Consider the following 57,671-nt stretch of genomic DNA (forward strand, 5'->3'; position numbering starts at 1 on the left):
ATTGCCGAGAATATGTGTGGCATTGGGCGAAAGCTGGATGCCCGCTCCAGCCGCTTCGATGCGTGAGGCCTTCTCAAAGACCTGGACGGAAAAACCATGTCTGGCAAACGCAATCGCAGCGGTAAGGCCTGCTATACCGCCGCCGGCGATCACGATTGGTCGAGATCGCGTCATGGTCATGGGAGGTTGCGCGTCGCCGTTCAGGCAGCGCGCTCGACATAAACGCAGTCGGGCGGCAGCGTTTCAGTCGCCGTCAACTTGGGTGAAAAGCGAAAAAGCGTCGAGCAATAGGGGCAGACTTTCTCACCATCGGAACCCATATCGAGAAAGACGTGCGGGTGATCGAAAGGGGCATTCGCACCAACGCACATGAATTCCCTGACACCGATTTCGATTGCCGGATGTCCCCGATCATTCTGAAAATGGGGAATTGAACCACCAGCCATCATCTTCTCCTTTAGCTCGAACCGCTTGCGTTTGAAGCATATCCGGTCTCTTTGCAAGATAGATGAAATGAAACTGTCGTAAAACCCTGTCAGAGATTAAATTGAGCCGGATAACCGGAACGACGACGCTGGAGAATGCAGGGCCATGACTGAGCTGAAACCGGTTCAAAAAGAATTCAAGACGTCGGACGTTGATACGATTGATAGCGGAAACCCGGACCGCTTCGTCAATCGTGAGTTTTCATGGCTTCAGTTCAACAGGCGTGTTCTCGAAGAATCGCAAAACGATCGCCATCCGTTGCTTGAGCGAGATCCGCTTTCTTTCGATTTCGGCGGCAAATCTGGATGAGTTTTTCATGGTTCGGGTTGCCGGTCTTGCAGGGCAGGTGCGCGAAGGCATCATTTTGAAAAGCCCGGATGGCCGTACACCGGAGCAACAGTTGGAACAGTTGTTGCGAGAGGTCGAGCGCCTTCAGGAAGATCAGCAAAACAGCCTCACGGCACTGATGGCGCTGCTCAACAAGGAAGGCATAGAAAGTATTTCCGGCAATGCTTTGAGCAAGGATGAAAGGACCTGGCTGGAGGATCATTTCCAGCAGCAGGTTTTCCCTGTGCTGACGCCATTATCCATTGATCCGGCGCACCCGTTTCCATTCATTCCCAACCTCGGCTTTTCGATTGCCTTGCAGCTTCGCCATCGCAAGAACGGCGAAGAGATGAGTGCGCTACTACGCCTGCCGACGGCGCTGAAACGTTTTGTCAGACTACCGGACCGCAAGGGGCGTGTTCGTTTCATTCCCCTGGAAGAAGTCGTCGGCCTCTATATCGGAAAGCTTTTCCCTGGTTATGAAGTCAAAGGCGTTGGCACTTTTCGGATCATTCGAGACAGCGACATAGAGGTCGAAGAAGAGTCAGAAGATCTTGTTCGGTTGTTTGAAACGGCATTGAAAAGGCGCCGCAGAGGCTCTGTGATCCGCATTGAATTCGATGCTTTGATGCCTGAAGAGTTGCGCGAATTCGTGTCCGGTGAACTGGGCGTATCTGCCAGTCGAATAAGTGTCCTGAATGGGCCGCTGGCACTCAGCCAGATATCCGAATTCGTCTCGGTCGCGCGCGATGACCTGAAATTCGTTCCCTACAATCCGCGTTTTCCCGAACGTATCCGCGAGCATGGTGGTGACTGTTTCGCGGCAATTCGCGAAAAGGATATCGTCGTTCATCACCCGTATGAATCGTTCGATGTCGTGGTGCAATTCTTGCGTCAGGCGACGGCCGATCCCGAAGTGGTTGCCATCAAACAGACGCTCTACAGAACCTCCAATGACAGCCCGATCGTGCGTGCACTTGTCGATGCGGCCGAGGCTGGCAAGTCGGTTACGGCGCTGGTCGAACTCAAGGCGCGCTTCGATGAAGAGGCAAATATCCGCTGGGCCAGAGATCTGGAGCGGGCAGGCGTTCAGGTGGTTTTCGGTTTTCTTGAATTGAAAACCCACGCCAAGATGTCACTGGTTGTGCGCCGCGAAGATAACCGGTTGCGCAATTACGTTCATCTGGGAACGGGAAATTATCATCCGATCACCGCGCGCATCTATACCGACCTGTCATTCTTCACCACCGATGAGAAAATTGCACGCGATGTGGCGCAGATATTCAACTTCATAACCGGCTATGCAGAACCCGCACAGGAAATGTCCATTGCCTTGTCGCCTTATACATTGCGCAGCCGCATCCTCAGTCACATCACGACCGAGATTGGCCACGCCCGTGAAGGGCGACCAGCGCGCATCTGGATGAAGATGAATTCGCTCGTCGATCCCATTATTATCGACGCGCTTTATGAGGCCAGCATAGCTGGCGTGGAAATAGAACTTGTGGTGCGTGGAATTTGCTGTCTCAGGCCGCAGGTGCCGGGATTGTCGGAGAATATCCGCGTCAAATCCATTGTCGGGCGTTTTCTGGAACATAGCCGGATCTATTGCTTTGGGAATGGCCACGGTCTGCCGTCTGACGAAGCGATCGTCTACATCAGTTCGGCAGACCTCATGCCTCGCAATCTCGATCGCCGCGTCGAGTGTATGGTTGCAATCACCAACCCCACAGTGCACGAGCAGATTTTAGGGCAGATTATGCTCGGTAACATTGTGGACAACCAGCAAAGTTTCGAAGTATTGGCAGATGGAACCTCGCGGCGAGTGGTGCTCGACGAGGGGGAGGAGCCGTTCAATGCGCAGGAATATTTCATGACCAATCCGAGTTTGTCCGGACGGGGAGACGCGCTGAAGTCTCATGCACCAAAGCGCATCGCGCAATTCAAGCGCCGCAAGAAAAACGGACAAGCGACGGGTTGATGATTTCAGAGTCCCAAGGCCGGTTGCAAGACCGGCGTCCGGTGTCGATCGTTGATATCGGCTCCAACTCCATTCGTCTTGTCATCTATGAGGGCTTGGCACGCTCGCCAACGGTTCTGTTCAACGAGAAAATGCTTGCTGGTCTTGGGCGCGGCATTGTTTCGACCGGGAAACTCGATCCCGATGCCGTCACGCGTTCAATGGGGGAATTTCAGCGTTTCAAATGTCTGTCTGAACAGGTTGGTGCAGAGCAAATTCATGTTCTGGCGACCGCGGCGGCGCGTGAAGCCGTCAATGGCCCGGATTTCATTCATCGCGCCGAAGAGGTTTTGGGAACTGAAATCCGTGTGCTGAGTGGGCGTCAGGAAGCCTATTATTCGGCAATGGGCGTCATTTCGGGTTTCCACCCTGCCAATGGTATCGCTGGCGATCTGGGCGGCGGCAGTCTGGAACTGGTGGATGTCAGCAGTGAGACGATTGGCGACGGAATAACCTTGCCGCTCGGCGGCTTGCGTCTTCAGGACATGGCAGAAAATTCTCTGGCGCGCGCCGCAAAGATCGTACGCGAAGAAGTGGCTCGGGCGAAGCTTTTGAACAGCGGGCAGGGGCGAAATTTCTACGCTGTTGGCGGCACATGGCGAAATCTAGGCCGCCTGCACATGGAGGCGACAAATTACCCGCTCGGCGTCATGCACCACTATGAAATCGGGACCGAGAGTGCTGCTGCTTTCCTCAAGCAGGTCGCAAAGGGCGGTATCGAGAAGATGAAGGGGATAGACGGGGTTTCCAAGGCGCGGCGTGCTCTGTTGCCCTATGGCGCCATAGTGTTGCAGGAAATTCTGGCCGTGATGGAGCCCGAGAAGATCGTGGTATCAGGCGTTGGCGTGCGCGAGGGGTTTCTTTTTCCCTGTTGAAGGAAACCGAGCAAAAGGCCGACCCGTTGATTTCGGCCTGTGAGGAATTGGCGCGGCTGCGATCACGGTCGATCGCGCATGCACATGAACTTGCCACGTGGACTGGCAAGACCTTTGCCGCATTTGGGCTTGAAGAAACAGTAGATGAGGCGCGCTACCGTCACGCTGCATGTCTATTGGCAGATATTGGATGGCGTGCCCATCCAGAATATCGTGGACGCCAGTCGCTCAACATCATTGCACATGCGTCCTTCATTGGGGTCAATCACCCGGGCCGTGCATTTCTTGCGCTGACGAACCTGTTTCGTCACGAAGGCCTTTTCAACGAATCCGCCGCCGAACTGAAATCGTTGGCGAGTGGCCGTTACCTGGAAAGAGCACGGATATTGGCTGCAGCCATGCGTGTCGTTTACCTGTTGTCCGCAGCCATGCCGGGCGTGATGCCGCGATTGAAATGGGAAACCCGCGACGATGGAGCCCTGGCCTTGGTGATCCCTCGCTCGCTGGCCCATCTTTATGGCGAACGGCCAATTGGGCGCTTGGCGCATCTGGCGAAAATCACGAACCGCCGTTTGTCTCTGGCTGTTGAGGATGGGTCAAGTTCGCCAGTGAAGTAAAAGAAAAGGCGCTGACCGGGGCCGCGCCTTTTCCATGCCTTTATTGGACGACTTTATCCGCGCCGTCCATCGACAGACATAGAACCGGCGCCGAGAACGGCGAGCAGTAGAAAACCGCCGATAAGGCCGAGGTTTTTCTGCAACATCAAGAGTTGCATCTGGTCAGAAAAATCGAGATGCGCAATTGCGGTGGCGCCAAGCGTGAATATGGCGAGGATCACGGCCGCGATGCGGGTTTTGAAGCCGACCAGTATGGCGAGGCCGCCAACCAGTTCAACGATGCCGACCACCACTGCCGTCAGAGTTGGCAATGGCAATCCTATGCTGCCAAACCAGCCCGTCGTGGCGGAAATTGTGGTCAACTTGGCAAAGCCGGACAGAATGAACAGAATGGACAGGAGTACGCGGCCGATCAGAATAACGGCCGGTGCATTTGACGTGATGGACGTGTTGGCTGTGCCAATGGACATGACAATGTCTCCAGATGAACGATAGACGCCCATATAGACTTGAGCGTGCGTTCACTAAAGACGCCAGTTCGACGACACATTGTTCACCGGGGTTACCGCAATAATGAACTATCCGGGGTGTGTCATGTCTTCCGGTTTTACGAGCCTCTCGTAATCTTCTTCACTGACAAGGCCGGTAGCGAGTGCTTCTTCGCGCAAGGTTGTACCGTTCTTGTGCGCGGTTTTGGCAATCTTCGCGGCATTGTCGTAACCAATCGTCGGTGCCAGGGCTGTGACCAGCATCAATGAACGGTCCAGCGCCGCCTTAATATTGTCTTCCCGCGCTTCAATCCCGACAACGCAATTATCTGTAAAGGACAGGACGGCATCCGACAGCAGCCTTACTGATTGAAGGAAATTGTAGGCCATCAGCGGGTTGTAAACATTGAGTTCGAAATGCCCCTGACTACCTGCGAAGGTGAGAGCCGCGTTGTTGCCAAACACCTGAACGCAAACCTGCGTAAGGGCTTCACACTGGGTCGGGTTGACCTTTCCGGGCATAATCGACGATCCCGGTTCGTTTTCAGGCAAGGCAAGTTCACCAAGACCCGAACGCGGGCCGGACCCAAGGAAGCGAATATCATTGGCAATCTTGAACAAAGCTGCCGCCGTGGCATTGATGGCGCCATGCGAAAACACCATGGAATCATGCGCCGCCAGCGCCTCGAATTTGTTTGGTGCAGTCACAAACGAAATACTGGTGATGGCAGCGATACGGGCAGCTACTTTTTCGGCAAACCCCACGGGCGCATTGAGGCCCGTGCCAACTGCCGTGCCACCCTGTGCCAATTCACACAGACCTGGCAACGTCATTTCGATGCGTTTGATCGAGGAAGCGATCTGGGCTGCGTAGCCAGAGAACTCCTGACCCAGGGTGAGGGGCGTTGCATCCTGTGTGTGGGTGCGGCCGATCTTGACGATATGGTCGAAGGCTTTGACCTTGACCTCAAGGGCAGTATGCAGATGCTTCAATGCGGGAAGCAGATCATGGACAATCTGCTCTGCCGCGGCAACGTGCATGGCTGTCGGGTACGTGTCGTTTGAAGACTGACTCATATTGACGTGATCATTAGGATGCACGGGCTTCTTCGAACCCATGACGCCATCCAACAATTCAATGGCGCGGTTGGAAATCACCTCATTGGCGTTCATGTTCGACTGTGTGCCGGAACCGGTTTGCCAGACAACCAACGGGAAATGATCGTCGAGCTTGCCGTCGATAACTTCTTGCGCGGCCTCGATGATTGCAGCGCCAATTTTCGGATTGAGGCGCTTTAACTCCATATTGGCTTCCGCTGCAGAGCGCTTGATGATACCGAGCGCACGCACAATGGAAGTCGGTTGCTTTTCCCAGCCAATTTTGAAATTGCCGAGTGACCGCTGCGCTTGCGCACCCCAGTATCGATCGGCGGCAACTTCGATCGGGCCGAATGTGTCCGTTTCGGTTCTGGTCTTTTCCACGCTCACGATCTCACTCCGACTTACTCAGTTTGGCAACGGCCTATCGCTTTGGACAAATGCCTTCAAGTGAAGAATGAGAATGGGGCGATGCAAATCGTTTCAATTGGTGTGATGAGCATGATCTGATTTGCCATGTCACCTCGAAAGGGAGCATGCGCCGTAATTTCCTTTTCAGGATCAGGAATGAAATGTCTGGAACGCAAAAGGGCGGCAATGCTGCCGCCCTTCCACGTAGAAGATATTGTTGGCTGGATTAGAAATCCATACCGCCCATACCGCCCATGCCGCCGGGCATGCCACCAGGCATGCCGCCGCCGCCAGCGGACTCTTTCTTCGGCGTTTCCGCAATCATGGCTTCCGTCGTAACCAGCAGGCCGGCAACCGAGGCTGCGTCCTGAAGGGCTGTACGAACAACCTTGACCGGATCAACGATGCCGAGGGCGATCAGGTCGCCATACTCGTCTTTTGCAGCGTTGTAACCGAAGTTTGCGCCCTTGTTCTCAAGGATTTTGCCGACAACGATCGAGGCTTCCGCACCCGCATTGGAGGCAATCTGGCGACAAGGAGACTGAAGGGCACGACGCACGATGTTAATGCCGGCAGCCTGATCGGCATTGATGCCAGTTGCCTTGATGGCCTGTGTCGCGCGTAGAAGAGCAACACCACCGCCTGGTACGATACCTTCTTCAACGGCCGCACGGGTCGCATTGAGGGCATCGTCGACGCGGTCCTTCTTTTCCTTGACTTCGACTTCGGTCGAACCGCCGACGCGGATCACGGCAACACCGCCGGCCAACTTGGCCAGACGTTCTTGCAACTTTTCCTTGTCGTAGTCGGAGGTTGTTTCTTCGATCTGCTGCTTGATCTGGGCAACGCGGCCCTGGATCTCGGATTTCTTGCCAGCACCGTCAACGATGGTGGTGTTTTCCTTGGTGATTGACACCTTCTTGGCGCGGCCGAGCATGTTGAGGCCAACATTCTCCAGCTTGATGCCAAGATCTTCGGAAATCACCTGACCGCCGGTCAGGATTGCAATGTCTTCAAGCATGGCTTTACGACGATCGCCGAAGCCCGGTGCCTTGACGGCAGCGATTTTCAGGCCGCCACGCAGCTTGTTGACGACGAGGGTTGCAAGAGCTTCGCCTTCGACATCTTCAGAGATGATGACGAGCGGCTTGGAGGTCTGCACGACAGCTTCAAGAACAGGAAGCATTGCCTGCAGGTTCGACAGCTTTTTCTCATGGAGAAGAATATAAGCGTCTTCCAGTTCGGCAATCATCTTGTCTGGATTGGTTACGAAGTAAGGCGACAAATAACCGCGGTCGAACTGCATGCCTTCGACGACTTCAAGTTCGGTCTCTGCGGTCTTGGCTTCCTCAACGGTGATGACACCCTCGTTGCCAACCTTCTGCATGGCCTTGGCGATCATGTCGCCAACGTCTTCGTCGCCATTTGCTGAAATGGTGCCAACCTGTGCAACTTCTTCAGAAGTCTTGATCTTCTTGGCTTTCTTGACCAGATCGGCAACAACTTCAGCAACTGCGAGGTCGATGCCGCGCTTGAGGTCCATTGGGTTCATGCCAGCGGCAACGGACTTGTGGCCTTCCTGAACGATTGCCTGAGCAAGGACCGTGGCGGTCGTGGTGCCGTCGCCAGCCTTGTCATTGGTCTTGGACGCAACTTCGCGAACAAGCTGTGCGCCCATGTTTTCGAACTTGTCTTCAAGTTCGATTTCCTTGGCAACGGTAACGCCGTCCTTGGTGATGCGTGGTGCGCCAAACGACTTGTCGATGACGACATTGCGGCCCTTGGGGCCAAGTGTCACCTTCACCGCATCGGCGAGGGTGTTGACGCCGCGTAGCAAACGCTCGCGGGCATCACGGGAAAATCTTACTTCTTTAGCAGCCATTTGTTGTGCTCCTGGGCTCTACAGCCCGAAATTCAGATTGATGGTGCGATTGAGGCTGTTGGTCAGCCGACGATGCCCATGATGTCGGATTCCTTCATGATCAGAAGGTCTTCGCCATCGAGCTTGACTTCGGTACCGGACCATTTGCCAAACAGGACGCGGTCACCTGCTTTGACATCGAGCGGAACAAGCTTGCCGCTTTCGTCACGCGCACCGGAACCAATAGCGATGATCTCGCCTTCCTGTGGTTTTTCCTTGGCGGTATCAGGAATGATGATCCCGCCTTTGGTCTTTTCCTCGGATTCGACCCGACGAACGACCACTCGGTCATGAAGCGGGCGGAACTTCGATTTTGCCATTTGATTTCCTCGGTCAGAATGATGAGAAATGATTTCCTCGATCCGGCGGCGCCGGATTTGAAGTTAGCACTCTCCAACGGTGAGTGCCAAACTGCCGGTGAGATAGTCGCGCGCGCATGGCGTGTCAAGAAGCGGACCATCAGAGCTTGTCGAATTTTTAACGCTACGCGAATTTTGCATGGCTGCCATTCGCATTTATTCGATGAATAGGCCCCGCTGTGACTTGAATGATAAGCACGCTTATAATATATGCCGCTCATGGAAACTGATGGCATAGACAGGCTCGGCTTTCTTTTGCACGACGCGGCACGATTGATGCGCAAGCGCTTTGAGGCGCGTGCAAGTGGATTGGGACTTTCGGCGGCACAATGGCGGCTACTTGTGCGCGTCGCAAAGGAAGAAGGCGTGGCGCAGGCTCGCCTTGCCGAATTGCTCGAAATCGAGCCGATCAGCGTTTCGCGGCTTATTGACCGTATGGAAGAGGGCGGTTGGATCGAGCGGCGCTCTGATTCAGGCGATCGTCGTGTGCGTATGATTTTCCCGACAGACAAAGCGCGCGAAGCTTATGCCGGGGTAAAGCGGCTCGCGGGCAGCGTCTATGAAGAGGCGCTCACTGGCATGACGGATCAAGAGCGGCGTGTGCTGGTACGAGGGCTCAATTTAATGATTGCAAATTTGACCGACGGCGATGTGCCGGACTCTCAAGATATCAAGAATGCAGAAGGCTGAGCAGTATGAACGCGGTGGCGAAAGTTGACGAGAACGTAACGAAGCTTGAAATGGAAACACCAGTGATGCCGACCGCACCAGCAACAGCGGCAAGCGACGAGCGGCCAGAAGATATTCGGAAGACGACGGGCAAGCGAAAAGGCGGCCGCTTTGGCTTGATGTTGGCTTTGCCGCTGTTGCTGGTCGCTGGTGGCAGCTATGTCTGGGTTACGGGCGGGCGTTATCAGGAAACGGAAAACGCCAATCTGCGTCAGGCTCGGGTTGCAATTTCTGCCGAGACGGCAGGCCGCGTCGTCGATGTCGCCGTTGCGGACAATCAGTTCGTAAAAAAAGGCGCCGTTCTGTTTACGATCGATCCTGAACCTTATCGGATAGCTTTGGCTCAGGCCGATGCCGCGGTGGCAGGTGCCAGGTTAGGAGTTGCACAACTGCGTGCTGCATACAGTCAGGCGATGGCGGAAGAGCGGGTCGCTTCAAGCGAAGTCGACTATCTCCAGTCGCAGTTCACGCGGGCCACGGATTTGTCGAAGAAAGGCATTTCCGCAAAGTCCTCGCTGGATGAAGCACGCAACGATCTCGACAAGGCACGCCAACAGTTGACGGTGGCCGTTCAGGGCATTGCAAGCGCGAAAGCTGCACTTGGGGGTAATCCCGACATTGCAACCGACGCGCATCCAACTGTACGTGCCGCGTTGGCTGCGCGCGAAAAAGCTGTCTACGACCTTGCCCAGACTACGGTGCACGCTCCCGCAGACGGTGTCGTCTATCAGGCATCGTCATTCCGTGAAGGGCAGTTCGTAAATCGTGGCACACCGCTTTTTGCCCTCGTGGAAACGAGCGATACGTGGGTGGACGCCAACTTCAAGGAGACGCAGCTCACCAACATGAAGGCGGGTCAAAAGGCCGAAATTGTGCTCGACGCGTACCCGGACAAAACATTTGAAGCGACCGTCAAGGCGATTGGTGCGGGAACCGGTGCCGAATTTTCGCTTCTGCCGGCGCAAAACGCCACAGGCAACTGGGTGAAGGTGACCCAGCGCATACCTGTTCGCGTCGAACTGAACAACGACGACGCCAAGCTGGCGCTGCGCACTGGAATGAGCGCGACAGTAACCATCGACACAGGCGTGGAGCGTGGATTGCCGAGCATTTTCGGACATGCGACGGCTGGCGAATAATCCCGGTTTATGAAGTGAAATCCTATGATGCAGGTTGAGACCCACCGCGAGGTACCTCATCGCGGCCTGATCACGATTTCGATCATGCTGGCCACGGTCATGCAGGTGCTCGATACGACGATTGCCAATGTCGCTTTGCCGTCCATGACGGGCGACCTTGGTGCGTCGCGCGATACGATCAACTGGGTGCTGACATCCTATATCGTTTCCGCCGCCATCATGACGCCGGTGACCGGCTGGCTCTCGGACCGGTTTGGCCGCAAGGAATTATTCCTGATATCGGTCGTTGGTTTTGTAACCTTTTCGATGTTGTGCGGCGTCGCCTGGAGCCTTGAAAGCATGGTGCTGTTCCGCCTCATGCAAGGTGTATTCGGCGCCGCCATTGTGCCGCTATCGCAGACTTTTCTGCTCGACATCAATCCGAAGGAACGACACGGTCAGGCAATGGCGATATGGGGGGCCGGCATCATGGTTGGCCCGATCATCGGGCCGACACTGGGCGGCTGGCTGACCGAAAGTTTCAACTGGCGTTGGGTCTTCTTCATCAATCTTCCGGTTGGCATCATCGCTTTTCTTGGTATGGCAGTCTATCTGCCAAGCATTGCCAAACGCGCCCGCGGTTTCGACTTCTATGGGTTTGCCATGCTGTCGCTGGGCGTTGGTGCGCTGCAACTCATGCTTGACAGGGGCGGCGATGCGGACTGGTTTTCATCCGTCGAAATCTGGATTGAGTTCGGCTTGGCTATCACCGGTTTCTGGATGTTCGTTATTCACACACTGACTGCCAAAAATCCTTTCATCGACCCGAAAATCTTTCTCGATCGCAACTTCGCGACGGGTCTGGTGTTCATTTTTGTCATCGGCGTGATCTTGCTGGCCAGTCTGGCGCTGCTGCCACCGATGTTATCGACGATCTTTGGTTATCCGACGACGACAACCGGCATTGTGATGGCTCCGCGCGGTGTTGGCACGATGATTTCAATGCTGGTTGTCGGGCGCATCATGCACAGGGTGGATGCCAGACTGCTTGTCGTCATCGGCTTGTCGCTGACTGCGCAATCGCTTTACACCATGTCGGGTTTTTCACCTCAGATGGATGATTGGCTGATTGTGAGTTCCGGCATTGTGCAGGGCTTGGGATTGGGATTGGTGTTCGTACCGCTGTCCACCGTGGCCTTTGCAACACTTGATGCCCGCTATCGCACCGACGCAACGGCATTGTTCAGCCTGGTGCGAAATGTCGGCTCATCAATTGGCATCTCCATTGTGTCGGTAATGTTGACGCGTAATTTGCAGGTCAATCACGCTGAGCTTTCGACATCCATAAATCCGTTCAATCCGAATCTGTGGGCTGCTTCTCCGGCAGCAGCGGGGGTGACCCGGTTGCCTTGTCACAGATCGATGGGCTCGTGAACATTCAGGCCTTGATGATCTCATATGTCGATGATTTCAAATTGATGATGATTGTGACGCTGATGGCGCTTCCTCTTGTATTCCTGTTACGCAAGCCAAAAATCAAGGCAGGCGCGGGTGGACCGCCTGCCGCTCATATGGATTGAGGTGAGATGCAAAAAGCTCGCGAAACCATGATTTCGTGCGGTATTTGGGCGGAAAATCGCGGCGCACTTTTGGGCGACATGCACTAACTGCCCAGCACGAGGCTCCAGTAGCGCCAATCGGCTTTTTTGCGTCGCGTGTATAGGCAAGGCCAAAACGCGTAAAACGCGGGTCCAGAATGTTGCGGCGGTGAGGCGCGGAATGCATCCACATGTCAAACAGTTTTGATATGTCCATGCGTCCTTCGGCAATGTTTTCGGCGGCTGCGCCCGTTATGCCGTTGACTTTGACCCGTGACGAAAAATCCTTGCCCCATCCGGTCGTGTGAACCATGCGTCTGGCATTCGCCATATAGACACTCTGCTGGAGCGCAGCCTGCTCCAATTGTCTGTCGGCAACCATAGTTGCCAGCCCACTGGATCGGCGGATCGCGGCCAATTCGCTTGTGGCCGAGGATGAAACGCCTGCACCATTGCCACTCGGCACGATGGTTCCACAACCTGCCAGTGCGAAAAGAGCCGCCAGACTTCCGGTTGTCAGCACCACCCGGCGATCATGGCGAAATGCGACGGTAGAAATTGGCTTCATGAGTTTCGTCCTTTTCATCACCAAGCCGTCTGATAGGCGCAATCATGGTTTTTGGCGGGCAGGGGCCCAATCTATCCATATTTTCACATGCTGATCGCAAATGATTGATTACCTGGAGGCTCTGCGTGACGACAATTTTCGTGAAATCTGCTATGGTCGCCGTCCAGTCAGGAACTGTCAGCCAAGGGCGGCTACAAGGTGATGACCGCCCATTCACGGGAGTACGGTCATGGCCAATTTTCATGTTATGGCGGACGCGCATGGAACGCATGTGCGGCCAAAAATCCGAAAGATCAGCACCGCGGACATCAAGGAGGCCTTGCGCCTCGGTGCAGAGGATTTCTGGGCGAAGCCGTCGCATTATGTCTTTTTGTGCCTGATCTATCCGATTGTCGGGATCATCTTGACGCGATGGTCATCGGGCTCTGACGCCATCCAGTTGGTCTATCCGCTAATGTCCGGTTTTGCGCTGTTGGGCCCTTTCGCAGCAATTGGCCTATACGAAATCAGTCGCCGGCGCGAGCGCGGCATGAATACATCATGGCGCCACGCGCTTGCCATTCGCCGTTCGCCCGCTCTGCCGTCGATTGCGGTGATCGGCATCATGCTGTTCGCCTTCTTCCTGCTTTGGCTCTACACCGCACAATCCATCTATACCGGTCTTTTCGGCGATCAGCCGCCCGCATCCTTCAGCGGTTTCCTGAATGAAGTGCTGACGACACAAAAGGGCTGGATGCTGATCCTGCTCGGCAATGTAACCGGGTTGATTTTTGCGGTCGTGGTTCTGGCAACGACCGTGGTGGCGTTTCCATTGTTGATCGACCGAGACGTTGGCGCTGTAGCTGCCATTGAAACATCTGCACGCGCAACATTTGCCAACCCTGTGCCAATGGCACTTTGGGGGCTTACAGTCGCAGTCCTGTTGTTCATCGGTTCATTGCCGCTGTTTGCTGGCCTTGCCATCGTCATGCCCGTGCTTGGTCACGCAACATGGCATCTGTACCGCAAGCTGGTTGAGCCTGAGGAAGCCAAGCGGCTGCCACCTATGTAGATCTGCCAGCTTTCAACAATGAACATAAGCGCAAAGAAAAACACCCCGCGCGTGGGCGGGGCGTTTTCAAGGTCAGTGCGGTTTTCGCACGGTTTAGCTGACGATGCGCAAGTTCGACAACTCGTCTGCGATTTCCTTGAAGTCGTCAGACAATGTGGCGCCAGTCGCATTCCAGTAAAGCTTGGCCGGTTTGCTTGGATCGTCGGGATCTTTGCGGAACCGCGATTCTCCGGCACACTCTTTGAGTGCGGTTATCGCTTTCTTTTCATTCGATTTGGAAGCGGAAAGATCAAGCGAGACGGTCATGATAATGACTTTCGAGTCCTTCGCGTTTTGGCACAGCGTTTGCATTTGTTCATCAAGCGCCGTCGTGAAATTGCTGGACGAGTGTGTCGTCTTGCCGACGGCGCTGCTTGTATTGAGATACATGCGTGTCATGCCGGTGCTCTGGTAGTTGACACCAGTATAGCCATATGCGGCATAGGTCGACCGGTTGTTGGCATAGTAATAGTCGTTATCGGAAGTGTAGGTGTTGGCACCATCGGTCAGCAAAATGATGACCTTGTCATTACCTTTTTCGATTTCCGGCCGGCCTTGCGTAAACGGCTCGCCACTCGATACGGTCCTCCAACCCCATGCCAGCCCTTCGGGTACGTTCGTGTTGCCACTGGGCTGCATGGCATCGATCGCATCTTTGACGACATCCTTGCCCGTATCGAACTTGACGTCCTGCAAGGGCGTGATCGGATTGGTGGTGCACGAATAATTGGGGCCGCGACCCGATCCGGCTGACGATGAATTGAGCGGCTTTACGAGGAAATATTTGCGCATGTCAGCCTGGCGCTCATGCACCGATGGACTGCTGCCCGACACGTGAGCCCACGCGGCATAATCGCCCCAGTCCGCCCACCAGTTGTTACCATAGCTATATGAGACGCTGTTGACGTCATTATAGCCGTCATGGTCGAAATCGCGCCACATCGTACCTGCTTCATCGGGAGCGAACATTGGCACAAACAACGACGCAGGGGTGGACGTGGTCGGTATGAAATCGTTGTCATTGTAAGGATACGGGCGAGCTTCCACGCAACCTTGCCAACTTGCAAACTGGCTGGTCGTGTAAACATAATCCGGATCGGTCCAGTAACCCCGCCTGCAGCTTCCGTTCTTTCTGTATTTCGTGCAAACATACTGCTTGGAATTTGGAACCTCTTCACGCCCGGATTCCACCGTCATGTCCGCGTAGAGGCTGAACCGGGTCAATGGCTCATCCTCGCTATCGCCCCAACCGGCACCGCGTTTGTACCACGCGTCACCGACTTTCTCGGCATATTTGTTGGGGTCATTCGTCTTGGTCATTCCAGACCAGTCGAAATTCTCATGATGAATAGGTGAGATACCGGTTGTATCCATCCAGCTATCCCCGTCGTGCTCCGGTCCGACATTGACCGACGCTGCGAACGGGACGAGCGAAAACTGAACTGGCTTGTTGATTTGTTTCATTTGCTGGGCTTGGAGCGCCAGCGTATCAACCAACTGTTTGGCAGCCACCTTGAGCAGGGCCATACGTTGCTGTCCAGTGCCTGTTCCGTTGTAAGACATGGAACCTGAGTTATCGAGCACCAGTGCCACTTCCAGCGTGTTCTTGAGGCGAACTTCAGAACAGGTCGTAAAATTGACGTCCTTGGACGTTCTGCCAATCAAATGCGCTGCTGCGGGCATAAAATATGGCGAATATACGAGGTCCGCGCACATCGTCATGGTGCCGCCGCCAGCGCTGTTGTTTGGCAGCGTGACGTGAAGTGTTGTCTTTGCAGGCGACACATGTTGCAGATTAGCCAGGAAAAAATTCTGGGCATATGCCTTTGCTTCTTCGTCGGTGACGCCCGACTGAATTTGTCGTGCTGTTGCGATGTTGGCGGCATCGAGCGCGTTGCGCGTATCGTTTCGCTCGCGGGAAAGTTCTGTATAGTCGACGGCAAGCGCCACCGCGCCCATTAGCGGTGCCATGACAAGTGCTGTGATGAGTGCGTAATTCCCGCGCTTATCTTGAATGAATTTTTTGAACATTGGTCCCAAGACCCCTAGTAAACCCAGTTCTTTGAATACTATTGCCATGAATCCTTAAATTTCCGGTTCGCAAATTCGGTTTAAAAGCGCTGCGCCGGTTTCGGCAGTGTTAACCATGATCGATCGGGTTCGATGCATGAAAGCTGATGACAGGCCGGGGCGGTTCGGATAGTTCCAGTCCCTGCACGGGCATTCTATTCCTGGCGTTCTACCGTGCAGGCATTGAAGGAAGCAGCATGGCGCAAGCACCACACCTAGTTGCATCGCTAGAGGATATATCCAGTGGCTACAGGGCGATCCTTTGTGATGTCTGGGGCGTGGTTCACAATGGCGAGACACACTTCCCGGCTGCAACATCTGCACTGATGCGCGCGCGCGCGGCAGGGCTTGGCGTTGTCATGATCACCAATTCACCCCGCCTAAGTCACGATGTGATTGTGCAAATGCGCGCTATTGGCGTTCCGGACGGGGCGTTCGACAGTGTCGTGAGTTCTGGTGATGTGACACGCGATCTTATCGCGGAGGGGCCTCGAAAAGTCTTTCATCTTGGACCTGATCGCGATTCGAACATCTATGACGGGATTGACGTCGAACTGGTCGAGGAGTTTGAAGCCCAGGCGGTGGTTTGCACCGGTCTGTTTGACGATGAGGCAGAGACACCGGAAGATTACAAGGACCTGCTTGCGCGCCTGCGATCCAGAAATCTTCCCTTCATTTGCGCCAATCCCGATATTGTGGTGGAGCGCGGTGACCGGCTGATATGGTGTGCAGGCGCACTTGCACGCGATTATGGACAGATTGGCGGGCGAACGTTGATTGCGGGAAAGCCACACAGCCCGATATACCGTGCGGCAATGAAAGCAACGGCTGATCTCGTTGGCGTTGATGTCGCGCAAGGCGATGTGCTGGCAATTGGCGACGGCATGATGACCGATGTGAAGGGTGCGGCCGACAATGGCTTTGATGTTCTTTATATATCAGGCGGTATCCATGCGCGCGAATATGGTGAAGCGCTCGCACCTGATCCCGTATTGATGGCAGCGTTTCTCGAAAAGCACGGCTATCATCCGGTGGCGGCAATGCCGCGTCTGGTCTAGAGCGCGCCAATGACCGCGATGTTCGAGCGCCTGCCAGGAGACTTGCCGCTGCCCCCAAATTTACGTGGCGGCGTGGTTGCAATCGGAAATTTCGACGGTGTTCACCGTGGCCATCAAGCAGTTCTTGGGCGCGCCCTGGAAGAGGCGCAAAGGCTTGGCCTTCCAGCACTCGTCCTGACGTTCGAGCCTCACCCGCGAAAAGTATTCAGGCCGGACTTGCCATTATTTGTGCTGACGCCGCCTGCGATGAAAGCCAAGCTTCTCGTCCAACTCGGTTTTGTTGCGGTTGTGGAACAGGCTTTTACGCGCGATTTCGCGGCAAAATCCGCCGAGATGTTCGTGACCGCGATATTGGAAGAAAACCTTGGTATCAGTCATGTCGTGACGGGGTTCAATTTCCATTTCGGAAAAGACAGGCAAGGTGGGCCTGCCTATTTGATGGAAGCGGGTAAACGCCACGGATTTGGTGTGACTTTGGTTGACGCATTTCGTGACGAAGGTGCAGAAACGGTTTCGTCCAGCCGTATCCGCGAATTTCTGGCGGCAGGCCATGTGGTCGATGCGGCAGGTTTGCTCGGCTATCGTTTTACCGTTCAGTCAAAAGTCATTGACGGGCAGAAACTTGGCCGGACGCTCGGGTTCCCTACGGCCAATATGCGTCTTCCCTCGCAGGTCTTATTGAAAGAAGGCATTTACGCCGTTCGTTTCCGCCGAGCTGACGGCACGCTGCATGACGGGGTGGCCAGCTTTGGCCGACGCCCAACCGTCGACGATCATGGTGCGCCACTACTTGAGACGTTTCTGTTTGATTTTTCAGACGATCTTTATGACGAAGTTTGCGATGTCGTGTTTTTCGGCTATTTGCGTGGCGAGAAAAAATTCGATGGCCTCGACCCGCTTGTTGCCCAGATGAAACGCGATGAGGCAGAGGCGAAGGCCTTGTTGAGCGGCGTCCAGCCTATTTCGGAACTTGATCTGGCCATCGCGTTTTAAAGCAATTCCAACAAACGTGTGCAGCGAGTTTCCAGGAAACTATTTCCTCAATGCCAACCCGAATACAATGAATGTCCAACCTTGGAAGATCAGGTCGATTGCAAGGAAAAGACCGAGAATCCAGATGCTGTTTACCGGCCAGCCCAAGGCAATCACAAGGCCGGCCAACGCGGTAACGACACCGGCCGCAATAATCCAGCCGGAACCACGATCAGCGCGATGTTGGTAGCCGACCCAAATCCTCAACACGCCAGACGCCAACAGTGCCGCCGCCAGCAGAAAAGTAAGAACTGCGGAGGCGAGAAGCGGGTTATAGAACGCAAATATGCCAGCAAAAGCATAGAGAAGCCCACTCAGCAGCCAATAGACAAATCGACCCCACGTCTTGACTCCAAAGGCATGGATGATTTCGACAATTCCCGAAATCAACATCAGCCAGCCGACGAAATAGACCGAGGCGACAGTTGCGATGAACAAATTGCCGAATGCGATGCCGCCTAGAATGAGCAGCAGCGCGCCGAGTGCCACGAACCATCCCCATTTGCCGTGAAGCGGGCCGATAGCTTTCTTGATTGCGTCGTTTTCAAAGGTCATCGTTTCGTCCCATGACGTTATAACCCACCACTGACGAGCCTATCGCGGCCAAATTTGGACGTTCAGAATCGTTTGGCTTGAAATGTCGGTTCGAATTCTCGACCTTAAGTTTTATTTTACCGGTTTTCCCGCTAGTGTCCCTAATCTGAAATTCGTTATCTTATTCGAGGGTCGCCGTGCGAATTTCAAATCCACCACACTAGCGTTGCTCGGCCCCTTCAATGTGCGTAATGGTGAGTTATGTTTTCAAAAACAACAGCATCAGCTTTCGCGATCACAATCGCTCTAGGTTCAGCAAGCCCCGCGCTAGCCGGCGAGGGGATAGGAAGCTGGTTGTCTGGAGATTGGTATCTGACGCTGGGTGCCACAGGCATGGTTGCGCCCAATTTTGAAGGCGGCAAGAAATATCTGCTCGGCGCTTCCCCTATCATCTCCTTGGGCAAAGCTGGCAATCCGGTTCGGTTCAGTTCGCGCAACGATAATATTTCGCTGGCCTTGTTCGACAATGGTGGGGTGCGCGCTGGTCTGACCGGAAAATTCCTGTTCGGACGCGACAACGACGCCAACGAATTGCAAGGTCTGGACCCTGTGCGCTGGGGCGGTGAAGTGGGCGGGTTCGTTGAATTTTATCCGCTGGATTGGATGCGCTTACGCGGCGAAGTTCGCCAGGGGATACGGGCGCATAAAGGCGTCGTTGCCGATATTGCCGCAGATGCGTTCTACGATGTGACACCGACAGTTCGAATTTCGGGTGGGCCGCGCCTGTCGGTCGCGTCCTCCAAATATTTTGGCGCATATTATGGTGTAAATGCTGCGGAATCTGTTGCATCAGGATTGAGCCAATACAACCCCGGCAGCGGCATCAAGTCTGTAGGGGTCGGCGGCGCCATTACATGGAAGGTAACCGATCCGGTCACTGCCAGCCTGTTTGGCGAGTATTCGAGATTGACGGGACCAGCGGCTTCATCAAGCCTGGTTAAGGAGCGCGGCTCCAGCAATCAGTTCCTGATCGGCATATCTACGAGTTATCGTTTCGATTTCACGTTGTAAGTGGCCAGCAGGGCGCTTTATTGTTTGGCGATCTTCCGCTAAAAGCGCGCAATGTTGAAGTTTTCGCACGCAGTCGCAATCGCGATACGAATTACGAGCCCGGTGTTCCGGGCGGCTTGAGTTGATACTCGGTCGCCGGAGCCGCCGGGAGATGTGGCACAAGCCACTCGCAGTTTTTTCAAAACATGATAATTCAACGCTCGATGCCCGATTTGGCCGGGCAATGCACATGGCAGACTGATGACGGACACTTCTGAAACAATCGATTATTCCAAGACGCTTTACTTGCCGAAAACGGATTTTCCGATGCGGGCGGGGCTACCTGAGAAAGAACCGGCGCTGGTAGCGCGCTGGCAGGAAATGGACCTTTACAAGCGCCTTCGTGAAGATGCAGCCGGGCGCGAAAAATACGTGCTGCATGATGGTCCGCCCTACGCTAACGGCAATATCCATATCGGGCACGCGCTCAACAAGATTCTCAAGGATGTGATTACGCGCTCATTTCAGATGCGCGGCTACGATTCGAACTATGTACCCGGTTGGGATTGCCATGGCCTGCCCATCGAATGGAAGATCGAGGAGCAGTACCGCGCCAAGGGCAAGAACAAGGACGAAGTACCCGTCAACGAATTCCGTCAGGAATGTCGTGAATTTGCGGCGCACTGGATCAAGGTTCAAGGCGACGAGTTCCAACGTCTTGGCGTCGTCGGAGATTTTGACAATCCCTATACCACAATGAATTTCCACGCCGAGGCGCGTATCGCCGGTGAATTGTTGAAATTTGCAATGTCGGGCCAGCTCTATCGCGGCTCCAAGCCGGTGATGTGGTCCGTGGTCGAGCGCACCGCACTGGCCGAAGCCGAGGTCGAATATCAGGACTATGAGAGCGACACGATCTGGGTGAAATTTCCGGTCGTTCCGAAAAATATTGTTCGCGACGGTGCCAAGATCGAATTCCCCGCGGATCGGACGAAACAAGATTTATGGAATGCGCATGTTGTCATCTGGACAACGACGCCATGGACGATCCCCGGCAACCGCGCGGTCAGCTATTCACCACGTATCAGCTACGGCCTCTATGAGGTGACCTCGGCGGAGAACGACTTTGGACCGCAGGCTGGTGAAAAGGTGATCTTTGCCGATGCTTTGGTTGAGGAATCCGCCGCAAAGGCCAAATTGGCAATGAAGCGCTTTCGTGATGTCTCAACGGCTGAACTAGAAAATCTTTCGCTTTCCCACCCCTTCAAGAGCCTTGGCGGCGGCTATGAGTTCAACGTGCCGATGCTTGCCGGTGATCATGTCACTGACGACGCAGGCACCGGGTTCGTCCACACCGCGCCCGGTCATGGCCGTGAGGATTTCGATGCCTGGACGGATGCCGCGCGCGATCTTGAAGCGCGTGGTATTTCGTCAAAAATCCCGTTCACGGTCGATGATGCAGGTTTTTTCACCAAGGATGCACCGGGTTTTGGACCAGACCGGGAAGGTGGGGCTGCGCGCGTCATTGATGACAATGGCAAGAAGGGCAATGCCAATCAGGCTGTGATCGACGAACTCATCAAGCGCAACGCCTTGTTCGCGCGCGGTCGGCTAAAACACAGCTATCCGCATAGCTGGCGTTCCAAGAAGCCTGTGATCTTTCGCAACACGCCGCAATGGTTTGTCTATATGGACAAGACACTTGATGACGGCGCAACGCTGCGCTCGCGCGCGTTGAAAGCGATTGACGAAACGCGTTTCGTGCCTGAAGCCGGACAGACGCGTCTTCGGGCCATGATTGCTGAGCGTCCGGACTGGGTTTTGTCGCGCCAACGCGCCTGGGGCGTACCGATCTGCGTCTTTGCCGATAGTGACGGCAATGTCTTGATGGACGAGGCGGTCAACACACGCATCACCGACGCTTTTGAGAAGGAAGGTGCCGATGCGTGGTTTGCCGAAGGTGCGCGCGAGCGTTTTCTAGGCAAACGTGCCGATGAGCCGTGGGTAATGGTCAAGGACATTCTCGATGTCTGGTTTGATTCAGGCTCGACACATGCCTTCACGCTGGAGGATCGCCCCGATCTCAAATGGCCGGCAGATGTTTATCTCGAAGGCTCTGACCAGCACCGCGGGTGGTTCCATTCCTCGTTGCTGGAAAGCTGCGGCACCAGGGGCAGGGCACCCTATGACACGGTTGTTACCCATGGTTTCACCATGGATGAGGATGGTCGCAAAATGTCGAAATCGCTCGGCAATACGGTGGTTCCTCAAGATGTTATGAAAAAATCGGGCGCCGATATCCTGCGCCTGTGGGTGATGACAACCGACTACTGGGAAGACCAGCGGCTCGGCAAGAACGTGCTGCAAACCAATATCGACGCCTATCGCAAACTGCGTAACACGATACGATGGATGTTGGGCACGCTTGCTCATGACAAGGGTGAAGACGTGCAATTGGTGCAAATGCCGGAACTCGAGCAGTTGATGCTGCACCGGCTCGCGGAACTCGATGAGCATGTGCGCAATGGCTATGACGCGTTCGATTTCAAACGCGTCACTCGCGCGCTGCTTGATTTCTCCGTTGTCGAACTTTCAGCCTTCTATTTCGATATCCGCAAGGATTCACTCTACTGCGACGCGCCGTCGAGCGTAAAGCGAAAGGCCGCAATGCAGGTTGTACGCCATCTGTTCGATTGTTTGGTTACGTGGCTTGCGCCAATGCTGCCCTTTACAATGGAAGAGGCGTGGCTTGCCCGCCATGACGAAGCCATCTCGGTGCATTTGGAACAGTTTCGCACGGTGCCGCCTGAGTGGAAAAATGAGACGCTGGCAGCCAAGTGGAAGAAAATCCGTCAAGTACGCCGCGTCGTGACCGGTGCCTTGGAAATTGCCCGTGCTGCAAAAGTCATTGGCTCATCGCTTGAAGCCGTTCCTGTTGTCTATCTCGATGATTCGTCGCTCGATGAGACAATTGAAGGACTGGATATGGCCGAGATCTGCATAACCAGCGATCTGGATTTTTCCTACAGGAACCCGCCGTCGGATGCTTTTGTGCTGGATGAGGTGAGAGGCATTGCCGTCGTTATCGAAAAGGCAGGCGACCGGGGCCTGCAAAAATGTGCGCGTTCGTGGCGATATACCGACGATGTTGGCAGCGATGCCGCGTTCCCCGACGTTTCCGCGCGTGACGCAATGGTTTTGCACGAACTTCAGGCCATCGGGAAACTCTGAAACAACACGTTCAAATCGAAGGCGTGCCGCGGTTCGGTCTTGTGGAAATCGGACTGTGCGTTGCCCTTCTCGAAGGGTTGAGGTAAACACGCGAAACTCCAACGGACAAACTCTCGCCGGATTTCCGTTAGAAGAGCGTTATCAAGACAAGCGCCGGAGTTTTGGCCGGTAGCGATCAAGGGGCTGTCCAGAGTGAAACTTTTCGGCAAGACCATGGGATATCATGCACGCGTGACGTGGATGGCGCCTCTTGTCATTTCAGGCATGGCGCTTTCGGGCTGTGTCAGTTCTCCGACATACGGCACGGACAAGACGGCTGGTGAGCAACTGGTTGGCGATTTGAGCAGCGCCTTTTCTTTCAAACCGGTGCAGCGAGAAAAGATCGCTTACAAGCCGCGTCCAGAGTTGGTAACGCCGGCACCGGGCCAGAAGGAATCTCTTCCTGTTCCACAGGATAGCATTACCCAGACGGCCAGCAATCAATGGCCGGAGTCGCCTGAACAGAAACGTGCGCGTCTTCGTAATGAGGCAAGTGCAAGTTTCGACAGCGTAAATTTCCGCCCGCAGATTATCGATGACGATGTGCAAACAGACCCTGTGGCTGTGCGCAAGGCCTTGAAGGAATCTGGTTCCAGCCATCCTCCAAGATGGTCGCCAGAAGATTCGGGCAGTGGCGCGCGAGCACGGCGGGCGGAAGTAAATCGCAGACTTGCCGATGGCAGGCAGGGCGATCCGACGAACCGAAAATATCTGAGTGAACCGCCTCTGACTTATCGTGTAGCTGCCGATACCGCTCCCAAGAACGATATTGGCGAGGATGAGGTCAAGAAAGAGCGGCGCCGGAAGAAAGAAGCTGAGGCAAAGGGCGGGAAATCCGGAATGTTCGACTGGCTTCCGTGGTGATGATCATATCGCCCGCGAATGGGTGCCCGTGAATGGCTGATTGTGTTTATTTCGCTCATTCCTTTCGTTTATTCGTGATTTTCAAAGAAATTTCAGGCTCTTTTTTCTGAAATTCAGTTAGTTTTCACGTCGAATCTGGAAAAATTCCTTCAGAATCGCAACAGATTCGCTCTCGCCTATCCCGGCATACATGTCCGGGACATGGTGGCAGGTCGGCGAGGAAAAAACCGGGCACCGCTGATAACCGCACCGCCTTTCTCGTCGGATGCTCCAAAATAGAGCCTGCGAAGACGGGCAAAAGAAATAGCGCCAGCGCACATGGTGCAAGGTTCCAGCGTGACATACAAATCATGGTCGATCAGCCTCTCGGATGAGAGCTTGTTGCAGGCTTCGCGAATTGCCAGAATTTCCGCGTGAGCGGTGGGGTCGGAAAATTCGCGTGTGCGGTTGCCGGCCGAGGCGACGATCGTTCCACCTGCGACGACCACCGCGCCGACCGGTACTTCACCACGGTTTGCGGCGGCCGCAGCCTCTTTGAGTGCGGCAGCCATGAAGTCAGGGTGCTTCATACTGTTTTGCCTTCCATATTGTTCTCGCTACGCGAGGGCGATCCTGTTATTTAGCCTCGCAAACGAGCGAACGCCACATGACCGACGAACCGAAATTTCAGCGCAAACCGAAATCAAAATCGGCTGGCCCCCGAACCGGGCACGGCAGCGATTCCAAAAGCGGCAAACCCGGTAGCGGTGGAAAGAAGAAGCCGTTTTCAAAACCTTTCAAGACGGCTGCATCCGGCGAACGGCCAAAACGCGATTTCAAAGATAGTGACCGTCCCTTCAACAAGGATGCAAGGCCGCAAACCAAACCTTATGGACAGCGCGAGGATTCGCGAAAGCCATTCGCGCCACGCGAAGGCCGGGACGCTGACCGAGAGGATGCGCGAGGCGGGAAGCGTTTTGATACACCCAGACGCGACTTTGAAGGTGGCAAATCGGCACAAAGCAACTTCAAGCCGCGAGCCCGCGTGACGGAAGACATTGAAGAGACGGGCGAGCGCATTGCCAAGCGACTGGCGCGTGCCGGACTTGCTTCACGCCGCGATGCGGAAGATTTGATCGCGGCAGGGCGCGTCAAGGTCAATAACAAGACGCTGACATCACCAGCATTCAACGTCATGCCCAGCGACATCATCCATCTGGATGGCATGGAAATCCCTCCGATCGAACGGACAAGACTTTTCCTGTTTCATAAGCCCGCAGGTGTCGTCACCACCAATCGGGATCCGGAGGGCCGCAAGACCGTTTTCGATGTCTTGCCAGCCGAACTGCCGCGCCTGGTGACAATCGGGCGGCTGGACATAAATACCGAAGGCCTGCTTTTGCTCACCAATGACGGGGGCTTGTCGCGCGTTCTCGAATTGCCGGCGACCGGCTGGCTAAGGCGTTACCGCGTTCGCGTTCACGGCAAGATTGAGGAAAGCGCATTGACGGGCCTTCGCGAAGGTATCGCCGTTGACGGTGTTTTTTACGGTGCAATCGAGGCAACGCTCGACCGTGAGCAAGGCTCCAATGCCTGGCTGACACTTGGCTTGCGCGAAGGCAAGAACCGGGAAGTGAGAAATATTCTCGGTGCGCTCGGTCTCGACGTGACGCGGTTGATACGCATCTCCTATGGTCCGTTCCAGCTCAGCGACCTGCGCGAAGGTCAAGTGCTTGAGGTCAAGGGACGCATGCTGCGCGAACAATTGGGCGAGCGGTTGGTTGAAGAATCCGGTGCAAATTTTGACGCCGACATTGCCACGCCGTTTTCCAACAAGCCCGTTCGCAGAACAGAGCCGCGTGTGGGAGAGCCCGCTGCGTTGAAACCCACGCGTGACGGCGAGCGCGGCCGGATCGGTGAGGGCGGGCTGATAAAGCGGCGCAAGCATCGTGAAAACAGTCGCAATGAAGCGCTTGGCAAACTGTCGACCAAACCCGAGCGTGGTTCGACTGAGCGCGGCCCGAAGCCGCAAAGCGCTGAGTTTACCGGCAAGAGTGAACGCGGTCCCAGAAAGTCGGAACGCGAGCAACGGCCAATCGAACCACCGGGCCAACGCAAGGCTAACGTGTGGATGGCATCTGGCGCGCGACCAATCGGCAAAGGCAGGGCAGAAGCTGAAAAGGCCGAGGCGGATGAGAAAAAAGCAAGAGGCAGAGGTTCGCCAAACCGCACAACGACAGGTCATCCAGTAAAACCCGGAGCGACAGCCCGCGCGGCGGTGACCGACCTCACAGCAAAAGGCCAGGCAAAGGGCCAAAGGCGCGGTAAATGCGTATAGTCGGTGGAGACTTTCGTGGGCGTCCTCTTGCAACGCCACGCACCAATGCCATCAGGCCCACAACCGACCGAACGCGCGAGGCGGTTTTCAACGTTCTGGCACACCGCTTTCCAGGCAGACTGGAAGGCGCGCGTGTGCTTGATCTATTTGCCGGGACGGGCGCACTTGGGTTGGAAGCTCTATCGCGTGGCGCGTCCTATGGCGTGTTCATCGAGGAATCGGCAGAGGGGCGCGGCCTCATTCGTGACAATGTTGAAGCTTTCGCGTTGACCGGGCGCACAAAAATATTTCGGCGTGACGCCACGGCATTGGGTGAGGCAGGTACGCTTTCCTCATTCGGGTTGATCTTTGCCGACCCACCATATGGCCGCGGACTGGGTGAGCGTGCACTTCGCTCGGCAAAGGCCGGAGGATGGCTGGCTCCCGGAGCGCTATGTCTGGTTGAAGAGGCAGCATCGGCAGCCTTTGAAATTGGACCCGGTTTTACCGTGCTCGATGAGCGCAACTATGGTGAGACGGTGATGCGTTTCATTGAAGTCGCCTGAGTTGCGCCGTCTTTTAGCGTCAGATGACAAATAATTCACTATGCTCGCCTCGTCGGCCTGCCTATCGTCGCGCCTATGACCAATATCGGATTTGCTAATGATTTTTCAGATTGACCGGCTATGGCGCACGGCTTTTTTCTTGTTCTTTGCTATATTGATTGGGGGCAGGGCTTACGCTGAAGCGCCTTCCGACGATTGGAAGGTTTCGAATTTCACGCTCGATAACGGTATGGAAATCGTGGTGATACCGGATCATCGCGCGCCAATTGTCACGCATATGGTGTGGTACAAGGTTGGCAGCGCCGACGAACCGCCCGGAAAATCAGGGATCGCTCATTTCTTTGAACATTTGATGTTCAAGGCAACCACAAATCATCCGGCAGGCGAATTTGATCGCGCAGTTGCGGCCATTGGCGGTAGCGACAATGCGTTCACATCGTATGATTACACCGCTTTTCATGAGACCGTTCCGCCTGAGGCTTTAGAGCAAATGATGGCGTTTGAAGCTGACCGGATGCGAAATCTCATTCTCAGCGATGAGGTCATTGCAACCGAACGCGACGTGATTCTCGAAGAACGCCGGTCGCGCATTGAAAACAGTCCCGGCGCTCTGCTCGATGAAGAGGTCAACGCCACCCTTTATCAAAACCAACCATATCGCATCCCGGTTATCGGCTGGATGCAGGAAATGAAGCAATTGAACCGGGCCGACGCCAGAGCCTTTTACGACCGTTACTACACGCCCAATAACGCAATCCTCGTGGTGGCTGGCGATGTTGAGGTGAATGAAGTGAAAGAGATGGCCGAGCGGACATATGGCAAGCTGGCGCGTGGGCCTGATCTTCCGCCGCGGATACGCCCGGTCGAACCGGAACAGAACACCAGGCGCACCGTAACGCTGACCGATGCGCGTGTTGGCGTGCCGAGCTTTTCCACGCAATGGGTCGTTCCGTCCTACCACACGGCCAAGCCCGGAGAGGCCGAGGCACTTGATCTTCTGGCGGAAATTCTGGGCGGCGGCACCCGAAGCCGGCTTTATCAGGAACTGGTGGTCAAAAAAGGCATCGCCGCCAGTGCCGGAGCATCGTTTAACGGTACGATGCTGGATGCCACGAGTTTTTCTGTTTATGGCGCACCGCGAGGCGATGCCAAACTTTCGCAGGTCGAGGTGGCGGTGGATGCGGAAGTCGTTCGCATAGCCAATGGCGGTGTCACTGATACGGAGCTTGAAAAAGCCAAGAAACGCTTTGTGCGATCCATGATTTTCGCACGCGACCGACAGTCCAGTATGGCAAACATCTATGGCAGTACACTTGCCACGGGTGGCTCGGTTGATGATGTGCAGGAATGGCCGGACCGTATTCGCAAGGTGACGGCTGAACAAGTCAAGGCTGCCGCAGCCCGCTACCTTGTCATGAGCCGTTCCGTTACCGGATATCTGCTTCCCGAAATGAAGGTTGCCAACTGACATGATGGAAAGCGCCAGAATGTACCGCAATCGCTTCCTTGCACCGAAGCTGATCCTGCTCTTGTCAGTGATATTCTTGATGTGGCCAGCCGCAACTGTTCGAGCGGCAGTCGATATTCAGGAAGTGACATCCGACAAGGGCATCACTGCCTGGTTGGTGGAAGATTATTCGGTGCCGATTATCTCCATACGCTTTGTCTTTGACGGTGGCAGTACGCAGGACCAGCCCGGCAAGGAGGGCACGGCCAATCTCATGACCGGTCTGTTCGATGAAGGCGCTGGCGATCTCGATAGCGATGAGTTTCAGACGCAACTTGACGATGCTGGTGCTGAAATGCGCTTTAGCGAAAGCCGCGATGGCGTTTATGGAACGATGCGTATGCTCGCTGATCAGAAACGCGAGGCTTTTGAATTGCTTCGTCTGGCTGTTGAAGAACCACGCTTCGACCAGGCGCCGATCGACAGGATTCGCGCGCAAATCCTGTCAGGGATAATTGCGGGAGAACGCGACCCGAATACGATTGCGGAAAGGAAATGGCTTCACGCAATTTACGGAAATCATCCCTATGCGCGCCCCGATGAAGGTACGAAAGAAAGCATAGCAACGATTACTGCCGATGACCTGCGCGCTTTCCACAAGTCCAATTTTGCGCGTGATGGTCTGCATGTTGCCGTTGTGGGCGCGATCGACGCCAAGACGCTGAAACGCGAACTTGATCGCCTTTTTGGTAATTTGCCGAAAAAGCAGGCGCTTCGCCCGGTCAGTGATATCGATCTCAAACTCGGGCAGGAACTTGCGGTGAATTACGATTTGCCACAAACATCAATTCAGATGGCTTATCCGGGTGTCAAACGTGCTGCGCCCGAATTTTATGCCGCGGCATTGATGAACCAAATTCTCGGCGGTGGCACATTCACGTCTCGTTTGTTCGACGAGGTGCGCGAAAAGAGGGGCTGGCCTATGGTGTCAGTTCCGGGCTGCTTGACCGCAAGCACGCTTCTGCACTTGTCGTAACGACAGCGACGCGCTCGGATCGAGCAGCGAAAACGCTTGAGGTTGTGCGCGATGTTGTCAGGAAAATGGCCGATGAAGGGCCAACCGAGGCTGAGTTGGCGGCCGCAAAAAAATATATAATTGGCGCTTATGCAATCAACAATCTGGATTCGTCCAGCGCGATTGTCAGCACACTCCTCGAACTTCAAGTGGATAGGCTGGGCAAGGATTACATGCAGCAAAGGACCAATTTGATAAACAGCGTCACGCTCGATCAGGTCAAGGCAGTGGCAAGAAAGCTTCTTTCCGTCAAGCCGGCGGTGATGGTGGTTGGACCGGCACAAGCAGATGGCGGCAAGGGATGAGCCCGACTTTCGGGATAGCCTTTGGCGGCGGCGGTGCGCGAGGACTTGCCCATATTCACGTCATTGAGGCGCTCGACGAGATCGGTATAAAACCTGTTGCGATTGCCGGGTCGTCTATCGGTGCAATAATGGGTGCCGGCATGGCTGCGGGCATGACTGGCAAGGCGATACACGAGCATACGCGCTCGATCCTGTCACGCAGAACCGAGGTAGCCAGCCGAATGTGGCGTGCGCGCCCCGGAAGTTTTTCCGAGGCGATGGAAGGTGGTTTGCGTGTCAGTCAGTTCAATGTCGAGCGTATTCTCAAGGCGTTTTTACCGGTCGATGTGCCTCTCGACTTCGAGGCGCTTGAAATTCCGCTGAAGGTGACGGCTACAGACTTTTTTGGGCACAAGCTTGCTGTATTCGGCGAGGGAAATTTGCATTCCGCGCTTGCAGCTTCGGCTGCTATTCCAGCGGTATTTCGCCCTGTGACAAGAGATGGACGTCTGCTGATTGACGGGGGAATATATAATCCCGTTCCTTTCGATCTGATCGAGCGCGATGCAGATATCGTTATTGCCATTGATGTGGTGGGAGGCCCGACCGCAGCCGAAGGCAAGCGGCCCACCTCCGTCGACCTGATGTTTGGTGCAACGCAATTGATGATGCAATCAATCATCACCAACAAACTCCACCAATGTCAGCCTGACATCCTGATCCGACCGCCTGTCTCACGGTTTCGCGTTCTCGATTTCATGAAAATAGATGCGGTAATGGCAGAAACAGTGACTGTGAAAGACGAGGTAAAGCGTGCCGTCGAGACGGCAGTGAAGGCGCGGCAAAACACCTGAAGTTCGGCCAATCCGAGCGTTTTCAGTGCGCGAAAACTTGTTCCAATGACACAAAGCCCTTGAATTCCAGCGCATTGCCGGAAGGGTCTCGTATGAACAGCGTTGCCTGTTCGCCGGGCTCGCCCTTGAAGCGGATCATCGGGCGTTCAAGCCAGTCGATATCGTCACGCGAATCGAGCCGTGCAGCCAATTTTTTCCAGTCATCCATCAAGAGCACCGCGCCGAAATGCGGGATTGGGACAGAAACCCCATCGACATTGCCATCAAGATGAGTTTGATCGGTTCGTGGCCGCAAATGCGCCGACATCTGATGTCCATAGAGATCGAAGTCGACCCATGTCTTGGATGAGCGACCAATGGTGCAACCAAGCACATCGCCGTAGAATTTGCGGGTTTCATCGAGGTCGCCAACCCCAAAAGCGAGATGGAAAGGTGTCACTGGCGTCTGTCCATTGGTCGTTACTCCACTATGTTTTCCCAGTGGGTTTTCATTGATGTCGAAGCTGAATGCTGTGTAGCAGATAACACACGAATACCCCATCTCCCATTGCGCTGGCGAGGCTGGAACAATAGATGGTGCATGGAGTATCCACGTTGCAGACGAGTTGAACCACAGGATTGCAAATATGGCGACCATGCCAGACGCTACCAGACTAACCGATCGCGTTGCGGCGCTGGTTGAAGCCGCCAAGCGAGCCGGAGCGGATGCAGCCGATGCCGTAACGGTGCGCGGACGCTCCACCAGTGTTTCCGTGCGGCTGGGAAAGGTCGAAAGCACAGAGGCATCCGAAGGTGAGGATGTCGCGCTTCGTGTTTTTGTAGGCAACCGGGTGGCCAGCGTATCGGCGACCGCCACCTCAGATCCTATGGCGCTTGCCGAGCGCGCTGTGGCGATGGCGAAAGTATCGCCGGAAGATCCTTTTCAGGGACTTGCCGATCCTACACTTCTGGCGACATCAATTCAGGATCTCGATCTGTTCGATGACACACATGTGCCGGTTGATCGCCTGAAGGAAGATGCGCTTGCGGCTGAAGAGGCAGCCCTTGCGGTAAAAGGTGTCACCAATTCGTCTGGCAGCGGTGCCAGTGCGGGTATGGGAGGTCTGGTTCTTGCCACGTCACATGGCTTTGTCGGTCAATATAGCGCGACGCGCTTTTCATGCTCGACGAGTGTCATTGCCGGTGAGGGCACCGGCATGGAGCGCGACTATGAATTTTCCTCGCACCAACATTTTTCCGATCTCGACGCGCCGGAGGCAATCGGGCGCAAGGCGGGTGAACGTGCGGTCCGTCGCATAGGCGCGCGCAAGGCTGCGACCGGATCGGTCGATGTGATATTCGACCCGCGAGTCGCACGCGGCATTGCCGGGCATCTGGCCGGGGCGATCAATGGTGCTGCCGTTGCACGCAAAACGAGTTTCCTGCGCGATATGATGGGAAAGCAAATTGCAACGGCATCCATCACCGTCACGGACGACCCGCTGCGTCGGCGCGGTCAGGCGTCGCGCCCGTTCGATGGCGAAGGTGTTGGTGGAGAAAAATTGCATATGGTCGACAAGGGTGTGCTGAACCATTGGTTCTTGTCGACATCCTCGGCACGCGAGCTTGGGCTTGCGACCAACGGGCGAGGGTCGCGCGGGGGTTCTTCGGTGTCGCCCTCATCGACCAATCTTGCCATCGAAGCGGGTGACAAATCTCCCGAGGAACTGATTGCTTCTCTCAAATCGGGCTTCTACGTGACTGAAGTTTTTGGGCAGGGCGTCAATATGGTAACGGGCGAATACAGCCGTGGCGCTTCGGGATTCTGGATCGAGAACGGCGCGCTGGCTTATCCGGTGTCCGAAGTCACGATAGCGTCGAACCTCAAGGACATGTTCCTCAAGATGGTGCCTGCAAGTGATCTTGATCGGAATTTCGGAACAGCGGCACCAACATTGTTGATTGAAGGAATGACCCTTGCCGGCAACTGACGTAGCCAGCCAGAACTCCGTGGAAGATGACCTTGCGCTTTTGCGTGAGGCCGCAGGCGAGGCGGGCCGCATTGCCATGCGCTACTTCGACAAAAACCCCGAAGTATGGATGAAGGGCGGCACCTCGCCGGTGAGCGAGGCGGACTATGCTGCCAATAATTTCTTGCAAGAGACGCTCTTGAAGAACAGGCCGGACTATGGCTGGCTCTCGGAAGAAACGACAGATGATCTGGCTCGTCTGACAGCACGGCGCACCTTTGTTGTCGACCCGATTGATGGAACGCGCGCATTTCTGGCGGGCAAGCCGACATGGTGTGTCAGCGTTGCTGTGGTCGAAAATGGTAACTCTCTGGCTGGCGTGCTTGAATGTCCGGCAAAGCAGGAAACCTACTGGGCAGCAAAAGGCAGCGGTGCATTCCTGAACGGTGCAAAGATAAGTGTTGGTGAGACGAGCGAGAAACCGAAGATCGCCGGGCCCAAAACTCTCATTGATCGACTGCCTGCCACTCTGCAAAGCCAGATGAAGACTGTGGCCTATGTCCCGTCACTTGCATACAGGATTGCGCTGATTGCCAGCGGCGTCATAAATGCAAGTTTCGTCAAGCCGAATTCTCATGATTGGGACTTGGCCGCCGCCGATCTCATATTACAGGAGGCAGGCGGCAGTCTGTTCAATGACAAAGGTGCAAGACCGCTATATGCCACTGACGCAACACGTCACGGTGCATTGGCCGCAGGAAGTGGAAAATTGGTCGAAATACTGACTGGTGTGCTCTCTGAGAATGAAGGCTGAAAGCGCGCACGAAGGTGTAAATGTTTACGGCTTCAGTTTAGGGTCCGCTGATTGTCGCTATGCGGGCAGTGTGCAGCGGGTTTGAAAACCAGCGAAGCCTCGTGAACTGATACACAATAAACTCTGGAAATTCAGCTAAACTATTGTTTTCAAAGGATGACGATGAGCACGAACGAAGGAAAGCAGCAGCTTCTGCATCTGGTGCTTGGTGGCGAGTTGACGCAACTTGGAGGAACGGAGTTTCGCGATCTGGATGCGCTCGATATCGTCGGAGTCTATCCTGACTATAAAACAGCACATGCAGCGTGGAAAGCCAAGGCACAAGCGAGTGTCGACAACGCACATATGCGCTATTTCGTGGTCCATCTGCATCGGCTGCTTGATCCGGACGGTAAGGCAGACGATTGAAAATGAAGCAGGAAATGGCAGCATCAGGGGCGGATAATCCCGTGCTCGACAAAAAGCGAAACGGCGCATTGAAGCGTTTTTGGCGAAAAATTCGCCAACCCCTGGCGCAGTCGCGATTCGTCAAAGGGGCAATCGCAAATCTTTTGACGCTGGTGCTGCGTTTCATACGCTTGACAAATCCACTGGTTCCCGGGTCTTCCATGATCGCAGGTGGCGAATATGCGAAACTGGAGCCTGGCATCGTTGCGCTTTGGCATGGCCAACATCTGTTGGCACCTGTCTTCTATCCGAAGGGCAGGCCGCTGGTGGCTATGGTTTCACGTAGCGCCGATGCCGAGATAAATGCGCTGGTTATCGAGAAATTCGGGATAGAGGCGGTGAGGGGTTCCGGGGGCGAGACAATGCCCGCCATCTCGACAAGGGGGAGCCAAGGCACTTATCGCTCTCAAGAAATCTCTCGTTGCGGATAAGAATGTCGCAATGATTGCGGATATTCCTCATGGGACACCGCGTGATGCGGGTATGGGCATTGTCTTGCTGGCCCGCTTGTCCGGCCGCCCGATTTTACCGGCTGCCATTGCTACCAGCCGCCGCAAAATTCTGGAAAAAAGTTGGGACAAGACGACGATCAACCTGCCGTTCGGGCATTCATCAATCGTCATGGGCACACCGGTATTTGTGGCCGCGGATGCTGACGAGGCCGAGATGGAACGCAAGCGGCTGGAACTTACGACCTCGCTGAATGCGGCCACGGTTCAAGCTCACCAATTGGTCGACGGCCACCGATGAGCGAGCGGGGCGCGCGATTGGTATTGTCGTTGTATCGCTATCTCGGCGCGGCAGCTTATCCTCTGCTTGGGCCCTATGTTGCATGGCGCGCTTCCCGGGGAAAGGAAGATCGGGGGCGTGTTCGCGAGCGTTATGGCATTGCCGGGCGAGAACGGCCGGAAGGACCGCTCATTTGGGTTCACGCGGCTAGTGTCGGCGAAACCATTGCTGTCATTCCATTGGTGGAGAATATTCTCGATTACGGCGTCAATATCGTTCTTACAACTGGCACCGTCACCTCTGCCAAGGTTGTGCATGAGCGTCTGTCGGATCGCGTGATCCACCAATATGTTCCGCTTGACCTAAAGCCTGCGGTCAGCCGATTTCTCAGTCATTGGAAGCCGGATCTGGCAATCATTGCGGAATCTGAAATATGGCCAATCACCATCCTTGAACTTGGCGCACGCAGGGTGCCGCAAGTTCTGGTGAATGGACGGCTTTCCGACAGGTCATTCGCTTCATGGCAAAAGCGTGAAAACCTTGCCGAAGCCTTGTTTGAAAACCTTGCACATGTGATCGCGCAATCTGAAGTCGATGGAGAGCGTTTCCGCGCACTTGGCGCACGCCCGGTCACCGTGTCTGGTAATCTAAAGGTCGATACGGCACCGCCGCCGGCAGATGAGAAAGTGCTTCACACGCTGAAACGCCAAATTGGCGAGCGCCCGACATGGGGTGCGGTTTCGACCCATGAGGGTGAAGAGGTGATGGCTGCCGAGGTGCATATGACCCTTCGTGCGCGTCATCCGGGCCTGTTGACAATCATCGTGCCGCGCCATCCTGATCGAGCCCATGCGCTTGCCGAGCAGATGAACGGGATGGGGTTGAAAGTTGCACGTCGTAGCGCTGGCACAATATTGACGAATGATATCGATATTCTGCTGGGCGATACGATTGGCGAGATGGGGCTTTATCTCAGGCTTACGGAGATTGCGTTTGTCGGTCGTTCATTGACTTCGACAGGCGGGCAAAATCCACTTGAACCTGCGATGCTTGATACAGCGGTTCTTGCTGGCCGCAATGTCCAGAATTTTCGCGATTCCTATCAACGCCTGCTCGACAAGGGTGGCGCGAAACTGGTGCGTGACCGGGATATGCTGGCCGGTGCCGTCAATTATCTTCTGACCAATGAGGTTGCCCGCCGCGATATGATGGCGGCGGCGGCGGCGACGATTGACGACATGCGTGGTGCCCTTGCCTGTACCTTGAAATCTCTTGGTCCCTATATCCAGCCGCTTGTCGTGAAAGCGCGATTGAAGCGCGCGGACGAAAACTGATATGGCGAGCGAGGCACCGCCCTTCTGGTGGGATGCGCCCGACTGGCGCTCGTTTTCACTTGCGCCCTTTTCAGCACTCTATGCTCGGGTTGCCGGGCGGATGATGCAATCGGCGCGTCGCGAAATGATAGGCGCGCCCGTTTTGTGTATCGGGAATTTTACAGTTGGGGGAACTGGCAAGACGCCAGTTGCGATCACTCTGGCCAAGCAAGCGAAACGAATGCGCCTCAATCCCGGGATTCTTTCGCGCGGGCATGGCGGAGGCTTTAGCCAACCGCATATCGTCGATCCCGATCACGACAGCGCCAAACATGTGGGTGATGAGCCGCTGCTGCTGGCTGAACACGCACCGGTGGCGGTGACGCCCAACAGGGCCGCCGGTGCGCGGCTCTTACTGGAAGAACATGGGTGCGATTTCCTCATCATGGACGACGGTTTTCAAAGTGCGCGCATTCACATCGACTATGCCTTGATCGTCATTGATGCCCGTTATGGTGTGGGAAATGGGCGCGTCATTCCCGGCGGACCGCTGAGAGCAAAGATTGTAGATCAATTGGTCTACACCACGGCATTGTTGAAAATTGGTGAGGGCACAGCCGCCGACGCTGTTATTCGTCAGGTGGCGCGTGCAGGTAGACCCATATTCGAGGCACACACACGTCCACTTGGCGCGAAAGCACACGCAGGAAGACAATTTCTGGCATTTTCGGGCATTGGCCATCCGGACAAATTTTTCAGTACGGTTGCCTCAGTTGGAGGTACGGTTGCGCATACGCGCGCGTTCCCCGATCATCACTTCTATGCCGAAGACGAGCTGCATGATTTGATGTTGACGGCTGACACGGCTGGTCTTGATTTGATAACGACGGAAAAGGATGCGGCCAGACTGCGCCACGGCGCGGCATCGCAGGATTTTCTCGATCGCCTGACAGTGTTGAAAATCGACGTATCATTCGATCTGGATCAGACGCCCCTGCGGATCATTGATGAGACATTGGATGCGTGGAGACAACGCAAACTACATGGCTGAATTGAAGCAGTAGCGTATTGCAAACAGCGTCGCTTAACTTCGGCTGCGCAAGTGCGGATGCATTTCGATCTCGCGATTCAGAGACACCGCGGCATCCACATAAGCTTCCTGTCGTTCGACACTCCAATATTTGAGTTCATCGAGCGCAATGCTCTCGCCGGTCACAGCGCAGCGCACGATTGAGCCGGGGCTGGTCACCTGAAAATCGCCGTCGAGATAACGGACGCGAGCTTCCCTGCCGGCAGGGCCTTCAAAGCGGTTCATCATCTGAGAATACCTGTGTTCATCAATATGTCATCGGCACAAATCCGGTTCAGGTCAAGCGCCAAGCAGATCTGTGGGGCAGTTCATGTGTGAGAATGAACGGCGCGCATGGCGCGAGTTATCGAAACATTGATCTCAACGTCGGCCAAACAACTTCTCGATATCTGAGAGTTTTAGCTCGATATAGGTTGGACGGCCGTGGTTGCAGGTGCCAGAACCGGGCGTGGCTTCCATCTGGCGCAGCAGCGCGTTCATCTCATCCGGTTTCAACAAACGGCCGGAGCGTACCGAGCCGTGGCAGGCCATAGTCGCAGCTATGTAATGCAGCCGATCCTTCAATGTGTCAGCGGTATCGTTGTCGGCAATTTCATCGGCAAGATCGCGTATGAGTTGCTGCACATCCACTTCGCCCAGCATCGACGGTGTTTCGCGAACCGCAATGGCACCAGGGCCGAAACGCTCGATGCCCAAACCAAACTGCGCAAGCATCGGCGAATGCATGGCAAGACGATCTGCGTCATCTTCGCTGAGGTCGACAATTTCCGGCAGAAGCAGCATTTGAGACGCGACAGGTTTTGCATGAAGCGCGTTCTTGAGGGTTTCATAGACTAACCGCTCATGTGCCGCGTGTTGGTCGACGATGATCAGCGAGTCGGTGGTTTGCGCGACGATGTAATTTTCATGAATCTGCGCCCGGGCCGCACCCAATTGTGTCTGGAGCAATGTTTCAGACATTTCATAGAGACCAGCGCGCGCGTCCGCACTCGTGCCAAAGGCTTCCTGTGGGCTTTCACGAAACCCCATATGCAATGGTCTTTGTGACGAGTTGAACGCATCAAATCCGACCGGACCAGATGCTGATGACGAGCCGTGATGTGTTTGATTGAAATTGGCAGCACCTGTTCGCGCATATTCTGTGCCACCGGGTTGGAATGCGGCCACCATCCCGGTAGCACCTGTCGTGGCGGATCGGATGCCGGCGCTGGCAAGCGTTTGGCGGATTGAGCCGACGAACAAGCCCCTGACCAATCCGGGATCGCGGAACCGCACGTCGGCCTTGGCAGGATGAACATTGACATCCACGTTTGCCGGATCAATTTCCAGAAACAGAACGCTCACGGCGTGGCGTTCACGCGGCAACACATCCGAAAATGCGCCACGTATGGCACCAGCGATCAGTTTGTCGCGAACCGGACGCCCGTTCACGTAGGTATATTGATTTAGTGCGTTGCCACGCGTGAACGAGGGGATTGAAACGTGGCCGGTAAGGCGAACTCCCTCGCGCTCGGCATCGATGACAATTGAATTTTTTGGAAAGTCCGTGCCCATCACCTGCGCGATGCGACGCAGCATCCCCTCATTGGTGGTGTCTGTTGCGGCAAGTTCCAATGTGGTGCGGTCAGCGCCGGTCAATGTGAAACGCACTTGCGGGAAGGCGATGGCGATGCGTTTGACGATATCACTGGTGGCTGCCGTTTCGGCGCGCTCGCTTTTCATGAATTTCAAACGGGCGGGCGTTGCGAAAAACAGATCACGCACCTCGACCGCTGTGCCACGATTGGCCGCTGCGGGCCGGATGGACGAGAGCTTTCCGCCCTCGATGCCAATCTCGGAGGCACTGTCACTCGATGCTGTGCGTGAGCGGATCGAAAGGCGCGCCACCGAACCTATGGACGGCAACGCTTCGCCGCGAAAACCAAGGGTGCGAATGTCGTGAATATCCTCAGAAAGCTTGGACGTGCAATGACGTGCAACTGCAAGTTCAAGTTCTTCTGCTGGAATGCCAAGGCCGTCATCGGTGACACGTATCAGGTTGAGGCCGCCACCGCCGGTGACAATCTCGATGCGTGATGCACCCGCGTCGAGGGCGTTTTCGACCAACTCCTTGACAACACTTGCCGGACGCTCGATGACCTCGCCGGCCGCGATCTGGTTGATCATCGTTTCTGAAAGGTGGCGGATCGGCATGAAACCATTCTATATGGATCTCGCCCACGGTCAAATAGAGCAAGTCAGCATCGTCGCCCGTTTTGATTATTTTCCCGGGTTTTCTGGTTCCGATAAGCGGAATTTTCTGGAATTGCTCTATCGGCATCGATCTCGATCATGACTTCAGATCGATTTGAACCAGACCTATCGTGATCTAGCCTCTTCCTCGATAGGGCGTGACACCGCTATCGGGAATCCATGCGTTTTCCGGTGGTTTTCCTGTCTGCCAGAACACGTCGATCGGAATACCGCCACGCGGAAACCAATATCCGCCGATGCGCAGCCATATCGGACTGGTTGCTTTCACGATGCGCTTCGCAATCATCACGGTGCAATCTTCATGGAACGCGCCATGATTGCGAAATGAAGTCATGAAAAGCTTGAGAGATTTCGATTCGACAAGAAATGCTTTGGGAGCGTAGTCGATGACAATGTGGGCGAAATCGGGTTGACCAGTGACCGGGCACAAAGAGGTGAATTCGGGGCAGGTGAAACGCACGATTGCGGGTGGTCCGTCGCTCGGCGTGAAGGGGACGGTTTCCAAGGTCGCCTGATCAGGACCGCTTGGCAACTCGACATTGGAACCAAGTTGGGTGAGGTGTTCGCTTTGTGTCATCGGATGCTTTTGAACTGAAATAATGAGAGGTGGTGCGCACCGCCAATAGAACAACTCGGCGCATTGTCATAGTGATTTCATAGATGGAATACCCATCAAGACGACAGTTTCCCGTTCGCCCTCTCGGTCATTGGGCCGATCAAATCAAGCCCTTCGTCCTTGCAACACTCTCAATTTCGGTTTCTTTGAGCGGCGGGAAACCAACCAGTCGCGTGCCTGTTCATTTGGCATCGGATAAGCGATGGAATAGCCTTGCACCTGGTCGCAACCAATGGCCATCAGCGTATCCAGTTCGGCTTCGGTCTCAGCACCTTCCGCGACGATAGAAATACCCAATCCACGAGCTAGTTCGGTAATCGCACGAACGATTTTCGTGTTGTCGTCATTGCCGTTGATGTTGTGCACAAAGCGACGATCTATCTTCAGGCGGTCTATCTCATTTGGGTTGACGTGGCTGAGGGACGCATAGCCGGTTCCAAAATCATCCAGCTCAAGATGTATCCCGGCTGCGCGTATTTGCCGTAATTTGGATGCGATGCCGGTTTTTTCGTCATCAAGAATTACCGATTCAACAATCTCCAACGAGAGTTTTTCTGGCGGCAACCCGGTTCGTTCCAGCGTTTCAAACAGGAAGGTGTCGAAGTCGTGCTCACGCAATTCGCCTCCCGACACGTTGACGGCGAGGCGGCCGAAGGGAATTCCAGCTCGATACCAGTTTGCGGCTTCGCTGAGCGCCTTGTTGATGACGATGCGGCCAATGCCAGCCATGACACTACATTTTTCTGCAACCGGGATGAATTCGCCCGGCGATATCATGCCCCGTGTCGGATGATTCCAGCGCACCAAAGCCTCGACACCAGTGATTGTACCGTCGGCAAGCGAGACCTGGGGTTGGAAATAAACCTCGAATGCTTCTTCGATGATGGCAAGTCTGATGTCATTTTCGAGTTGTTTTCGCCGTTCAAGTTCGAGCCGCAACTCCTCCGAGAAGAATGAAAATGTACCACCACCCTGATTTTTGGCGGAATAGAGCGCAAGGTCTGCATGTACCAGCAAATCCTGGGCGCTATCGGCATCGATGGGATAGACGGCAATGCCTGCGCTGGCACCGGGAAAAATCGTTGTTCCCTGAAATGACACAGCTTCATTGATCTTGGTGAGTATTCGGCTGGCGACCATATCGATATCTCGTGTATCGCCGGCAGCGTTGAGCACCATGACGAATTCATCTCCGCCGAGCCGCACGCAAATGTCAGATGCACGGCAAACCTCGCGCATTCGCTGCGCGGTCACGACCAGCACGTAATCGCCAGCAGCATGACCAAGCGTGTCATTGATCTGCTTGAAGCGATCAAGATCGAATTGAATGACAGCGATGCGTTCTCTGCGCCGTTTTGCCCCTTGAATCAGCGTATCAAAATGGTCTTTCAAAAAGCTGCGGTTGTGCAGACCTGTCAGCCCGTCATGTACAGCAATGAAGGCCATGGAATTTCGGGCATCGACCAGCTCATGTGTCTTGCGCAATATCGCATTGGACATTGGGCGGAAAATGAACAATGCCGTCAGAAAAATCACGCCGATCGTAGAAAAGAACAGCTTGCGATGCAGAGCCAGCAGGGCCTCTGATCGCTGGGTTGCCAGCGCGCCAATGCGCCGTTCCAGCGCGGCGTAGCCGGAGAGGGTGGCGTTTGCTACTTTTCCATCTAATGGAACAGTGCCACTGCCACCTTTGTATTCAGCGCCTGGCCGATCTTTGTTCAGGCTCGCTTCCATTGCCGAAACCAACCGCCATCCAGTCGCGGCGAGGTTCACCGAGAAATAGTCAAGATGATAGGGTCTTGAAAAAAATACGCTATTGACCGATTGAGGATCGAACCGGGTAGGTGAAGTGGGATCGGCAGCGGTTTTCTCAAGTAGGCGATCATAGTTCTTCTCAAATCGATCGGTCGCGGACTTCAACTCGCTAACGAGATCTGGTTGCGTTTCTGGCGGGGCTGTTTCAGCCGCTCCGGCGAGAAAGACGATGCGCTGTGAAAGTGCCTTTTGCGTGGAGACAAGATCAAACAGTTGCTTGTCATGCTGTTGAGCCGTCATCACCTGCTGAAGCAACAGGAAAGCGGCGAGCGCCATCGCGGCTATCAGAAGCAGCGCAATCCAATACGCTCCCTTTATCAGGAAGATGAACCTGCCAGATACAAACTGTGCCGGATATTGAGTCATTCTCGATGTTGGCCCCTGGCTACGTGGACTCCGCGAACCGGCATCGTGCCCGAGAAGGGGTTAACAGCTTGAATATTGTAGGAAATATACTCCTTTTAGTATGTTATAACTAACTAATTGGTTGCCGCGACCTTTCTGTATTAGAATCAATTTTCATCATTCTTGCCCAAGATGATCTTGCCACTTATCCAGTTTTGCCTGAAGCTCAGGGGCTGTCCATTTACATCACCGGATTTCACGCCGACATTGCGACGCATGTCGCATTTGCATTGGATTTTTGACGGCGTGGGCGCGACAGTTAGACCAAGATAACGGAATTGAAACATGACAACGGCATTTCTATCTCACCTCGCCAGCGAACTCGATGAATTGAGAGCCGCAGGGCTTTACAAATCTGAACGCGTGATCACCTCGACCCAGTCAGCCGAGATAGAGGTTGGTGGCGAGAAAGTGTTGAATTTTTGTGCCAATAACTATCTGGGACTTGCCGACAGCGCAGAGTTGCGTGACGCGGCAAAAAAGGCACTCGATCGCTATGGTTATGGCATGGCGTCGGTTCGTTTCATCTGTGGCACACAGGAAGAACACAAGGAACTGGAGGCGCGAATATCGCAGTTCCTGCGTATGGAGGATACGATCCTTTATGGCTCGTGCTTCGATGCCAATGGTGGGTTATTCGAGACACTGCTTGGAGAAGATGACGCAATCATCTCTGATGCGCTGAACCACGCTTCGATTATCGACGGGGTACGCCTGTCGAAAGCCAAGCGATTCCGCTACGCAAACAATGACATGGCGGCTCTTGAGGAAGAATTGAAGAAGGCTGGGGAAAGCCGGTTCAAACTCATCGCAACGGATGGTGTTTTCTCGATGGATGGCATCATCGCCAATTTGCAAGGCGTATGCGACCTGGCTGAAAAATATGATGCGATGGTGATGGTGGACGATAGTCACGCGGTCGGCTTTGTCGGACAAAACGGTCGTGGATCAGTGGAATATTGTGGTGTTGAAGGGCGGGTCGACATTCTTACCGGTACGCTTGGTAAAGCCTTGGGTGGCGCTTCAGGTGGATACACCGCGGGCAAGAAGCCGGTCGTCGATTGGTTGCGGCAACGTTCCAGACCATATTTGTTTTCAAACACGCTGATGCCGACAATCGCCAGTGCATCGCTTCGCGTGCTCGACTTGATTGCCGACGGTAGCGAACTGCGGCGAAAGCTTTATGACAATGCTTCACGCTTCAGGCAAGGCATGGGCAAGCTCGGCTTCAACCTTGCCGGGGCTGATCATCCAATCATTCCGGTGATGCTGGGTGACGCAACATTGGCGCAGGAGATGGCGGCACGGATGCTGAAGCGCGGTATCTACGTTATCGGTTTTTCGTTTCCTGTCGTGCCGAAGGGGCAAGCGCGTATCAGAACGCAAATGTCGGCTGCACATACCAGTGCCGATATTGATCGGGCTATCGAGGCGTTCGGGACGGTAGGTCGTGAACTCGGCATGATTTCCTGATTATATTAAAATTCAATGGGTTAAAGAGGCAATAATATGTCCAACATGATGCGGGCACTGGTCAAGACTAAAGCAGAGCCGGGCATTTGGATGGAACAGGTTCCGGTTCCGGAGATTGGCCCGAATGACGTCCTTATCAAAGTGAAAAAGACGGCGATCTGCGGCACTGACGTTCACATCTATAATTGGGATCAATGGGCGCAAAAGACCGTTCCAGTGCCCATGGTCACGGGGCATGAATTTGTTGGAACGGTCGCCGATTTCGGTGCTGCTGTTGCTGAGTACAAGATCGGTCAGCGTGTGTCCGGCGAAGGCCATATTGTGTGTGGGCATTGTCGCAATTGCAGGGCGGGCAGGGGGCATCTTTGCCGAAATACACTTGGTGTCGGCGTCAATCGACCGGGTGCTTTCGCCGAGTTTCTTGCAATCCCTCAACATAATGTCGTGCCGATCCCCGATGATGTGCCCGATGAGATCGCCGCGATCTTTGACCCACTCGGAAATGCGGTTCACACGGCGCTGTCATTCGATCTGGTTGGAGAGGATGTGCTGGTAACCGGAGCAGGACCCATCGGTATTATGGGAGCTTTGGTTGCCCAGTGTGTGGGGGCGCGCAAAGTGGTCATCACGGATATCAACCCGATACGTTTGGCATTGGCCAAAAAGCTCGGTGTTCAGCATGTGGTAGACGCATCAAAAGAAAAATTGCGTGACGTAATGCCCGGCCTTGGCCTTACCGAAGGCTTCGATGTCGGCCTTGAAATGTCAGGCGCCGCGCCAGCCTTTCGCGACATGATCGATACCATGAACAATGGTGGCAAGATTGCCATTTTGGGTATCGCGCCGACGGGTTTTGAAATCGAATGGAACAAGGTGATCTTCAAGATGCTGCATCTGAAGGGCATCTATGGCCGCGAGATGTTCGAGACCTGGTACAAGATGATCGCTCTTGTGCAGGGGCCGCTCAATGTCACCGGCCTGATTACGCATCGCATCGGTATTGATGATTATATTTCGGGCTTTGAGGCCATGAAAAGCGGAGATTCAGGCAAGGTTGTCATGGATTGGTGATGGTGTAGCGTCACCGGTGCTGCCGTTCAGGCCGGATTCCAATGCCGTCAATCCAGCCATGATCTGCGCGACGTCAGAGCTACTTAGTCGCGCCAGCAATTTTGTCTCGAATGCTTTGGCAAGAGGCACCATCTCGCTGTAGGCAGCAAGTCCTGCCTTGGTAAGCGCAAGGTGTTCGGTGCGGCGATCCTCCAAATCTTGCTTTCGGGTGAGCCATCTGCGCCGCTCAAGCTCGGCAACAGCGCGCGATACCATTGTCTTGTGCATGGCTGATTGCTGCCCAAGAGTGGTCGCGGTCATTGCACCATGTTGGCCAAGACCGGCGAGCGTTCGCCACTCCGGACGCGTCAGTCCGAAGCGATCCTTGTAAACCTTGCTGAATTCACGGCTCATGAGATCCGCCAGATGGTAGAGGCGGTATGGAAGGAAGGCTTCCAGTTCAAGGCGTTGTGAAGTCATCTGATCCTCAGCGGGATTGGATACAATCCGTCAGTTGATAGTTACAAAATAGATGGTTACAAATGAAACCATCTTGGTCAATCGGGATGGTCGTCATGACTTTTCAGTATATGCCCGGCTTCGGCAACGATTTCGAAACGGAGACCTTGCCAGGCGCACTGCCTCAGGGGCGAAACTCACCGCAAAAGCCTGCATACGGGCTATATGCCGAGCAGCTTTCCGGCTCGCCATTCACTGCACCGCGCGGCACCAATGAACGTTCGTGGCTTTACCGAATTCGCCCCAGCGTAAAGCATACGGGGCGTTTCAAGAGCGCGGATTTCCCGCATTGGAAGACTGCGCCAAACATTGGAGATCATGAGTTGGCGCTTGGCCAATATCGGTGGAACCCGGTGCCAATGCCCGATGAACCCACCGATTTCATTGCCGGGATGCGCTCGATCACCACGGCTGGCGATGCACTTGGTCAATCCGGCATGGCGGCACATATCTATGTTGCAAATCGCTCGATGGTGGACGACCACTTCTTTAATGCGGACGGTGAGCTTCTCATTGTGCCGCAGGTGGGCCGGTTGAATTTCGTCACCGAAATGGGGGTGATCGAACTGTCGCCGGGTGAAATCGCGCTTCTTCCGCGCGGCCTGGTATTCAAGGTCGAACTGATCGATGCCGAAGTTCGAGGCTATGTCTGCGAAAATTATGGCGCCAAATTCACCATGCCGGACCGCGGACCCATCGGCGCCAACTGCCTGGCCAATGCGCGTGACTTCAAGACGCCCTGCGCATGGTTTGAGGACAAGGAAACGCCATGCCGCCTGATCGTCAAATGGTGCGGCGCTTTCCACGTTTGCGACCTTGCTCAGTCGCCACTCGATGTGGTTGCGTGGCATGGTAACTATGCTCCGTACAAATATGATCTTGCTACATTTTCTCCTGTTGGTGCAATTCTGTTTGATCATCCTGATCCGTCGATTTTCACGGTCCTTACAGCGCCAAGCGGCGAAGATGGTACGGCCAATATCGACTTCGTTATCTTTCCTCCGCGATGGCTGGTGGCGGAAAATACGTTCCGTCCACCCTGGTATCACCGCAACATCATGAGCGAGTTCATGGGGCTTGTTCATGGGCAATATGATGCCAAGGAAGAGGGCTTCGCGCCGGGTGGAATGAGCCTGCACAATATGATGCTGGCACATGGACCGGATGCGCCTGGTTTCGAAAAGGCATCAAATACCGAGCTGAAGCCGCAAAAGCTGGATGACACGATGGCATTCATGTTCGAGACGCGGTTTCCGCAAATGTTGACGCGCTATGGTGCTGGATTGCCAACCTTGCAAGCTGACTACATTGATTGCTGGAAGGACCTGAAAAAGCGTTTCAACGGAACAGTTGAAGGTGATTGGTCTTGAGTATCAAACAAACGATGGATCGGCTTGTCCTGCTTGGCTCGAAAGGCGGTCCGGCTCTCAGACCCGGAGGCCCTTGGCCAAGTTCTTCACTGCTGGAATTTGGTGGGCGCAAGATTGTCATCGACTGCGGGCTAGGGGTAACGCGCGGCCTGGTTGATTGTGGCCTTGACCTCAAGACACTCGATCTCATTTTTATCACGCATCTGCATTCCGATCATTTTCTTGAACTTGGTCCTCTTGTTCACACGGCGTGGACAGCCGGATTGGCAACAAGGGTCGCAATATTCGGACCTGCCGGAACCGCGGATTATTGGGAAAAGTTCGTTGAAGCGATGGCTTACGACATCGACACACGCATTGCCGATGAGGGACGCCCCGATATCCGTGCGCTGGTCGATGTGAAGGAGTTTGGCGAGGGCCATGTGATGCAGGGCGGGGGGCTTGTGGTATCTGCGTTGCGCGTTGACCATCCGCCAGTCGTCGATTGTTTCGCGCTGCGGTTCGAGCATGAGAAACAAAGCATCGTGTTCTCGTCCGACACGGCATATTTTCCGCCACTGGCAGATTTTGCTGCCGAAGCAGATATTCTTGTTCACGAAGCGATGCTGGAACAGGGCATAGAGCGACTTGTCGCCAGAACCGGCAATGGTGCGCGGTTGAAAGAGCATTTGCTTGCAAGCCACACCTTTGCGGATGATGCCGGGCGCATTGCCACCGCTGCCCAAGTCAAGCGGCTGGTGCTCAATCATCTCATCCCCGCAGATGACTTCAAAATCTCTGAAGCCGACTGGGTAGCGGTGGTGAGAAAATCGTGGTCAGGTGCCTTGACGATCGCACGCGACGGACTTGTCGTGCCAATTGGCGCTGGATCTCGCGCAGGAAGAGGAAACCGCATGAAACTTGCCTCATTGAAGGATGGCTCACGTGACGGGAAGCTGGTTGTGGTTTCACGCGATCTCACCCGATGTACGGATGCCTCCTTCCTGGCGCGCACTTTGCAGGCTGCACTGGATGACTGGGCGAGAATTGCGCCACATCTGATTACGCTGGCTGAATCGCTGGAGAGCGGCTCGGTGCCGTCGAGCCGCTTTCATGAGCATGACGCGCATTCACCATTGCCACGTGCCTATCAATGGGCGGACGGTTCGGCCTATGTCAATCACGTCGAATTGGTACGCAAGGCGCGCAAGGCAGAAATGCCCGACAGTTTCTGGAGTGATCCGCTGATATATCAAGGTGGCTCGGACACCTTCATTGCGCCGCGCGAAAACATCCGTATGGCTGATGAGAGCTATGGCATCGACATGGAGGCCGAAGTTGCCGTTATTGTTGACGATGTGGCAATGGGTGCAAGCACGAATGAAGCGCGAGACGCTATCCGCCTCATCATGCTGGTCAACGACGTTTCATTGCGCGGGTTGATTCCAAACGAGTTGGGCAAGGGGTTCGGGTTCTTCCAATCAAAACCGTCATCTGCCTTCTCGCCGGTCACTGTCACGCCCGACGAATTGGCAGACGCATGGGATGGCGCCAAGGTCTGCCTGCCACTACTGGTAGACCTGAATGGCAAGTCCTTCGGCCGGGCCAATGCCGGTGTTGATATGACGTTCGATTTTCCGACGCTGATCGCCCACGCGGCCAAAACGCGCCCCCTGTCGGCGGGAACCATTATCGGCTCAGGAACGGTTTCAAACAAACTGGATGGTGGCCCCGGCAAGCCGGTGAGCGAAGGTGGCGCTGGTTATTCCTGCATTGCCGAGTTACGCATGGTCGAGACCATAGAAAGCGGTGCGCCAAAGACGCCATTCCTGCGCTTTGGCGATCAGGTGCGCATTGAAATGAAGGACACGGCTGGCCGGTCGATCTTCGGTGCAATCGAACAGAAAGTCGAACCATACGAACGTTGAAAGCGGCCTGATCTGCAAGCCGCTCGAAGGAAACGCTATTCGGCAGCGTCAACGTTGATGGCACCGCGGCGAATCTGGTCCTCTTCGATCGATTCAAAGAGCGCGCGGAAGTTGCCTTCACCAAAACCTTCGTCGCCCTTCCTTTGAATGAATTCAAAGAAAATCGGGCCGATGACGGTTCTGGAGAATATCTGCAACAGGATCTTGGTCATCCCGCCATCGACCACCCCTTCACCGTCAATGAGGATGCCATGCTTTTTCATTCGGTCGATCGGCTCATCATGGCCGTTCACGCGTGCATGACTCTTTTCATAATATGTCTGCGGCGGACCGGGCATGAATTTCAGGCCGTTATGGGCGAGCTTGTCGGTTGCGTCATAAATCCCGTCCGTTCCAACCGCGATGTGCTGGATGCCTTCGCCATTGTATTTGTTGAGGTATTCGACAATCTGGCTGGTTTCGTCCTTCGATTCATTCAACGGAATGCGGATTTTGCCGCAAGGTGATGTAATGGCGCGGCTGACCAGGCCGGTAATGCGTCCGTCGATGTCGAAATAATGGATTTGCTTGAAGCCGAACAAGTCACGGTAAAATGCCCACCACTTGTCCATATTGCCGCGATAGACATTGTGGGTGAGGTGATCGAGATAGTAGAAGCCGACGCCTGTCGGTTTCGGATCACGCGCACCAAGCCACTCGAATTCGGCATCGTAGGCCGAACCCTTGGCGCCATAGGTTTCAATGAAATAAAGGAGCGAGCCGCCGATCCCGACAATGGCCGGAACATCGAGGGCTTTGTCGTTTCCTTCATAGGGTTCAGCACCCTTTGCAACCGCGTGCTCGAACGCCTGTTTTGCGTTGACGACACGCCATGCCATCGAGGCTGCACATGGTCCGTGCTCGTCGACGAACTTCATCGCATGAGAGCCGGGCTCGGCGTTGACGATGTAGTTGATATCACCCTGACGCCAAACGGTGATGTTTTTCGTGCGATGCTTTGCGACAGGCACATAGCCCATTCGTGTGAACAACTCGGCAAGCTTTTCTGGTTCGGAATGGGCAAATTCGACAAATTCGAAGCCGTCGGTACCAGCCGGGTTAGCTTCGCTTATTTTCGCTGGCGGCGCATCGTGCGGGAAGGGACCCATGGCTTGTTCTCCATCATCAATGTGGCCTCGTGGACCATTTTTACCATTGTAGCGCACCGGTGTTGCATGGTGCTTGCATTCGACAGCCTTCGATGGTGAAATCATGCATGTTTCATGCACATAAAGTTAGATAACGGCGATGGATAAGCTAGTAGACCAATTTGATCGCAAGATATTAGCGCTTTTGCAGGAAGATGCGCGACTGACGAACAATGATTTGTCAGAACGTGTTCATCTTTCACCGTCGCAATGTTCGCGGCGCCGTCAACGGCTGGAAGAAAATGGGTTTATTCGCGGTTACCGGGCCATACTTGACCGCGATAGGCTCGGCTTTTCGCTGGTCAACGTCATTTCCGTAACGCTTGCCACGCACAATCGCGACAATGCGCGGCGTTTTGGCGAATTGCTGGCGCGGCTTCCCGAAGTGCAGGAAGCGCACGCCTTGACTGGCGAGATGGACTATATTCTGAAGGTCGTGACGCCTGATCTGAAATCGCTGTCGGATTTCGTCAACGGCGTGCTGTTGCCCCACGAATCCGTGCAGCATGTCAAAACGGCCATCGTCCTTGAAACACTCAAGGAGACTGGCGCGCTACCGATCTGACCTCGCAATATAGGCTAAATCTGATTAACCCTTGGACTGCTCGACCGCGATGAACAAATTGGTGGAACGTGCACCTGAGCGGCAGTAAGCGAATACCGGGGAAGCCAGTTCGTCAAGTGCCTTTGCCTGATCCGCAACATTGTCAGCGGTCATCTGGCCACTGATGACGGGAATATACCGAAACGCCAATCCGGCCGATTCCACTTCCGTTTTGATGGCTTCGTGCGAGGGTTGGCCTGGCTGTTCATTGTCTGGTCGATTGCAGATGACACTCTTGAAGCCGGCGGCCTTGATAGCCGCAACCTCTTCTGGCGAGATTTGGCCTGCCACCGAATAGTCTTCACTGATCTGGCGGATTTCCATTATTGACCTCGTGATCGCTTGTATTTGCATCTGACGCAGTCTTGCCATTCCCTGACCTGATCGGCAATCGTGAACTCACCCATTCTCGAATAGCAGTGCGGATGCGTCCGCCCGTGGTTTCAGTCAGTTTGGATTACAGGCCCATTATTGCAACACTGATCTGCGATATGTTGTTGCGCATCATATCAATATAAGTCGAGGCCGGTCCGTCGGGAGGCGACAAGGCATCGGAATAGAGCGTGCCTCCAATCTTCACACCGGTTTCGCTGGCGATCTGTTCGATCAGCCGCGGATTGGTGATGTTTTCGATGAAAATGGCAGCCGCCTTCTCATGCCGGACTTGTTCGATCAGTTTGGCGACATCGGCCGCAGATGGCTCGGATGCGGTCGAGAAACCTTGTGGTGCACGAAAGGCCAGCCCGTACTCATGCTCGAAATAGCCAAATGCATCATGTGACGTGATGACCATGCGTTTTTGCGCTGGGATCATCGCAATGGCTTGGCGAATGTCGACGTCGAGCGCGTTGAGCTTTTCAATGTAAGCAGCGGCATTGGTTTTGTATTCATCGCAGCCTTCTGCATCCGCAATGCAGAACGCGTCGACAATATTGCGCACATATATTTTTGCGTTAGCGACAGACTGGAAAGCGTGCGGATCGGCTGAGTGGTGGTCGTCGTGTGCGCCATCGTGGTCTTCTTGTGCCTGGTCTTCGCCATCATGTGCGAATTCAGGCTTGAATGCGATGGGCGTTACACCCTTGGAGAGTTTTACGATACTGGCTTGGGTAGCGCTTGCGTCGACCAGACGCTTGAGAAAACCTTCAAAATGGAGGCCGTTGACAAGAACGATGTCGGCCTTGGACATGGCGACCGCATCGGCTGGTTTGGGTTCATAGACATGAGCATCGCCGTCTGGTCCCACAAGTGTCGAAATTTCAACGCGGTCGCCGCCGACATTTGCGGCGAAATCAGCGATGACTGAAAAGCTTGCAACGACCCTTAGCGGGTCGGCTTGTGCATATGACGGCGTGCCAGATATGAATGTTATAACAGAAAATACAATAGCAAGCCGGCTGTAGTTCAGCATGGTGGAAAAGCTCCATATTCGAGTTAGGCGACCCTGTGACGGTGATGGACAAGACGCGAACGAAGTGCGCCTCTGGTTCCAAACAGGACAGACACAAAATACACGATCCCGGCCGAAAGGATGATCGCCGGTCCGGAAGGAAGTGAAGCGTGAAATGACAAAAGCAAGCCCGCGACGCAGGAAGCAAAGCCTATGGTGATTGCCAGCACGCACATGGGTTCAATACGGGTCGTCCAGAACCGGGCAGCGGCGGCAGGCAACATCATCAAACCGACCGAAAGCAGGGTGCCGAGCGCCTGAAAGCCGCCGACGAGGTTGAGGACCACAAGGCCCAGAAAGATGAAGTGAACCGGGCTGCCAAGTTTGCTCACCGAGCGGAAAAACAGGGGGTCGAGACATTCGGCAACCAAAGCGCGCCAGAAAATGGTGAGACTTGCCAGCGTAACCAACACAATCGCACCGATCACAGCTAGTGCTTCATTATTGAGCGCAAGAACCGTACCGAACAGGACGTGCATCAGGTCGATGCTGGAGCCCCGCATCGAAACCATGAGAACGCCGAGCGCCAGTGAAATAAGATAAAATGCCGCCATCGATGCATCTTCGCGCTGGATCGTGAAACGGGACACGGCTCCAGCACCCGCAGCGACAATGATGCCGGCGATGAGGCCACCGATTGTCATGGGTATTATTTCAAGGCCGTAGAGAAGAAACCCGGCTGCGGCACCGGGCAAAATGGCGTGGGCCATTGCATCACCGGTGAGGCTCATGCGCCTGAGCATGAGAAATACACCAACCGGACATGCACCCAGCGACAGCAACAGCGAACCGACAAGTGCGCGCTGCATGAACGAATAGTCCGAAAAGGGTGCGATGAGGAAATCATACAGGATATTCACGATGCTACAGCCCGTGGTTCATCATCGTGGCCATGCCCTTCTGCTCCGCACCAGGGTGCGCCGTCTTCCCAAGCTTCGTGGAAGCGGCGCGCGCGCGCCAGGTTTTCAGGCATCAGCGTTTCCTTGGTGTCGCCCCATGCCACCTTTTGGCGCGCGAGCAGAAGCGTTTCAGGAAAATTCTCGCGAACCAGGCCGAGATCATGGACGACCACGAGGACAGTGCGGTCTTCTCCATGCCAGCGCTTGATCAGTGCAATCAGATCGCCCACGGTTCTTGCGTCCACCGCGTTGAATGGCTCGTCAAGCAGGATGAGGTTTGCGTTTTGCACCAGAACCCTGGCAAATAGCGCGCGCTGCAATTGCCCTCCCGATAACGTATCGAGTGAACGTTTTTCGAATCCAGTCAATCCAACCGCCTGCAATGCAGTCCGAACAGTTGAGCGGTCATCGTCGGTATGGCGCCGGAGCAGTCCGCGCCGCGGCCACAGGCCAAGCGAAACCAGATCGACAACGCGGGCAGGGAAGGTGCGGTCAAGTTCTGATTGCTGGGGCAAATAGGCAATGCGGACATCATCGGCTTTGCCAATCGTTCCGTCCATCGGTCGTACAATACCGACAATTCCTTTCATCAGTGTCGATTTACCTGAGCCATTGGCACCGACTACCGCAGTCAATGATCCCCTCTTCACAACGCCATCGAGATGATGCACAGCCGGATGACTGCTGTATCCAAGCGTCAGATCATGAAAGACGAGGCTGTTTCCGGTCATTAGTGGCCCACAAATTCGCATGATGAAGGTATTGCTCGATACGTAATGTTATTACATATGTCAATCTGATTTCGAGAGCTACTTTGTTTAATCATGCAGGGACGGTTGGTGCTTCGAATCCGTGGGTTTGGCGACTGGAGGCCTTGCTCCCACGCCACGCACTATCTACACAGGCGGTTCCAAAGCCTGAACAGGCGCAATCCATTATTGAAGGAAGCAAAGAATGAGCATTCGTCGCATTGATGTCGGTCCGCGCATGAGCCAGATCGTGGTCCATGGCAATACAGCCTATCTTGCTGGCCAGGTTGGTGAAGGCGATAGCGTCGGCGCGCAGACCGTGGATATTCTTGCCAAGATTGATAACCTGCTGGCTCAAATCGGCTCGGACAAGACCAAAATCCTTCAGGCGATCATCTGGATGTCCGACATGAGCGACTTCGCCGAAATGAATGCCGCATGGGATGCGTGGGTGCCACAGGGCAATACGCCTGCACGCGCTGCCGGTGAAGCCAAGCTTGCGGCTCCCAAATTCAAAGTTGAAATCATCATCACCGCCGCTGTCTGACAACTTTTACGCGATGTCGCGGTTTTACCAGACAGCGCGTGATTTCAATAGTTTAGAGCGGAATGCGGATGCCGTACTGGTGCCCACCTCCATCATCCGCTCTAACTTTGAGAGGGTGCAAACCGCGCAACCAGCGTATGGTTGTCTCCCGCATAGATGAAACGAACGTGGGTAACCGGATGTTCGGCACTCCACGTTCGCCGTTCAACGACAAGGCAGGGGGAGCCGATTTCGATGTCGAGCGTGGCAGCGGTGGGCTTGTCGGCTGCGGTGGCGCGGATGCGATGCTCCGCAGTATTCCACGGCACACGAGCGACCAGCCAAGGGCCGGGTGCTCTTTCAGCAAACGTCTCATTAGCTGCTTCGGGCACTGCAGCCAGGTTGATGAGGCGATCTTCTTTGCAAAACGGGCGTGCGCCAGCGAAATGCATGCAATCCACTGCAAGGATTTTCTCCGTTTTGTCTAATCCAATCAATTTCTTGTCGTTCGAGCTGCTACTTCTTTCGAGGCGTGAGACACGCTCGTAGCGATATGGCAAGCCAAGTGCTTCAACCTCAATTCGGATATCATGAATCTCAAGAATTGCAGCTTGAGATTGCGGGCGGCGTACAAAGCTGCCCGAGCGTCGCCGGCGCTCGATAAGTCCCGCATTCGCAAGTTGCGACAGCGCCTTGTTCACCGTCATACGAGAACAGGCATATTGTTTTGTCAGCTCATACTCGAACGGGATACGATATCCCGGCTCCCATTCTCCGGATAGTATCCGTTCGCTGATATCCGTGGTGATGCGCTGGTGAAGTGAAGTGGGCTCGCCGCCAACAACTTCCGCGTCGGATTGTGCCATCATTTACCTCGATGTTTTATCATTCGGGTCAGTTCGAGGACAGCTTTTGCATTACATTAGCGAACCGTTCAGCAATTGCCTTCCTTTGAAGATGAATGCCACCACTTACCCGCTTTTTGCCGTGCACCCATACACAATCGACTTTCGTGCCATTGGCAAATATCCAGGCATCCAGGACCGAATCTCCTGATTTGCCAACGAGTGACGGGTGTCCGGCGTCCAGGGAAATGAAGTCGGCCGACGCTCCGACCGCAAGCTGCGCTGCGCCTGCGCCGAGTGCGCTGGCACCGCCAGCGAGCGCATGGTCGAACAAGGTGCGGCCATTTGATTGGCCCGGTGTTGCGAGAACGTTGCGGGCGCGCCGGGCAAGGCGCTGCGAATATTCGAGTTGGCGTAGCTCATCAGGCAGGCCAATCAATACATTGGAATCTGAGCCGATCCCGAAACGACCGCCATTTTCTACAAACAAATCCGCGGTAAATGTACCATCGCCCAGATTGGCCTCGGTTATGGGACAAAGACCGGCAATGGCACCGGTTTTCGCCATCATAACCGTCTCCCGGTCCGTCATATGCGTGGCGTGGATGAGGCACCAGCGCTGGTCCAGTTCCGCATTTGCGAGCAGCCACTCAACAGGGCGCGCGCCCGACCATGCCACGCAGTCATCGACCTCTTTGATCTGCTCGGCGACGTGAATGTGGACCGGCGTCGCGGGAGAAATCGCAGCGACTTCCTTCAATTCATCGGGAGTCACCGCGCGCAGGCTGTGCGGGGCGACACCAACCAGTCCATTTTCCAGTTTGTGAACTGCTGTTTTTGATTTCTCAACTATCTCCGAGAAAGCATTAATATTATTTATGAATCTCCGCTGTCCATTGGTCGGCTGCGCGCCGCCAAAGCCTGAGTGCGCGTAAAAAACGGGAAGGAGCGTCAGACCGATCCCGGTATCCGACGCTGCCGAAGCGATGCGCTCGCCCATTTCCCCGATATTCGCATAGGGACGGCCGTCGAGATCGTGGTGGAGATAGTGAAACTCGCCGACTCGAGAAAAGCCCGCCTCCAGCATTTCGACATAGAGTTGGGCGGCAACGGCTTCAACCTGATCCGGGGTCATTGACAGGGCGAAGCGATACATGACCTCGCGCCAGCTCCAGAAGCTATCGTGCGAGGGGCCGCGTGTCTCGGCAAGACCGGCCATGCCGCGCTGGAAAGCATGACTATGCAGGTTAGGCATGCCGGGAAGGACGATAGCGTGTTGCTCATCTGACGACATGGGCGCAACATCGGTTTCGATCTTGTCGAAACTGCCATCGGTGAGTGTCAAGCGCACGTCGTTTTGCCAGCCGGTTGGAAGCAGAGCCTGTTTCGCGAAAATTGCCATTGCGTCCCTCTTGATTTTTTAAAAGCTTCTTACTGTGCCACTTGCGTCGCGTTACAATATGTATATACATAAAAGAAAGCAATTGAAACGAGAAAGATCATGGCTGGGGAGAGGAATTTGCCGATACGCACCCGCATCTGGCGCAACGCGCGTCTGGCGACACTATCAGAGGCGCTTCCGGGTCTCGGCGTGGTCGAGCACGGAGCCGTTGCCACACAGGGTGATCGGATCACCTATGCTGGTCCGGAAGCGGATATGCCTTCGCCGTCCGCCAGTGCGGAGATTATCGACTGCGAAAACCGCTGGATCACACCCGGTCTGATCGACTGCCATACTCATCTCGTTCATGCTGGCAATCGGGCCAACGAATTTGAAATGCGACTGGCTGGCGCAAGCTATGAAGAAGTTGCAAGGGCCGGGGCGGGATCGTCTCTTCGGTCAAGGCGCTGCGCGCTGCCAGCGAGAACGAATTGGTTGCTCAGTCATTGCCTCGCCTTGATGCATTTCTCGCCGAAGGTGTAACCACGATCGAGATCAAGTCCGGATATGGGCTCGATCTGGAGAACGAGAAAAAATCGTTGCGTGCCGCGCGCCGTCTTTCGAGTGAAAGACAAATCACGGTTCAAACGTCGTTTCTTGGTGCGCATGCATTGCCGGTCGAGGCTGATGGCGACAAGGAAAGCTACATTGATCTCGTTGCAAACCAGATGTTGCCAGCCATCGCCAATGAGGGTTTGGCAGACGCTGTCGATGGGTTTTGCGAGGGAATAGCCTTTTCCCCGGCGCAGATTGCGCGGGTCTTTGATGCAGCGCGTGCTGCTGGATTGCCGGTCAAATTGCACGCCGATCAACTCTCCAATTTGCATGGCGCAGAATTGGCGGCGCGTTATGGTGCATTGTCGGTCGATCATCTTGAATATACAGATGAAGCCGGTGCCGCAGCGATGGCAAAAGCCGGTAGCGTGGCAACCATTCTTCCCGGTGCGTTCTACTTTATTCGTGAGACGAAAAAGCCGCCGATCGACCTGTTTCGCAAGCATCATGTGGCGATGGCTGTCGCCACTGACTGCAATCCAGGCACGTCGCCACTAACTTCGCTTCTATTGACCATGAATATGGCCGCGACGCTTTTTGGCATGACGGTGAATGAGTGCCTCGCTGGCGTTACGCGCGAAGCCGCGCGGGCACTTGGAATGTCGGCTGAAATCGGCACGCTGGAGGCCGGTAAATCCGCCGATCTGGCAATTTGGGACATTGAGAGCCCAGCAGAACTTGTCTACCGCATGGGCTTCAACCCGCTTCATGCACGCATCTGGAGAGGATTATGACTGAGCTTGTACTGAAACCGGGCAACGCAACGCTTGCCGATTGGCGCGCTATATATCGCGGTGCGGTTCCAATTCTCGATCCCGGATGCAAGCCCAAAATCAAGGCGAGCGCCGATGCCGTTGGTCGCATTCTTGCCAAGGATGAGCCGGTTTATGGCATCAATACCGGTTTTGGCAAACTGGCCAGCGTGCGCATTCCTGCTTCCGACCTTGAAACGCTTCAGCGTAATATCGTGTTGTCTCATGCCGCAGGTGTCGGCGAGCCGATGCCGGTCGAAATCACGCGCCTGATGATGGCACTGAAACTTGCCAGCCTTGCTCAAGGTGCTTCAGGTGTGCGCCCGCAGACAATTGAACTGCTTCAATCCATGTTGGCAAATGATGTGATCCCGGTTGTTCCCGCACAAGGGTCGGTCGGTGCATCGGGCGACCTTGCGCCATTGTCGCATATGACTGCGGCGATGATCGGCGTTGGTGAGTGTTTCACACCTCACGGCCGTGTGCCGGCAAAGGTTGCCTTCGTCTCGCATGGCCTTGAACCGGCGATCCTGGGCGCAAAAGAAGGCCTCGCATTTTTGAACGGCACCCAATTTTCGACCGCCTTTGCTCTGGCAGCCTTGTTTGATGCGGAAGTGCTTTATCAATCGGCACTTGTCTCGGGCGCGTTGTCCACGGATGCGGCACGCGGCTCCGATGCTCCGTTCGACAAGCGCATCCATCAGTTGAGAAAGCATCGCGGCCAGATCGAGACAGCCGAAGCGCTGCGCTCCCTGATGGCTGGCAGTGCCATTCGCGACTCTCATCGTGTCGGAGATGAAAGGGTGCA

At 54.9% G+C, this 57,671-nt stretch carries 45 protein-coding genes and 9 pseudogenes (2 of these 54 only partly in view); 31 read left to right on the forward strand and 23 right to left on the reverse strand.

Annotated features, from left to right (window positions below; translation table 11 throughout):
• Together AC0L7S_RS16925 and AC0L7S_RS16930 are read right to left on the reverse strand one after the other, a co-directional pair.
• Positions 1–180, reverse strand: the 5' portion of a protein-coding gene (locus AC0L7S_RS16925) for an NAD(P)-binding protein (protein WP_473472081.1). It extends 174 nt beyond the left edge of the window; 180 of the gene's 354 nt are visible here — the first part of the coding sequence; it begins with the start codon at positions 178–180; its stop codon lies off the left edge, out of view.
• Positions 181–200: 20 nt separating this feature from the next.
• On the reverse strand, positions 201–446 hold the full coding sequence (locus tag AC0L7S_RS16930; protein WP_473472082.1) for a zinc-finger domain-containing protein: 246 nt from the start codon (positions 444–446) through the stop codon (positions 201–203).
• Positions 447–591: 145 nt separating this feature from the next.
• Between AC0L7S_RS16930 and AC0L7S_RS16935 the strand changes: the two are divergent.
• Positions 592–2,794, forward strand: a pseudogene (locus tag AC0L7S_RS16935) (RNA degradosome polyphosphate kinase).
• Positions 2,794–4,325: pseudogene (ppx, locus tag AC0L7S_RS16940) on the forward strand (exopolyphosphatase). Before AC0L7S_RS16935 ends, ppx begins: the two co-directional pseudogenes overlap by 1 nt.
• A gap of 53 nt (positions 4,326–4,378) precedes the next feature.
• Here ppx and AC0L7S_RS16945 read toward each other — a convergent pair.
• From AC0L7S_RS16945 to groES, 4 genes are all read right to left on the reverse strand, one after another.
• On the reverse strand, positions 4,379–4,795 hold the full coding sequence (locus AC0L7S_RS16945) for a DoxX family protein (protein ID WP_473472083.1): 417 nt from the start codon (positions 4,793–4,795) through the stop codon (positions 4,379–4,381).
• A 108-nt stretch (positions 4,796–4,903) separates the two neighbouring features.
• Positions 4,904–6,301, reverse strand: a complete 1,398-nt coding sequence (fumC, locus tag AC0L7S_RS16950; RefSeq protein ID WP_473472084.1) for a class II fumarate hydratase — start codon at positions 6,299–6,301, stop codon at positions 4,904–4,906.
• A 247-nt stretch (positions 6,302–6,548) separates the two neighbouring features.
• A complete protein-coding gene (gene groL, locus AC0L7S_RS16955) occupies positions 6,549–8,204 on the reverse strand; it encodes a chaperonin GroEL (protein WP_473472085.1) in 1,656 nt (551 codons plus the stop codon).
• 62 nt (positions 8,205–8,266) lie between these two features.
• Positions 8,267–8,563 carry a co-chaperone GroES gene (gene groES, locus AC0L7S_RS16960; RefSeq protein WP_473472086.1) on the reverse strand — a complete coding sequence of 99 codons (297 nt, stop codon included), beginning with the start codon at positions 8,561–8,563 and terminating at the stop codon, positions 8,267–8,269.
• A gap of 258 nt (positions 8,564–8,821) precedes the next feature.
• Between groES and AC0L7S_RS16965 the strand changes: the two genes are divergently transcribed.
• From AC0L7S_RS16965 to AC0L7S_RS16975, 3 genes and pseudogenes are all read left to right on the forward strand, one after another.
• Positions 8,822–9,292: a MarR family winged helix-turn-helix transcriptional regulator gene (locus AC0L7S_RS16965; protein ID WP_473474340.1), complete on the forward strand. Its 471-nt coding sequence runs from the start codon at positions 8,822–8,824 to the stop codon at positions 9,290–9,292.
• Positions 9,293–9,297: 5 nt separating this feature from the next.
• Entirely contained in the window at positions 9,298–10,470 is a 1,173-nt protein-coding gene (locus AC0L7S_RS16970) for an HlyD family secretion protein (protein WP_473472087.1), read from the forward strand.
• Between the two features lie 24 nt (positions 10,471–10,494).
• Positions 10,495–12,029 (forward strand): annotated as a pseudogene (locus AC0L7S_RS16975) (DHA2 family efflux MFS transporter permease subunit).
• Here the strand turns inward: AC0L7S_RS16975 and AC0L7S_RS16980 are convergent.
• On the reverse strand, positions 11,986–12,615 hold the full coding sequence (locus AC0L7S_RS16980) for a CAP domain-containing protein (protein WP_473472088.1): 630 nt from the start codon (positions 12,613–12,615) through the stop codon (positions 11,986–11,988). The pseudogene AC0L7S_RS16975 and the gene AC0L7S_RS16980 sit on opposite strands and share 44 nt — an antisense overlap.
• 229 nt (positions 12,616–12,844) lie before the next feature.
• Here AC0L7S_RS16980 and AC0L7S_RS16985 point away from each other — a divergent pair, with 229 nt between their 5' ends.
• Positions 12,845–13,666 (forward strand): DUF2189 domain-containing protein, encoded by an 822-nt coding sequence (locus tag AC0L7S_RS16985; RefSeq protein ID WP_473472089.1) that lies wholly within the window; start codon positions 12,845–12,847, stop codon positions 13,664–13,666.
• Positions 13,667–13,759: 93 nt separating this feature from the next.
• Here the strand turns inward: AC0L7S_RS16985 and AC0L7S_RS16990 are convergent, their stop codons facing one another.
• Entirely contained in the window at positions 13,760–15,736 is a 1,977-nt protein-coding gene (locus AC0L7S_RS16990; protein ID WP_473472090.1) for a pilus assembly protein TadG-related protein, read from the reverse strand.
• A 236-nt stretch (positions 15,737–15,972) separates the two neighbouring features.
• On the opposite strand from AC0L7S_RS16990, the gene AC0L7S_RS16995 reads away from it, so the two are divergent.
• Both AC0L7S_RS16995 and AC0L7S_RS17000 read left to right on the forward strand, forming a co-directional pair.
• Positions 15,973–16,833, forward strand: coding sequence for a TIGR01459 family HAD-type hydrolase (locus AC0L7S_RS16995; protein ID WP_473472091.1), 861 nt, complete (start codon positions 15,973–15,975; stop codon positions 16,831–16,833).
• A gap of 9 nt (positions 16,834–16,842) precedes the next feature.
• On the forward strand, positions 16,843–17,826 hold the full coding sequence (locus AC0L7S_RS17000) for a bifunctional riboflavin kinase/FAD synthetase (RefSeq protein WP_473472092.1): 984 nt from the start codon (positions 16,843–16,845) through the stop codon (positions 17,824–17,826).
• A 39-nt stretch (positions 17,827–17,865) separates the two neighbouring features.
• Here the strand turns inward: AC0L7S_RS17000 and AC0L7S_RS17005 are convergent, their stop codons facing one another.
• Complete coding sequence (locus tag AC0L7S_RS17005; protein WP_473472093.1) at positions 17,866–18,420, reverse strand: HdeD family acid-resistance protein; 555 nt, start codon at positions 18,418–18,420, stop codon at positions 17,866–17,868.
• A gap of 240 nt (positions 18,421–18,660) precedes the next feature.
• On the opposite strand from AC0L7S_RS17005, the gene AC0L7S_RS17010 reads away from it, so the two are divergent.
• From AC0L7S_RS17010 to AC0L7S_RS17020, 3 genes are all read left to right on the forward strand, one after another.
• Entirely contained in the window at positions 18,661–19,470 is an 810-nt protein-coding gene (locus AC0L7S_RS17010) for a MipA/OmpV family protein (protein ID WP_473472094.1), read from the forward strand.
• 240 nt (positions 19,471–19,710) lie between these two features.
• A complete protein-coding gene (gene ileS / locus AC0L7S_RS17015) occupies positions 19,711–22,680 on the forward strand; it encodes an isoleucine--tRNA ligase (RefSeq protein WP_473472095.1) in 2,970 nt (989 codons plus the stop codon).
• A gap of 213 nt (positions 22,681–22,893) precedes the next feature.
• Complete coding sequence (locus AC0L7S_RS17020; protein WP_473474341.1) at positions 22,894–23,583, forward strand: hypothetical protein; 690 nt, start codon at positions 22,894–22,896, stop codon at positions 23,581–23,583.
• 117 nt (positions 23,584–23,700) lie between these two features.
• Here AC0L7S_RS17020 and AC0L7S_RS17025 read toward each other — a convergent pair.
• Positions 23,701–24,152: pseudogene (locus AC0L7S_RS17025) on the reverse strand (nucleoside deaminase).
• Positions 24,153–24,229: 77 nt separating this feature from the next.
• Here AC0L7S_RS17025 and AC0L7S_RS17030 point away from each other — a divergent pair.
• The 5 genes and pseudogenes from AC0L7S_RS17030 (at position 24,230) to AC0L7S_RS17050 (ending at position 30,105) form a co-directional block, all read left to right on the forward strand.
• Positions 24,230–25,890: pseudogene (locus AC0L7S_RS17030) on the forward strand (pseudouridine synthase).
• The gene (gene rsmD, locus AC0L7S_RS17035; protein ID WP_473472096.1) at positions 25,891–26,445 is read left to right on the forward strand and encodes a 16S rRNA (guanine(966)-N(2))-methyltransferase RsmD; all 555 of its coding nucleotides are present in this window, start codon (positions 25,891–25,893) and stop codon (positions 26,443–26,445) included.
• A gap of 97 nt (positions 26,446–26,542) precedes the next feature.
• Complete coding sequence (locus tag AC0L7S_RS17040) at positions 26,543–27,913, forward strand: M16 family metallopeptidase (RefSeq protein WP_473472097.1); 1,371 nt, start codon at positions 26,543–26,545, stop codon at positions 27,911–27,913.
• Between the two features lies 1 nt (position 27,914).
• Positions 27,915–29,272 (forward strand): annotated as a pseudogene (locus AC0L7S_RS17045) (M16 family metallopeptidase).
• On the forward strand, positions 29,269–30,105 hold the full coding sequence (locus AC0L7S_RS17050; RefSeq protein ID WP_473472098.1) for a patatin-like phospholipase family protein: 837 nt from the start codon (positions 29,269–29,271) through the stop codon (positions 30,103–30,105). Before AC0L7S_RS17045 ends, AC0L7S_RS17050 begins: the two are co-directional and overlap by 4 nt.
• 22 nt (positions 30,106–30,127) lie before the next feature.
• On the opposite strand, the gene AC0L7S_RS17055 is transcribed toward AC0L7S_RS17050, so the two are convergent.
• The gene (locus AC0L7S_RS17055; protein WP_473474342.1) at positions 30,128–30,544 is read right to left on the reverse strand and encodes a VOC family protein; all 417 of its coding nucleotides are present in this window, start codon (positions 30,542–30,544) and stop codon (positions 30,128–30,130) included.
• A 187-nt stretch (positions 30,545–30,731) separates the two neighbouring features.
• Between AC0L7S_RS17055 and AC0L7S_RS17060 the strand changes: the two genes are divergently transcribed.
• From AC0L7S_RS17060 to lpxK, 6 genes and pseudogenes are all read left to right on the forward strand, one after another.
• Positions 30,732–32,075, forward strand: a complete 1,344-nt coding sequence (locus AC0L7S_RS17060; RefSeq protein WP_473472099.1) for a TldD/PmbA family protein — start codon at positions 30,732–30,734, stop codon at positions 32,073–32,075.
• Positions 32,062–32,868: a 3'(2'),5'-bisphosphate nucleotidase CysQ gene (locus AC0L7S_RS17065; RefSeq protein ID WP_473472100.1), complete on the forward strand. Its 807-nt coding sequence runs from the start codon at positions 32,062–32,064 to the stop codon at positions 32,866–32,868. The genes AC0L7S_RS17060 and AC0L7S_RS17065 overlap by 14 nt, the downstream gene beginning before the upstream one ends.
• 162 nt (positions 32,869–33,030) lie before the next feature.
• Positions 33,031–33,276: a DUF4170 domain-containing protein gene (locus tag AC0L7S_RS17070; RefSeq protein WP_473472101.1), complete on the forward strand. Its 246-nt coding sequence runs from the start codon at positions 33,031–33,033 to the stop codon at positions 33,274–33,276.
• Between the two features lie 14 nt (positions 33,277–33,290).
• Positions 33,291–34,065: pseudogene (locus AC0L7S_RS17075) on the forward strand (lysophospholipid acyltransferase family protein).
• Entirely contained in the window at positions 34,062–35,378 is a 1,317-nt protein-coding gene (waaA, locus tag AC0L7S_RS17080; protein WP_473472102.1) for a lipid IV(A) 3-deoxy-D-manno-octulosonic acid transferase, read from the forward strand. Before AC0L7S_RS17075 ends, waaA begins: the two are co-directional and overlap by 4 nt.
• A gap of 1 nt (position 35,379) precedes the next feature.
• A complete protein-coding gene (lpxK, locus tag AC0L7S_RS17085) occupies positions 35,380–36,408 on the forward strand; it encodes a tetraacyldisaccharide 4'-kinase (protein ID WP_473472103.1) in 1,029 nt (342 codons plus the stop codon).
• A 33-nt stretch (positions 36,409–36,441) separates the two neighbouring features.
• On the opposite strand, the gene AC0L7S_RS17090 is transcribed toward lpxK, so the two are convergent.
• The 4 genes from AC0L7S_RS17090 to AC0L7S_RS17105 form a co-directional block, all read right to left on the reverse strand.
• On the reverse strand, positions 36,442–36,675 hold the full coding sequence (locus AC0L7S_RS17090; RefSeq protein WP_473472104.1) for a DUF2093 domain-containing protein: 234 nt from the start codon (positions 36,673–36,675) through the stop codon (positions 36,442–36,444).
• A gap of 132 nt (positions 36,676–36,807) precedes the next feature.
• Positions 36,808–38,640, reverse strand: a complete 1,833-nt coding sequence (gene mutL, locus AC0L7S_RS17095) for a DNA mismatch repair endonuclease MutL (protein WP_473472105.1) — start codon at positions 38,638–38,640, stop codon at positions 36,808–36,810.
• A gap of 175 nt (positions 38,641–38,815) precedes the next feature.
• Positions 38,816–39,277, reverse strand: coding sequence for a preQ(1) synthase (gene queF, locus AC0L7S_RS17100; RefSeq protein WP_473472106.1), 462 nt, complete (start codon positions 39,275–39,277; stop codon positions 38,816–38,818).
• A 144-nt stretch (positions 39,278–39,421) separates the two neighbouring features.
• On the reverse strand, positions 39,422–41,497 hold the full coding sequence (locus tag AC0L7S_RS17105; protein ID WP_473472107.1) for a putative bifunctional diguanylate cyclase/phosphodiesterase: 2,076 nt from the start codon (positions 41,495–41,497) through the stop codon (positions 39,422–39,424).
• A gap of 324 nt (positions 41,498–41,821) precedes the next feature.
• Here AC0L7S_RS17105 and AC0L7S_RS17110 point away from each other — a divergent pair, with 324 nt between their 5' ends.
• Together AC0L7S_RS17110 and tdh are read left to right on the forward strand one after the other, a co-directional pair.
• A complete protein-coding gene (locus AC0L7S_RS17110) occupies positions 41,822–43,009 on the forward strand; it encodes a glycine C-acetyltransferase (RefSeq protein ID WP_473472108.1) in 1,188 nt (395 codons plus the stop codon).
• 36 nt (positions 43,010–43,045) lie between these two features.
• Positions 43,046–44,080: an L-threonine 3-dehydrogenase gene (gene tdh / locus AC0L7S_RS17115; RefSeq protein ID WP_473472109.1), complete on the forward strand. Its 1,035-nt coding sequence runs from the start codon at positions 43,046–43,048 to the stop codon at positions 44,078–44,080.
• On the opposite strand, the gene AC0L7S_RS17120 is transcribed toward tdh, so the two are convergent.
• Positions 44,054–44,539, reverse strand: coding sequence for a MarR family winged helix-turn-helix transcriptional regulator (locus tag AC0L7S_RS17120; RefSeq protein WP_473472110.1), 486 nt, complete (start codon positions 44,537–44,539; stop codon positions 44,054–44,056). The two genes, tdh and AC0L7S_RS17120, sit on opposite strands and share 27 nt — an antisense overlap.
• Positions 44,540–44,634: 95 nt before the next feature.
• Here AC0L7S_RS17120 and hmgA point away from each other — a divergent pair, with 95 nt between their 5' ends.
• The 3 genes and pseudogenes from hmgA (at position 44,635) to AC0L7S_RS17135 (ending at position 47,855) form a co-directional block, all read left to right on the forward strand.
• On the forward strand, positions 44,635–45,948 hold the full coding sequence (gene hmgA / locus AC0L7S_RS17125; protein ID WP_473472111.1) for a homogentisate 1,2-dioxygenase: 1,314 nt from the start codon (positions 44,635–44,637) through the stop codon (positions 45,946–45,948).
• 14 nt (positions 45,949–45,962) lie between these two features.
• Positions 45,963–46,685 (forward strand): annotated as a pseudogene (locus AC0L7S_RS17130) (MBL fold metallo-hydrolase); the annotation flags it as partial.
• Positions 46,686–46,841: 156 nt separating this feature from the next.
• On the forward strand, positions 46,842–47,855 hold the full coding sequence (locus tag AC0L7S_RS17135) for a fumarylacetoacetate hydrolase family protein (protein WP_473474343.1): 1,014 nt from the start codon (positions 46,842–46,844) through the stop codon (positions 47,853–47,855).
• Between the two features lie 35 nt (positions 47,856–47,890).
• Here the strand turns inward: AC0L7S_RS17135 and hppD are convergent, their stop codons facing one another.
• Positions 47,891–49,003, reverse strand: a complete 1,113-nt coding sequence (gene hppD / locus AC0L7S_RS17140; RefSeq protein WP_473474344.1) for a 4-hydroxyphenylpyruvate dioxygenase — start codon at positions 49,001–49,003, stop codon at positions 47,891–47,893.
• A 139-nt stretch (positions 49,004–49,142) separates the two neighbouring features.
• Between hppD and AC0L7S_RS17145 the strand changes: the two genes are divergently transcribed.
• The gene (locus AC0L7S_RS17145) at positions 49,143–49,607 is read left to right on the forward strand and encodes an Lrp/AsnC family transcriptional regulator (RefSeq protein ID WP_473472112.1); all 465 of its coding nucleotides are present in this window, start codon (positions 49,143–49,145) and stop codon (positions 49,605–49,607) included.
• Between the two features lie 24 nt (positions 49,608–49,631).
• Here AC0L7S_RS17145 and AC0L7S_RS17150 read toward each other — a convergent pair whose 3' ends face one another.
• From AC0L7S_RS17150 to aztA, 4 genes are all read right to left on the reverse strand, one after another.
• The gene (locus tag AC0L7S_RS17150) at positions 49,632–49,970 is read right to left on the reverse strand and encodes a protein tyrosine phosphatase family protein (protein WP_473472113.1); all 339 of its coding nucleotides are present in this window, start codon (positions 49,968–49,970) and stop codon (positions 49,632–49,634) included.
• A gap of 133 nt (positions 49,971–50,103) precedes the next feature.
• Positions 50,104–51,057 (reverse strand): zinc ABC transporter substrate-binding protein AztC, encoded by a 954-nt coding sequence (aztC, locus tag AC0L7S_RS17155; RefSeq protein ID WP_473472114.1) that lies wholly within the window; start codon positions 51,055–51,057, stop codon positions 50,104–50,106.
• Between the two features lie 23 nt (positions 51,058–51,080).
• Positions 51,081–51,947 (reverse strand): zinc ABC transporter permease AztB, encoded by an 867-nt coding sequence (gene aztB, locus AC0L7S_RS17160; protein WP_473474345.1) that lies wholly within the window; start codon positions 51,945–51,947, stop codon positions 51,081–51,083.
• Positions 51,948–51,952: 5 nt separating this feature from the next.
• Positions 51,953–52,726 carry a zinc ABC transporter ATP-binding protein AztA gene (gene aztA, locus AC0L7S_RS17165; RefSeq protein WP_473472115.1) on the reverse strand — a complete coding sequence of 258 codons (774 nt, stop codon included), beginning with the start codon at positions 52,724–52,726 and terminating at the stop codon, positions 51,953–51,955.
• A 223-nt stretch (positions 52,727–52,949) separates the two neighbouring features.
• Here aztA and AC0L7S_RS17170 point away from each other — a divergent pair, with 223 nt between their 5' ends.
• Positions 52,950–53,291, forward strand: a complete 342-nt coding sequence (locus tag AC0L7S_RS17170) for a RidA family protein (RefSeq protein WP_473472116.1) — start codon at positions 52,950–52,952, stop codon at positions 53,289–53,291.
• 101 nt (positions 53,292–53,392) lie between these two features.
• Here AC0L7S_RS17170 and hutC read toward each other — a convergent pair whose 3' ends face one another.
• Together hutC and AC0L7S_RS17180 are read right to left on the reverse strand one after the other, a co-directional pair.
• A complete protein-coding gene (gene hutC / locus AC0L7S_RS17175; protein ID WP_473472117.1) occupies positions 53,393–54,139 on the reverse strand; it encodes a histidine utilization repressor in 747 nt (248 codons plus the stop codon).
• 25 nt (positions 54,140–54,164) lie between these two features.
• Positions 54,165–55,517, reverse strand: coding sequence for a formimidoylglutamate deiminase (locus AC0L7S_RS17180; RefSeq protein ID WP_473472118.1), 1,353 nt, complete (start codon positions 55,515–55,517; stop codon positions 54,165–54,167).
• 99 nt (positions 55,518–55,616) lie between these two features.
• On the opposite strand from AC0L7S_RS17180, the pseudogene hutI reads away from it, so the two are divergent.
• Together hutI and hutH are read left to right on the forward strand one after the other, a co-directional pair.
• Positions 55,617–56,845, forward strand: a pseudogene (gene hutI / locus AC0L7S_RS17185) (imidazolonepropionase).
• Positions 56,842–57,671 carry the 5' portion of a histidine ammonia-lyase gene (gene hutH, locus AC0L7S_RS17190; protein ID WP_473472119.1) on the forward strand. It continues 715 nt past the right edge of the window, so 830 of the gene's 1,545 nt are visible here — the first part of the coding sequence; it begins with the start codon at positions 56,842–56,844; the stop codon falls past the right edge of the window. Before hutI ends, hutH begins: the two are co-directional and overlap by 4 nt.

Source organism: Mesorhizobium sp. G2-6-1 (assembly GCF_055809095.1).

Coding starts and splice junctions, on each gene's coding strand:
- AC0L7S_RS16930 (WP_473472082.1), bottom strand. CDS start 446: ATGGCTGGTGGTTCAATTCCCCATTTTCAGAATGATCGGGGACATCCG.
- AC0L7S_RS16945 (WP_473472083.1), bottom strand. CDS start 4,795: ATGTCCATTGGCACAGCCAACACGTCCATCACGTCAAATGCACCGGCC.
- groL (WP_473472085.1), bottom strand. CDS start 8,204: ATGGCTGCTAAAGAAGTAAGATTTTCCCGTGATGCCCGCGAGCGTTTG.
- groES (WP_473472086.1), bottom strand. CDS start 8,563: ATGGCAAAATCGAAGTTCCGCCCGCTTCATGACCGAGTGGTCGTTCGT.
- AC0L7S_RS16965 (WP_473474340.1), top strand. CDS start 8,822: ATGGAAACTGATGGCATAGACAGGCTCGGCTTTCTTTTGCACGACGCG.
- AC0L7S_RS16970 (WP_473472087.1), top strand. CDS start 9,298: ATGAACGCGGTGGCGAAAGTTGACGAGAACGTAACGAAGCTTGAAATG.
- AC0L7S_RS16980 (WP_473472088.1), bottom strand. CDS start 12,615: ATGAAGCCAATTTCTACCGTCGCATTTCGCCATGATCGCCGGGTGGTG.
- AC0L7S_RS16985 (WP_473472089.1), top strand. CDS start 12,845: ATGGCCAATTTTCATGTTATGGCGGACGCGCATGGAACGCATGTGCGG.
- AC0L7S_RS16990 (WP_473472090.1), bottom strand. CDS start 15,736: ATGTTCAAAAAATTCATTCAAGATAAGCGCGGGAATTACGCACTCATC.
- AC0L7S_RS16995 (WP_473472091.1), top strand. CDS start 15,973: ATGGCGCAAGCACCACACCTAGTTGCATCGCTAGAGGATATATCCAGT.
- AC0L7S_RS17000 (WP_473472092.1), top strand. CDS start 16,843: ATGACCGCGATGTTCGAGCGCCTGCCAGGAGACTTGCCGCTGCCCCCA.
- AC0L7S_RS17005 (WP_473472093.1), bottom strand. CDS start 18,420: ATGACCTTTGAAAACGACGCAATCAAGAAAGCTATCGGCCCGCTTCAC.
- AC0L7S_RS17010 (WP_473472094.1), top strand. CDS start 18,661: ATGTTTTCAAAAACAACAGCATCAGCTTTCGCGATCACAATCGCTCTA.
- ileS (WP_473472095.1), top strand. CDS start 19,711: ATGACGGACACTTCTGAAACAATCGATTATTCCAAGACGCTTTACTTG.
- AC0L7S_RS17020 (WP_473474341.1), top strand. CDS start 22,894: ATGGGATATCATGCACGCGTGACGTGGATGGCGCCTCTTGTCATTTCA.
- rsmD (WP_473472096.1), top strand. CDS start 25,891: ATGCGTATAGTCGGTGGAGACTTTCGTGGGCGTCCTCTTGCAACGCCA.
- AC0L7S_RS17040 (WP_473472097.1), top strand. CDS start 26,543: ATGATTTTTCAGATTGACCGGCTATGGCGCACGGCTTTTTTCTTGTTC.
- AC0L7S_RS17050 (WP_473472098.1), top strand. CDS start 29,269: ATGAGCCCGACTTTCGGGATAGCCTTTGGCGGCGGCGGTGCGCGAGGA.
- AC0L7S_RS17060 (WP_473472099.1), top strand. CDS start 30,732: ATGGCGACCATGCCAGACGCTACCAGACTAACCGATCGCGTTGCGGCG.
- AC0L7S_RS17070 (WP_473472101.1), top strand. CDS start 33,031: ATGAGCACGAACGAAGGAAAGCAGCAGCTTCTGCATCTGGTGCTTGGT.
- waaA (WP_473472102.1), top strand. CDS start 34,062: ATGAGCGAGCGGGGCGCGCGATTGGTATTGTCGTTGTATCGCTATCTC.
- lpxK (WP_473472103.1), top strand. CDS start 35,380: ATGGCGAGCGAGGCACCGCCCTTCTGGTGGGATGCGCCCGACTGGCGC.
- AC0L7S_RS17090 (WP_473472104.1), bottom strand. CDS start 36,675: ATGATGAACCGCTTTGAAGGCCCTGCCGGCAGGGAAGCTCGCGTCCGT.
- mutL (WP_473472105.1), bottom strand. CDS start 38,640: ATGCCGATCCGCCACCTTTCAGAAACGATGATCAACCAGATCGCGGCC.
- queF (WP_473472106.1), bottom strand. CDS start 39,277: ATGACACAAAGCGAACACCTCACCCAACTTGGTTCCAATGTCGAGTTG.
- AC0L7S_RS17105 (WP_473472107.1), bottom strand. CDS start 41,497: ATGACTCAATATCCGGCACAGTTTGTATCTGGCAGGTTCATCTTCCTG.
- AC0L7S_RS17110 (WP_473472108.1), top strand. CDS start 41,822: ATGACAACGGCATTTCTATCTCACCTCGCCAGCGAACTCGATGAATTG.
- tdh (WP_473472109.1), top strand. CDS start 43,046: ATGTCCAACATGATGCGGGCACTGGTCAAGACTAAAGCAGAGCCGGGC.
- AC0L7S_RS17120 (WP_473472110.1), bottom strand. CDS start 44,539: ATGACTTCACAACGCCTTGAACTGGAAGCCTTCCTTCCATACCGCCTC.
- hmgA (WP_473472111.1), top strand. CDS start 44,635: ATGACTTTTCAGTATATGCCCGGCTTCGGCAACGATTTCGAAACGGAG.
- AC0L7S_RS17135 (WP_473474343.1), top strand. CDS start 46,842: ATGAAACTTGCCTCATTGAAGGATGGCTCACGTGACGGGAAGCTGGTT.
- hppD (WP_473474344.1), bottom strand. CDS start 49,003: ATGGGTCCCTTCCCGCACGATGCGCCGCCAGCGAAAATAAGCGAAGCT.
- AC0L7S_RS17145 (WP_473472112.1), top strand. CDS start 49,143: ATGGATAAGCTAGTAGACCAATTTGATCGCAAGATATTAGCGCTTTTG.
- AC0L7S_RS17150 (WP_473472113.1), bottom strand. CDS start 49,970: ATGGAAATCCGCCAGATCAGTGAAGACTATTCGGTGGCAGGCCAAATC.
- aztC (WP_473472114.1), bottom strand. CDS start 51,057: ATGCTGAACTACAGCCGGCTTGCTATTGTATTTTCTGTTATAACATTC.
- aztA (WP_473472115.1), bottom strand. CDS start 52,726: ATGACCGGAAACAGCCTCGTCTTTCATGATCTGACGCTTGGATACAGC.
- AC0L7S_RS17170 (WP_473472116.1), top strand. CDS start 52,950: ATGAGCATTCGTCGCATTGATGTCGGTCCGCGCATGAGCCAGATCGTG.
- hutC (WP_473472117.1), bottom strand. CDS start 54,139: ATGATGGCACAATCCGACGCGGAAGTTGTTGGCGGCGAGCCCACTTCA.
- AC0L7S_RS17180 (WP_473472118.1), bottom strand. CDS start 55,517: ATGGCAATTTTCGCGAAACAGGCTCTGCTTCCAACCGGCTGGCAAAAC.